The following is a 57,671-nucleotide window of genomic DNA, read 5'->3' on the forward strand; positions in this document are numbered from 1 at the left end:
CACGCATTAAAAGCTCCTAAGATGATTTTAATCAATAGAGAAAGCAAAAAGGAGCTTGTCTTTTTATTAAAAGAAGCAAAAGATAGATTATATTGTGGTAGAACACTCTGTATTTTTCCAGAAGGCACACGTTCTTATGGGAGAGAAAATTTACTCCCCTTTAAAAATGGAGCGAAAGTCTTAGTTGAACACTTTAAGTTAAAGGTGCAGCCAATCGTGCTTTGTGGCACACGCAAAACCTTTAATTTTGAAAAGCTAGAGTTTGATAATTCTCCCTTTAGTGTGCAGTATTTAGAAGCTTTTACGCCACAAGATCCGCAATGGTTTAAGGAATTAGAAATGCGTATGCAAGAAGTTTATCACACAATGTATCAAAGGCAAAATCAATGCACGGCAGAATAGTGCGCTATTTAAATAGCAACGGCAAGGGTGTTGTGATTAATGCTTCAAAAATGCTTTTTGACTTCAATAAAGAAACTTGGCACGATAAAAAAGTTATGCCAATGGTTGGAATGTATGTAGAATTCCGCTGTAATGACGCGCATCAAATTACAGATTGCAAGGTTTCAAAATTTCAAGAATTTGGTGGCAATACAATGATTAGCGAATCAGACTTTTGGCATCACGATACAGATGAAGAGCTATTTACGCTCCAAAGCAACGCACGCGATGCGATTGTTCAAAAGATTTATAAAAGCACAGATTATACAAAGATTACAGAAATCCCACTCACTATTAAGCTTGTTGAGGCAGTTAAAAGCTATTTTCATCAAGAATTTTTGGCAATTTCTTTTTTAAATGACTTACCTGTATCTAATGAAGAAACTTTATTTGATTATGCGTATTTAAAGCGTTTTGGTGTAAAAGCATTAGATAATTTACTCTTTAGTGATAAAACCATTGCTAAAGATGATTTTATAGGTGAATTAAGTGTTATGACGCGTTTAGATTCCGCATTTATGGATTTTTCACGCTATAACAATGCAAACTTAAAGCAAATCTTCCAAGATTCTTTTTTAACTAAACAATGCCACTATCAAGCCCTAGTCGTCGCAGTTAATAACGCAAAAGATAGTCAAAATCTAGCATTAAAGCGCACAAATGCTTTAAAGGGTGATATTTTATTATTTGAACGCAGAATCCAAGCGAATTTAGATTTAGAAAAAAATACGCAAAAACTAGAAAAAGCTAAAAAAGAATTAGAAGAAATGCTAAAAAGTGAGAAATATTATAACGGACTTTATATGCATTTAACAGATATGAAAGAGAAATTTGAAGAGTATTATCTCAAATCTTTTTCCGAACTTTATCAAAAAGTATATATGAGAATCTATAAAAAAGTTAAAAGTGGATTAGATATTTGTATTACAATCTTAGATAATAAAATCTATCATAAAGTTATAAATTCTGTCGCATTTTCTAAAAGTTTTTTTAAGATCCCAGAAAACGATCGCGTTCCAAATATTATTTATTTTGTGGAGCAGTATATGGAGCATTTAAACAAAGATCGTTTGAATGAAAAAGACGCTTTGACCTATCGTTATGTTGATAAACTTTGTAAAGCAAACAGAAAACACTTTTTGATTATTAGCACAAACGAAAAGCGTGCAACAGAAATTAAAATAAAAATCCTAGCACAAAATAAATTTAATGTTGTAAAAACAGCGTATAAAAATACGATTTATTTTGCATTAGTTAATGAAATTTGTTTTGAGCGCATTTATATAGATCCAGAAAATATATGGAAAAGCCCAAATGAACTCATAAGAGAAACAAAGGCATTAAAAATCAATTCAAACACTAAATTCGCACTTTTACCAAGCTCTGTTAAAGAAAATCGCTTTGGCTTTGCAGAGTGATTAAGGCGTTTTTGTTATAATTACAGCTTATTTTAAAAACAAAAGGGAATTATGAAAAAGCAAACAAATCTAAACAAATGGGACTTAGGAATTACGCAAGATATACAAGATGGCTTCACGCAAGGCTTTGAAAGCTTTGGCTTTAAAAAAAGTGTGTTAAGAGGGATTAAAGAAGCGGGTTTTAGTGAGCCAAGCCCTATCCAAAAAGAAGCGATTCCATTAATTTTAGATGGATTAGATCTTATCGCACAAGCACAGACAGGCACAGGAAAAACCGCTGCTTTTGGCTTGCCACTGATTAATAATCTTAAAAATAATGGTGATATTGAAGTATTAATCATCACACCCACAAGAGAACTTGCAATGCAAGTAAGTGATGAAATTTTTAAACTTGGCAAATACAATAGAGTAAAAACAGTTTCACTCTTTGGTGGGCAGCCTATAAGAAGACAAATTGAGCTTTTAGAGAAAAAGCCACAAGTGATTATTGCAACTCCGGGGCGTTTGCTAGATCATTTGCGCAATGAACGGCTAAAAAACTTTTATCCAAGTGTTGTTGTGCTTGATGAATCTGATGAAATGCTGGATATGGGTTTTTTAGATGATATTGAAGAGATTTTTACCTATCTTTCAAACGATCGTCAAACTTTGCTTTTTTCAGCGACAATGCCAACACCCATTAAGCACCTAGCTCAAAAGATTTTAGATAATCCAAAACTCATTAAAATTACCCAAGAAGATACGACAAACCAAGACATTGCTCAACGCTATTACATCATTAATGAGCAAGAGCGTGAAGACGCTATTGTGCGTTTAATTGATAGTGAAATGCCCCAAAAAGCAATCATTTTCACACGAATGAAAAAGGAAGCCGATATTCTCTCACAACGCTTACTTTCGCGTGGTTTTAAAGCCGGTGCATTACACGGCGATATGGATCAAAGAGAGCGCGTAAAATCCATTAAATCCTTTAAAGATTCCATAATTAATATCTTAGTCGCCACCGATATTGCAGCGCGTGGGCTTGATATTAGTGGCGTTAGTCATGTTTTTAACTTTCATATTCCGCTAAATCCAGAATCCTATGTGCATAGAATCGGCAGAACAGGAAGAGCAGGCAAAAAGGGCATAGCAATCACGCTTGCAACGCCTTTAGAATTCAAAGAACTCCGCCGTATTAAAGAAAACACAAAAGCCAGCATTGAACTTTATGAAATCCCAAGCATACAAGATACAATGGATAAAAAAGATTCCAACATTTTAGACAAAATCCTAAAGCACGCCATTAGCGATGATGCTTTGCGTGTGTATGAGCAAATCCGTGGCAATGCAGATATGACACAGCTTGTTTGCAAACTTCTCTCAATGGTATTAAAAGACTCCAAAGTGCTAGGACCAAACAAAATCGGACTCAATAAAAAAGATCTAAACGCATTACAAGATCAATTAGATGATACACAAAAGCGCAAAAAATCTAGCAAATTTCATAATACAAAAGACAAAAAAGACAAACCCCGCTCTAAAAACAAATTTCACTCTAAAAATAAGGATTCCAAAAATTCTTATAAACCCAAAAAAGATTCCAACAAAAAATCTACAAAAAGGAAAAAATAATGGAGTTTCAACCCTATCCCTTTGAGAAGCTTCAAGCCCTAATACAAGGGATTCCAACTTCTAAAGAACGAATCTCTTTAACAATTGGCGAACCACAATTTCAAACACCAAAAAACATTTGCGATGCCCTAAAAGACAGCGTTGATTTGCTAAACAAATACCCAAAGACAGCAGGCGAAGATGACTTAAAACAAGCAATGTTAGATTTCATTAAACACCGCTTTAACTTACATTTAGATTCCACAATGTTAATCCCAACTTTTGGCACACGCGAAGTCTTATTTAATTTCCCACAATTCTATCTTTTTGATAAAAATTCCCCAACCATTGCTCATCCAAACCCTTTTTATCAAATCTATGAAGGCGCAAGCATTGCAGCAAGAGCAGAAACAATTTATATGAATCTAACTCCACAAAACAATTTCACTCCAAGTCTCACAAAAGAACAAATGCAAAAATGCCATTTAGTGATTTTAAATTCACCAAACAACCCAACAGGTTCTACAATGTCTAAAGACGCCCTTAAACAATGGGTAAATTACGCCTTAGAATATGATTTTTTACTTCTAAATGATGAATGTTACAGCGAGATTTACACTGATGAAAAACCAACTTCTCTTTTGCAAGCAAGCGTTGAAGTAGGCAACACAGAGTTTAGAAATATCCTAAGTTTAAATTCTATCTCTAAACGCTCTAGTGCGCCCGGGCTTAGAAGTGGATTTATCGCAGGAGATCCTAAAGTTTTAAAAGATTATATGCAATACCGCACCTATGTAGGTTGTGCATCTCCACTTCCTTTACAAAAAGCAGCAAGCATTGCGTGGAGCGATGAAGAGCATACCAAGCACTCACGCCAAGAATATGCGAAGAATTTAAAGCTAGCACAAGAAATTTTATGCAAAAAGATTCCAAACTTGCCTATCCCAAAAGAAACCTTTTATGTGTGGCTTCCTGTTGCAAATGACTTAGAATTTACGCGTAATCTCTTAGAAAAAGAAAATATCCTAGTTCTACCCGGAAGCTTTTTATCACGCACTGATAAACAAGGGCAAAATCCAGGAAGTAACTTTGTGCGTTTAGCTTTAGTGTATGAAGAAGCCATTATTAAAGACGCGCTTTTAAGGATTGCAAAATGGATATAAGTATTAAAAGAATCCATTTTATAGGAATCGGGGGTATAGGGATTTCCGCATTAGCGAAGTTTTTGCACGCACAAGGCGTGGAGATTAGCGGTTCTGATACCACAGAGGGTAGTATTACAAAAGAACTAAAGAAAATGGGGATAAAAGTGAGTATCCCACACTCCAAAGAAGCCATTTGCGCCCAAGATCTAGTGATTCATTCTGCAATCATCAAGCAAGATAACATAGAAGTACAAGAAGCTCACGCGCAAAATATCCCAGTTCTCTCACGCAAAGAATCCTTAAAAATGATTCTAGGCAATAAAGAAGTTTTTGCAGTAGCCGGCGCACACGGCAAAAGCACAACAACAGCAATTTTAAGTGCGATTTTAAAGGACGCTAGCGCATTAATTGGAGCAGAAAGTAAAGAGTTTAAATCCAACACGCGTGCCTTAAATGGAAATCGCGTTGTTTTTGAAGCCGATGAATCTGATAAAAGCTTCTTAGAATGTAATCCAACTTGTGCGATTGTTACAAACGCAGAGCCAGAGCATTTAGAGACTTATAACCACGATTTAGAGCAGTTTTATCACGCTTATGAAAGCTTTTTGAGTCTTGCAAAGATTTGTATTATTAATGCTGAAGATCCATTTTTAAGCACGCTTAAAGATTTAAATAATCTTTGTGTGCGTTTCTATCCTAGCAAAGACCTGCAAAATGTTTCTTACATTATAGAAGAGGGTATGCCAAAGACACAATTTACCCTAACAAACAATGCTAAAAACTATGGCACATTTAGCGTTTATGGCTTAGGTGAACATATCGCAATAGACGCTGCTCTTGCAATTTTAGCTGCCGCACAAATTTTACCTTTAAATGAGATTAAGCAAAATATCCAAAATTATTGTGGAATCAAAAAGCGATTTGATATTCTAACGCAAGGTCAATGTGTCATCATTGATGACTATGCACATCACCCTACAGAAATCACTGCCACGCTAAAAGCACTCAAAAAATATCAAGAGCTAACAGAATCAAAACAATTAGTTGCAATATGGCAACCACATAAATATTCGCGCATTAAAGACAACTTAGAGGGCTTTATTGAATGTTTTAAAGGTGTGGATTCTTTAGTGATTTTGCCCGTTTATGCAGCAGGAGAAGAAGCTATTGCTATGGACTTTGCTGATCTTTTTAAGCAATATCATCCCATTTTTGCCACAGAAGTGCAACGCATAGGTAACACGCTAACGCTTTATGATAAGAATAAGCAAATCGCCCATTTACAAGAGGGTATTATTGTAGGATTTAATGCAGGCAATCTAACCTATGCTCTAAGAGGTGGAATCTAAAATGGTGCGTTTTATTCTTATTGCAATTCTTGTTATTTTACTGCTAGCAATTCTTATGCAACTCCTTGCAAAATACAATTTAATCAGCTACAAAGCACGCATTAGTATAGGCATTGCTTTGTTGGTGATTGCAGCAAGTATCGGTATTTTCACCCTGAATCAAGATAAAACGGAAGCCAACCTAACACAGCTAGCCCAGAGCTTTTTACAAGGCAAAACCCTAGAGTGCCAAACTCTAACAAAAACCTTACAAGCAGACAATAAAACCTTTAATTTCATAAGTGGCACATTGACGCTAATGGGGAAGGATAACACAGAATTTAGCCGTATAATCATTCCATTAAAAGCCTGTAAACTTAAAGATATTAAAAAAGATTAAGCAATGCAAGACCACCTGATCTCCCTAGATTTACAAGATTTTTATCATAGCTACACAAGTTTTCTAGCGCGTCCAAAAGATCTTTCACTACAAGGCGATACCAAGTATCATTTACGCTTTATAACTGCACTAGAATCGCTAGTTTTCACCCCTCCAAAAGAAGTTAAGCCCCTGCAAGAAGAACTTGCCCTTTTAAAGAAGTTTGGCTATCTAAAACTTGATGAAATCTTTGAATTTGTGAAAATTATCCGCTATTTTCTCTACCTAAAAAGTCTAAAATGTGAAGGAGTTTTAGGTGAGTGGTTTAACTCTATCCAAATCCCAGAGCAAATTTTACCCATTGTGAAATCTTTCTTAGAAGATGGCAAACTAAAAACAGGCATTTACTTAGATTTAGATTCCATAAATGCAAGCTTAGAAAACCTAAAGCGTGAAATCTCCGCCCAACTCTCCCACACCCTAAACCAAAACAAACTCACTCCCTATCTAGTAGATAGACAAATCCACCTAATCCACGATGAAGAATGCTTGCTTTTAAAAGCAGGATTTCACCATATTCTAAAAGGACAAATTTTAGATCGCTCAACTTCAGGCTTTTTTTATGTCTTCCCACAAAACATTGCAAACCTAAAAGACAAATACAACAATTTAAAAAACCAAAGAGAATCCAAACTCTTTGAAATTGCGCGCGAAATCTCAAATCTTTTTACTAAACATCTTTTATTTTTAACCTTTATCAACAAGGAGTTTGACCGCTTTGACTCCTACCAAGCGCGCCTAAACTTCGCCAAGGCAAAAAACCTAGAATTTCTAGCCCCAAATGGCACACAATTCTTTTTAGATTCCTTTTCTCACCCTGCATTAAAAAACCCAAAGCCCATATCCCTCCACCTAAAAGGGCAAGTTTTAATGATAACAGGAGTGAATGCAGGTGGTAAAACAATGCTTTTAAAATCTATTTTAAGTGCAGTTTTTCTTGCAAAACACTTGCTCCCACTTCCTATAAACGCAAGCAAATCAAGCATACCAAGTTTTAAAAGCATAGAATTTATCTTTGAAGATCCTCAAAATAGCAAAAACGACATCTCTACCTTTGGTGGAAGGATGTTGCAATTTAGCCAAATTCTAAAACAAAGCCACGCAATCATCGGTGTAGATGAAATAGAGTTAGGGACAGATAGCGATGAAGCTGCAAGTTTATTTAAAGTCCTATTAGAATCTCTTATGCAAAAACACAATCAAATCATCATCACCACTCACCACAAACGCCTAGCTGCTTTAATGGCAGGGAACCCAAAAGTCCAGCTCCTAGCTGCTCTTTTTGATGAAGAACGCCAACTCCCGACCTTTAGTTTTCTAGATGGCACAATCGGCAAGAGTTACGCCTTTGAAACCGCGCTAAGATATGGAATTCCAAAACCACTCATAAACGCCGCCCTAGCTCTCTATGGAGAAGATAAAGAGAAGCTAAACGCACTAATCCAAAATGCCTCTCGCCTAGAAATGCAACTTAATCTTGAAATTTCACAAGCGCAAGAGAAGTCAAAACTCCTAGATCAAAAAATCCAAAGCCTAAAAGACAAAGAAACCGCCTTGCAAGAGAAGTTTAACAAGCTGCAATCCACTCTAGAAGCCACCTATCAAGACGCTATAAAAGCCGCTAAACTCATCATCAAACAAAAATCCACAAGCCAAATGCACAAAGCTCTAAATCAAGCAAACACACTTCTAAACAAAACAAAAGAGTTTAAAAAAGATTCCATTAAACAGCCCCAAGAATTGACAAAAAACACACGCGTCAAATACCACAATATGCGTGGAATCATCTTAAGCACAAACAAACAAATCGCACTAGTAGAGTTAGAAAACGGAATGAAACTTAAAGTTCCCTTTAGCGATCTTTGCCAAAGCAGCTTTACACCACAACCCCCCACAACAAAACTCAATATCCAAGCCCCACAAACCGCTTCCCCCACTTTAGATTTACACGGAATGCGCGCACAAGAAGCCTTGCAAGCTTTAGATACTTTTTTATCAAATAGTCTAATTGCTGGATTTGATGAGGTGTTAATCTATCACGGAATCGGAACAGGACGATTATCAAGTCTTGTAAGAGATTTCTTAAAATCCCATCCAAAAGTTTTAGAATTTACAGACGCCCCACCAAAACAAGGTGGCTTTGGTGCAAAAATCGTAAAACTATAAAAATTGGAATCGTAATTTATTGCAGAATATATTACAGATTTAGGACATATGGGATGGGGTTATAAAAGAAATATTAATTCTAAAACATAATTCTTTGTGGAATCTTACTTTTAAAACAACTTCATTACAATGCTAGAATTTATTTTTGGAAATTGTAATGAAAAGTTTAAAATGGACGCCATTTGATACGCGTTGGATGTTGTCGCTTTTTGGCACGGCTGTTGGTGCTGGGATTTTGTATTTACCTATTAAAGCGGGAGTTTTGGGAGTGCTTCCTGTTTTGGCTATGATTTGCATAGTTTTTCCTATGGTGTTTTTAAGTCATAGAGCATTAAGCCGTTTTGTTTTGCAAGCTAGTGGAGATGATAAAGATATTACTTATGCTGCTGGAGAGTATTTTGGAAGAAAGATTAGTCTTTTTATTTCTATTTTGTATTTCTTTGCGATTTTTCCTATTTGCCTTGCGTATTGTGTTGGGATTACAAATACTTTTGAGTATTTTTTTTATTATCAACTTCTTCCACGTTTAAATTCTGATGGTGTGTTTTGGCAATGGTTAAGTAGTGCTTATTATATTAAAGAGATTGATGGTAAGAAAATTATTGCTCTTTATCCTATTTATCGTGCAGCACTTGTGTTTGTTTTGGTAAGCACTTTTATGCTTATTATGCTCTTTAGTGAAGAAATTATTACAAAGATTTGTGAGTGGCTTGTTTATCCACTTTGTATAATTTTATTTGCATTTTCTCTATATTTGATTCCGTATTGGTCGTTTGATTTTGTTGTTATTCCTAGTTTTAAAGAGTTTTTGATAGTTGTTTGGCTGACACTTCCTGTGCTTGTGTTTTCGTTTAATCACTCTCCTGCAATTTCTACTTTTTCTTTAAGTTCTAGACGAGAATATGCAACAATTTATGAACGAAAAACTAGTCAAATTTTGTTTGCAACTTCTAGTATGTTGCTTGTATTTGTGATGTTTTTTGTGGTGTCTTGTGTGCTGTCTTTAAGCGTGCAAGAGTTAGCAGAAGCAAGAGAGCAAAATATTCCTGTTCTTTCATTTTTTGCGAATAAATTTGAAAATCCTTGGATTATTTATAGTTGTCCTGTTATCGCATTTTTAGCGATTTCTAGTTCGTTTTTTGGGCATTATTTTGGCGCAAGAGAAGGGGCGTATGGAATTGTTAGAAAAAGTTGTAAATTGCTAGGGGATAAAGAACCAAATTTGAAAATTATCCGCTTTGTTAGTGGATTTGTGATGTATATTGTAATGTTGTTTGTGGCTTTTTATAATCCTAGCATTTTAAGTTTTATTGAGAATTTAGGTGGTCCTATTATTGCTGCAATTTTGTTTATAATGCCTATTGTAGCGATTTATAGGGTTTCCAAGCTAAAGAAATTTCAAAATAAATTTTTAGACGCATTTGTGTTTATTTCAGGTCTTTTGACGATTGTTACTGTGATTTATACATTTTAAAGTTGATTAGAGCAATGCTTTATTGAAGTATAGGATAAGAAAGAAATTTTTATTAATAAGATTTTTGAGATTTATTTGAATGAAAGTGTAAGGAAAGAATTTTGAAATCATTGACGATATTTTAGAAGATGTGAATAAGAATAGGTTTTTAAGGGAGTTTTATCACTCCCATTCCTTGGAGTCCTGTAACAATCATTTGGATTCCAACTGCTACGATAAAAATTAGTGAAATGCGTGATAACACATATAATACAAGATGTCCTAAGATTTTTTCAATCATTGCAGAGAAATAAAAGAGAATCAATAAAAAAACAAATGCAGTAACTACTGCTCCAGCTGCTATTAACATATTGCTTTCTTCAGCGATGATAATCACGGTGGATAAAGTCCCGGGTCCTACAAGCATAGGGAATGCCATAGGGATTATGCTATGCTTTAGAAGTTCGCTAAATTCTAGATCTTTATAGTTAGAAAAATCTTGTTGTGTTTGAGAAAAAAGTAGGTTTTTTAAACTCATTACGCCAATAACTAAACCTCCTGCTACACGCAGGCTGTCTAAATTCACTCTAAAAAGATATTGCATAATAAAAGAACCGCTGAATAAAAAAAGCAAAACAATCAAAAATGCCACCCATAAAATATTGCGAAAAAGCTTCTGTCTTAGACGAATAGGGACTTGTTCTGTCATTGCAATAAACAAAGGCAGATTGCCAAAGGGATTTAAAACAGCGATAATTGTAACGGTTGCTACACCGATGATATAACTAACAGATTCTATGTTCTCAAACATTATATGCCTTTAAAAATAAATTTTGGATTCTAACATTTTTAAAAGTCTTTTTATGAAATAAAACTTTAAAATCAATCTAACCTAAAGGGTTTAAAAAAGAATCCAAAACGCTACTTGTTGCAAATTCTATAAAAGGGACAATAGAGTAGGGCATTCCTAAATGTTCTCCTTGTTTGCTTTGGTTTAGAGAAAGAATTAATAAAAAATCGCAAAGTTCTCTTTCTTTGCCAAGTTTGTTAAGTCGTGTTTCTAGTCTTTGTGTGAAAGGCTCACAAAGGATTCCAAGTGATAAATGTGGGAGATAAAAATCAAGTTTATCTGTGTAAAAAAAATCTTGCTTAAAATGAAAAAGCAATTCTAAAAACACCATATTTTCAAAAAGCAAGTTAAAGTTGCGTTCAAATGCAATGGAGTTTTTTAAGGTGAAATCCCAAAAATAAAGCTTTTTTGGGGCTAAAGCGTGTTCAAATTTCTCTAGCCAAAATAAGATTCCACCTTTTTGCAAAGTTTGTGTGTAGGAGTAAAATCTATCTTTTGAGAGTTTGCCCTCTTTTTTGAGTTTAGAATACACATAATAAGGCGTTACTTTTTGTCCTAAATGTAAAATTAGATTCCGTAATATCCAAAAATCTGTGGGATTTAGTGCTTGTAGAAATTCTCCTTTTTTTTGTTCATTAAAATGTTCAAATAAATTTCCAAACTTTAAATATTGCGATAGAGCGTCTTCTCCTTGAATTTTACGCATTGATAGAAACTCTGAAAAGGTAATTGGAGGCATAAGAATATTGTCAAATTCTTCATATGGGATTGTAGAAATTAGAATGATAAAAGGGAGTGAAAAGTCAAGTTTTATTGGATTTTTATGATAATTATCTAGGATTAAAATAGAAATATTCTGCTCTTTTACAAAATGCTTTAAATGTTCTAAGTCTTTTTGTGGATTTAAACGCGCGTCATTGCAATTAATATAAAGTTTTTTAAGTGTGTTAAACTCTGCTTTGTTGAAGTAATGCAGCACAAAATCTGTTTTTCCGATTCCATTTGCGCCATAAAGGCAAGTTTTGTTTGATAGCTCTAAATGGATTTGTCTGTGAAATCGCATTTGAAGTTTTGGATAGGATTCTAGGATTTTTTCTAAAATCATTTATAAACTTTCAAGTTGCGTTAAAAATTCATCTAAATTATAAGTTTGCTCTAAATTTTTATTTTCAAAAACCAAAAAGAATTTAAAATTTTTATCACTAATTTTATTTGCTTTTTCTATCCATTTTTGTGCAATTAAATTTTTATCCATCGCATCTTTTTCGCTTAAGTGATCCCCTTTTGTTTCTATGAAAATTACATTTTTTTTCGTCCATACAATAAAATCTGGGTAAAAGTTTAAAAATCCATTAAAGCAAAAATCTTTTTTTTCTGTGTTTCTATAAAAGCAAACTACATTATTATAACTAGCGATTTTTTCTATTGCTTCTTTCTCAAATTTATTAAGTCTGCAAGCACTAAATAAAGATTTACTAGAAGTGGTGATTGCTTGTGGGTCTTTATCAATATATTTTGGGATTTTAAAGCTATTTGTATCATCAGTTATTACAATGCTGTCATTCTCACATTTTTTTAAAAATTGCTCTTTTGCGTGCTTGTCTAACAAATCTTGTATTTTTTCTGCTATCTTAGTTGCAAAATGTGCTAAAGTATGCGCTTCTGTTTGAATACCGATTAACGCCCTTTTTGCATAGTCTTGAATTTCATTATATGATGGGAATTTCTTTGTATTTGTTATTATGTGTGTGATTTTTCTTGCTACGAATTTTGTGCGCTCCTCCCCGCTTTTGCTTGCTAGCTCTCTTTCTAATTGTTCTAATTTAGCTTGTGCGATTAAGTCTATATAAATACTGCCATCTTTATTAATACCTATTTCTCTAACATTTTGCGATATTCCAAAGTCAATATTGCCATCACCTTTAGAGAGATTAAACCCATCATATAAATTTTCTTTAGCTAGTTTAATGGGTGTTAGTCTATCATTAGTAACTTTTAGCGCGAAGTAACCGAAGCTTTGCCCTATGAATTCTCTAAAGTCTTCTTTGATTTGTAATTGATTTTCGTGCTTTTGCATTTCAATTTCCTTTTGTTGTTGCGCTTGTGCAATTTGACTAATCTCTTTTAGTTCTTGTGTGAAATCTTGATTTTGTGTGTTTTTTAGTGTGATTGGAGTCTCTTTTATAATTTCTGTGGCTTTTTCTTGTATTTCTGTGTTATTAAAGAATGAGGGTAGAGGGTTTTGTAGTGTTAATGGTTCTTTTGAGAGTTGCAAATCTTCTTTGATTCTGTAATCGCTTCTACTAAATCCTGCCCCTTGCAGCCCGTTTTGAATCTCATTAATTGCTTTGTCAAAATTCTCGCTATAACTTAATACATAAGAACAATTTAGAGAATCACAGCTTGATTTTCTAGCGTTTGGTTGTCTTAGGATTCTTCCTACAATTTGTTCAATATCTGTTTTGTTGCTTCTATGTGATAGACTTGCAAGCACATAAGCACTAGGGCAATCCCACCCTTCTTTTAAGGCGTTAATTGTGATGATGAATCTAATAGGATAATTTGAGTCTTTTAAATTTACATTTTTAATTTCATTGATTTTTGCGGTTTTGATTGCGATTTGATTTTCTTCTGTTCCATAGTTTATTAGTATTTGCTTTATGCGATTAAAGTGTTCTAGGTTTTCTTTTGTTTCTTTTTCTGTTTTTTCTTCATTTTTACTTTGTGCTTGGAGTAAAACTATAGGATTAAAATTTTCATTATTGTCTTTTGCTAGTTGTTCTAAGCTTCTTTGTAGTTCTATTGCTTTGCTTATTAATGTTGCTTCATCTTCTAACTTATAAGCAATAATAGGGAGTTTTATCATATTTTCTTCTTTAAGTTGCCAAGCAGGAATTAAACTTAAAACATTTGTTGTTTCCTTTGGTGTAGCACTAAGTTCTAAAATAAGCTTAGGGTTTAAGTCTCTTTGTAGTTCTATGCTAAGTTCTGATGTGGCTCTGTGGCTTTCATCAAGGATCATTAAGGGTCTAAAGGCTTTTAAGACATTAAATAAACTTAAAGTTTCATCATTCAAAAGTTTAGATTTAAAGCTTGCTAAATTGCTATTTTCCTCATAAATTTTTCTTTTGCTTGCTGCATTTTTTAGACTATCTGCCATCATTACACAAATGCAAAGATTATTTTGTGCGTTGTAAAGATTGAAGTTTTCTCCATAGATTAACGATTCTTTGTCAAAGACTAAAATATTATTATTGAAATAACTGCTTAATGCTTGATAATAAGCGTGAGATTTATCTCGCAGATTTGCAAGTGTTTGTGTTAAGATTGCTTCGTTTGGGACAATCCATACTACAATACCACTTTTTTGCGATTCCATATTTTCATAATAAGTTTTAATAGAATGTAAGGCTAGAAGTGTTTTGCCACCACCTGTTGGGATCTTGTAGCATACTTTTGGGATTCCATTAATTGTGTCTTCATAGGCTTTATATCCTTCTTTGTTTGTATAAAAATCTTTCCATACAGAGTTTAGTTCTGTGAATTTGCCATTGTCGTAACTACTTTTGTTTAAAACTTCCAAATATTGTTGAAAATCTTGTATTACTTTTTTTTGGTAGCTTTTTAATTGCACTATAAATCCTTTATATCTCTTGGGATTTGTTTAAATTCTATGTTGTGTTGGTCTAATTGCTCTTTGGATAATGTGCATTTATCTGCATAGATAAGATAAGAATCTTGTTTTCTAAGATGTGGGATAAACTCTAGGTTTAGCGTGGTGGGCGCGTGCTTTTCATAGATGAAATACAGGGCTTTTTGGCGGTGTTCCCCTACAAAATAGTTTTGCTTAAATGCTTCTTTATTATAACAAAGCGTTGTGTCAAACTCTGTGTAAAAGATGTATTCTAAAATTTTTTCAAGTTTTAAATTTTCGTTTAAAACCTTTTCGCCCTTTTTGTCAAGCAGCACAGGCTCTCCTATCTCTAAGAAGCTAAACTCTCCTCCTGTGGCGTTAAGGTTTGGTTCTTTGCCATAGCCATTTATGGTGTGCTTTACCCTTTGTGCTGTGATAGAATCTGCATAATCTTCGCATTCTATTAAGATAAATTTGCGATTGCCATTATCTTGTTTGTTTAGCTCTAGCACAGCGTGGGCGGTGGTGCCACTGCCTGCAAAGGAATCTAAAATAATGGAATCTTTTTTTGTGGCGTGCTTAAGAATCTCTACAATAAAGGATAAAGGCTTAGGATAGGCGAAGTTTTCTACAAATCCTATTTCTTTTGCTTCTTTTGTGGCGGCTTGATTCATAAAAGCATTATCTATAAATTTTAAAGAATCAAAGGTTTTTTGTGTGGTTTTTAAATCCTTTAAATAGCGTTTGTAAATAAAGCCTCTTTCATCTTTTTTATGTGCTTTTTTAAAATGGATTCTACCTTCATCAATGTGTTTTTGTATGGTATTTTGAGAGAATAGCCAAAAACGCCCTTCGGGTGGATAATCAACTTTCTGTGTGTAAGGGTTTGTTATGGGGAAATATCCTGTTTCTTTTGAACCACTTTTAGCACTTGGGTCAGTTGATACCCACGCTCCATTTTGGTCGTTATCGGGGTTTTTATATTTACTTAAATCTTTTTGTCCGCCTAGTAGATTAATGTTGTTTTTATTTTTTGCATAACATAGCAAAAATTCGTGCTGATAGTTTAAACCCACTTGTGCATCATTTGTTGTGCTTTTAGTCTTTCTTATAAAATCCGCTACAAAATTCCTCTCTCCAAAAATTTCATCACAGAGCAGTTTTAAATGCGCCATTTCATTATCATCAATGCTAATAAAAATCACCCCATTTTCACTTAAGAGTTCGTGTAGCAGCCTTAAGCGTGGATACATCATACATAGCCATTTATCGTGGCGAGTTAGATCATCTCTATTGACAACTTTACTTAACCATTTTTGCATAAGGGGACTATTTACATTATCATTGTAAATCCAATTTTCAGAGCCTGTGTTGTAAGGAGGGTCTATGTAGATACACTGAATTTTGTTTGCATACATAGGGAGCAGGGATTTTAGTGCTAGGAGATTGTCACCTTTTATAATTTTGGATTCTATTGTGTTTGATTTTATATTTTTGGGATAAGTGTAGAGTGTGTCTAATGTATGATAAGAGATGTCTTTGTGGTGGTTTAATACTTCTTCTTTACCAAGCCATTGTAATTGCGCCATTTTTATCCTTTTTAAAAGTCAAATTATAGTGGATTTATCTTTTATATCAAAATTTAATCAACAAAAAACTAGAATCGCAATATGTTTAAGTGCGCTAGACTTTCTTTAGTGTGGGAAAAGAGGCTTGCAACCGCCTTAGCATAAACTTAAACTTAAACTTAAACACACTTTATACTGCACTAAAGAAAGGGCGGTTTTGGTGCAGATTGAAACTTTTTACACTGCAAAATTAATTTTCTTTAAGAGTCTATTATAAAAAGCAAAAATGAAGTTGTCTAAAAGTATAATTTGCGTTTTTAATGCGAGGTTTATATGTCTAAATTTGAAACAAAATATATTTTTGTAACAGGTGGTGTGCTAAGTTCTTTAGGCAAGGGGATTACTTCATCATCTCTTGCGACACTTTTAAAGCATTCTGGATTTAAAGTTGGAATCTTAAAAATAGATCCTTACATTAATGTAGATCCGGGCACTATGAGTCCGCTTGAACACGGAGAAGTATTTGTAACGCACGATGGGGCAGAGACTGATTTAGATATAGGGCATTATGAACGCTTTTTAAATACAGATTTTTCTTCTAAAAATAACTTTACAACAGGGCAAGTGTATTTAAGCGTGATTGATAGAGAACGCAAAGGTGGATATTTAGGCAAAACAATTCAAGTAATCCCGCATATTGTTGATGAGATTAAAAGCAGAATCCGTCTTGCAGGAGAGGGCAATGAAATTTTAGTAGTGGAGCTTGGAGGGACGGTTGGTGATATTGAGGGTTTGCCTTTTTTAGAAGCGATGCGTGAGATGAAACATGAATATGGAATGGAGCGTGTAATAAGCTTACATGTTACACTTATTCCATTAATCCGTGCAGCAGGGGAGCTAAAGACAAAACCTACACAACATAGTGTGCAGGAACTAAGACGCATAGGGATTACTCCACAAATTATTATCGCACGCACTGAAAAAGAGATTCCAAAAGAGCTTAAAAGTAAGCTTTCTATGAGTTGTGATGTAGATTATGATTGTGTAATAACCGCTCAAGATGCAAAAAGTATTTATCAAATGCCACTTAATTTTTTAAAAGAAGGTATTTTGACTCCGATTTCTAGGTTTTTAAAGCTCCCTGAATTTAATCCAGATATGAAAGAGTGGGATTTGCTTGTGAAGCAGATTTTAGCACCGCAAAATGAAGTGAAAATCGCATTTGTAGGAAAATATTTAAGTTTAAAAGAATCTTATAAATCACTCATTGAAGCTTTAATTCACGCAGGAGCGAATCTTGATACAAAAGTAAATATTCAATGGATTGATAGCGAAGAGCTAGAAAAAAATGTAGAAATTTTAGAGCAATTAAAATATGTAGATGGAATTTTAGTTCCCGGTGGCTTTGGAGAGAGAGGGGTTCAAGGAAAAATGCAGGCAATTACTTTTGCAAGAGAAAAAAAGATTCCATTTTTAGGGATTTGTCTTGGGATGCAACTTGCAATTTTAGAATTTTGTCGCAATGTTTTAGAAATAAAAGAAGCGGATTCTATGGAGTTTAATCCTAAGACAAAAGAGCCAGTGATTTATCTGATAGAAAATTTTATTGATCAAGCAGGCAATCCGCAAATCCGCACGCACACTTCACCTATGGGTGGGACTATGCGGCTTGGAGAATATGAGTGTCAAACAAAAGAAAATAGCAAGCTGCAAGCAGCGTATCAAGGGCGAAAAATCATTAAAGAACGCCATCGCCACCGCTATGAAGCAAATCCGAAATATAGAGAAAGACTAGAAGCAAAGGGTATGATGATAAGTGGAGAGAGCGCTGGATTAATTGAAGCAATAGAGCTTAAAGATCACCCTTGGTTTGTGGCAGTGCAGTTTCACCCAGAATTTACTTCAAGACTACAATCTCCAAATTGTGTGATTTTAGAGTTTATTAAGCAATCGCTTAAGTTTTCACGCGTTTAAATGATAGCTTCACATTTTAAAAAGCTTGATTTTAAGGCAGTGGAATCGCTTTTAAAAGAGCGATTTAATGGAGAAGCGGTTCGGTTTTTAAAAGATTTACCAAAGCCAAATCAATTAAACAATCTCTTAGAAATTGCAGAGCATATTCAAGCGGCAATGCAAGAAAAAAAACGCATTGTTGTTGTAGGGGATTATGATGTAGATGGCGTGGTGTCTTGTGCGATTTTGCACGCATTTTTTAAAAAAATTCATTATCCTATTGGAGTTGAGATTCCAAACCGTTTTAGTGATGGTTATGGGTTATCAGAATCTGTGATTAAACGGCTAGATTGTGATGTGATTATTACGGTGGATAATGGGATTAACGCGATTGAAGCGGCTAAGATTTGCAAGGATAGAGGGATTTTGTTACTTATTACAGATCATCACACACCGCAAGAGATTTTGCCAGATGCGTTAATTTGTAATCCAAAGTTGTCTAAAGATTTCTTAGAGCCTGAAATTTGTGGTGCTTGTGTGGCGTGGTATTTGTGTGCTGGGTTAAAGCAAATATTAGGCGTTAATGTAGAAATGGGAGAGTTTTTGGACTTGTTAGCCTTAGCGATTGTAGGTGATGTAATGCCATTGCTTGGGATTAATCGTGTGTTATTAAAAAAGGGCTTAGAAGTTTTAAAAGGTAGTCAAAGAACAGCATTTGTGCATTTAAAAGAGCGGTTTTGTAAGCATAGAATTGATGCGCAACTCATTGGTTATTATATTGCGCCTTTGTTAAATTGTGCAGGGAGAATGGATAGCGCAATGCTTGCTTATCATTTTTTGATTGAAGAAGATAAGTTAGAATCTAAAAAATTATTAGATATGCTTTTGGAAATTAATTCTCAACGCAAGGCGTTGCAAAATGCAATTTACACAGAAGCTAGAAATGAGTTTTTCGCACAAGAGAATTATGAAGAGATTCCAATTATTGTAGTGTTTAATCCTAGTTGGCACGAAGGGATTGTTGGGATTATTGCCGCGCGTTTGAGTGAGGAATTTTTAAAACCCTGTATTGTGCTTTGTCAAAAGAATGAAATTTTAAAAGGTAGTATGCGTTCAACTTACAGAGATTGTATGGAAGTTTTAGAAGCTACAAAAGAACATTTAATTGCTTTTGGAGGGCATTTTGGAGCAGCTGGATTAAGTTTAAAGAGAGAATCTTTAGAAGATTTTAAAAAAGCTTTAATACGCCTGCCTTATCCTAAAAAAAAGTTGAAATCTAATTTTGCAGAGGCTTTAGGGTATTTGCCATTTTGTGTGATAGAAAGAGAATTTTTTGAGATGTTGCAGAGCTTTGAGCCATATGGCAATGCAAATAAGATTCCAAAGTTTTATGCAGAGGCAAAAATTCTTAATGTGCGGTATTTTGGGGATAAGCATAGTCAGTTGAGTTTGGAGAATAATGGCAGTCAATGTAATGCGCTAGTGTTTAATCGGGATTTAAGAGAGGCGCAAGGCAAGGAGATTGCTTGTTTGTATTCTTTGCGGTGGAATTATTATAAACAAGATGTGGTGTTACATTTAGAATATTATGATTTTTTATAGAAGCTATGAAGTAAGGCTGGGAGCAAGATTAACGCACTTGCAAGCATTAATAGCATCACAAGTGTTGTTAGAAATCCAAAATAAATCGTTGGGATAAAGTTGCTAGTCATCATCATACAAAAGCCCACAACAATGATTAGTGTAGTGTAATACATCGCATTTCCAATGGAGCTATGAGAGTTTAGAAGTGCCTGCTCTAAGGAGTTGATTTTAAATTCAGCGACAAAGCGATGAATATAGTGGATAACATCATCTACGCCAATTCCAAGCGCAATAGCGGCAATTGTTACTCCCATTAAATCTAATGGGATTCCACTTGCACCTAGGATTCCAAAGATTGTTCCTAGCGGGATAAGATTTGTTAAAAGCGCAATTAAAGCAAGTTTAAAACTTCTAAAAACAAGAAGAAACACTAGGAAAATCATAGCAATAACAAAGCTTAGAGTATCAACTTGTGAAGCAATTAGATTTTGCAAGAGATTATTATAAAGCACCATTGCGCCATTAATTTCCAAACGCACATTTTCATCTTTTAAAAGATTTTGTAAATCTGCTTTGATTTTTGCAATAAAGGCGTTGCGTTCCAAAGTGGGATTAGAATCAAAAGTGCGCAAAGAGAAGCGAAGTTGATTTTCTTGTATGTTAGCATAGGGAGTAAAAAGCTGGGATTTTAGCTCATTTGACACATTTTTGTATAAAAAGGCAATGCTAAAGTCATCTGCGCCAATTTCTAGATTATCTAAAAGCATTGCTAAACTATGTAGGCTTAAGATTGAACCAATGTAAGGATTGGTTTGCAAGTAATTATGCACGCTTTTTGCAATGCGGAGTTTTTGACTATCAAACCAATAAGCATCTTGAGATTCTAAAGCGGTAAATTCTGCTTCGAATTCTGCTTCAAAAGAGCTTGCAGGATTTTGCTTTTCTTTGTTTTTATTGGTAAATGTGATAAGAATATCTAAAGGCACAGTTCCACCTAATTCTTTATCAATCTTTAAAAGTCCTTGTTTAATTTCACTAGAATCCTTAAAGTAATTGACAAAACTATTTTCTACTTTTAAATTTTGGATTCCATATAGGCTAAAAACTACACAAAGGAGAGCAATGGTGTAGATTGTTTTAGGTTTTTTAATGGCAAAGTTTGCACAAAAGCGTAAAAAGGATTCTTGACTTGTAGAGAGCTTTGCGATTTTGTTAGGTTTTGGGAGTAGGGCTAAGATACTAGAAAAGAGTATAAAAGTAAAGATTAATGCTACACTTACCCCTAAACTCATCACAATCCCTAAATGAATAATAGGCAAAATATTAGAATATACAAGACTAATAAAGCCTATCATTGTTGTAAGCACGGCAAAAAAACTTGGAGCTTGTTTGCTAATTAGCGTTGCATAAATCAAGCTTTTTTGTGTAGCTTTTGGAAATTTTTCATAAAATTCTAAATACGATACAATTAAATGCACCACTAAAGATACATTAATAATTAAAAGCAATGAAACATAATTTGAAGAAACAACAGTGATTTGATAGCCAAGTGCTGCAAAGATTCCACTACTTAGCACAAGAGTAAAAAAACAAATTCCAAGTGTGAGTGCGACAAACTGCCAGCTTCTAAAGAAAATCCAAAGCATTAGAGCTAAAATTACACTAAGTGTAGCACCATAAGTGATTAAATCAGACTTTACATAAGCAATCATATCGCTAGCAATAAGTGGGATTCCACCAATTTTTAAGCCTTCGTATTTGTTTTGAAGTGCTTTTAGGGCTTTGATTGTGGAATCATTTTGTGCTTGGAGATGTTTTTTTTCTAAGGTAATGAGTTTTTGGAGTTCTTGTTTTTCGGATTCTATGCTTGTAGTATTTTTTAAATGTTTTAAGTCTTCTAAATGTGAAGAGTCTTTAAGTGTGATAATAATACCGGCAGTTTTTGCATCTTTTGCAATTAAGTTTTGCAAGAAAAATGGGTGGTTTAGAATCTCTTTTTTTGCTAAGTTTTTATCAACTTCTTTAGAAAGTAGTGTTGGGTTTAGTCTTAGTGTTTCCTGTAAATCTAGGTTTGGCACGCTTTTAAGTAGGGGTGCATTTAAGATGCTTAGCACACTTTGAATTTGTGGAATCTCTTTTAAATCTATGCTAAGTTTTTCTAAAGTTTCAAGGGAGCTAGGAGAAAAAACATCGCCATTTTTTGGGCTAAAGGCAAGAATTAAGAAATCTTTAGCAGAATAATTTTTTAAAAGGGATTCATAGGTTTTAAAATCCTTGTCATTTTCTAAAATTAAACTATCAGAGCTTGCATCAATGGGAAGTTTTAAGGCAAAAAACCCAAAGATAAAAAAACAAGCTACACAAGCAAATAAAAAGCGTTTTGGTGTGCGCAAGACTTTTTTGTAAAAGCGCGCAAGAATTTTTGAGAAAATATAAAAAAGTTGGAATCTATTTTGTTTCAAAGGAAATTTCACCCTGCATACTTTCTAAGAGAGCGTTAAAATCGGATTTAGATAAAATATCATTAATTTGTGAGCGATAAGTTTGAATCACGCTAACACCTAAAATATCCACATCATAAATTTTCCAATCTTTGTTGCTTTCATAAAATTTAAAGGTAATGTAATTGATCTTGCCATCTAAGATTAGAGAAGTTTTGAGATTATAGCGATTGCTTTTTGGTTGATCTCCACCGATTACTTCCATTTTTTCATCTTTGTAGAGCTTTAGTTTATCTGTGAAGCTTTTTTTAAGATTGCGTTCAAAACTTTCTTGAAAGGCTTCAATTCTATCCTTTGTTAAAGTTTTATAGTGTTGAGAGAGTGCAAGTTGGCTCATTAGCGTGTAATCAAATAATGGATCAAAAAGCACAAAGATTTGATTTGCGATTTGTTGGATATGCGCTTCATTTTGTGGCGTGTTTTGCTTAGGAAGTTTTTGTAAGATTTTTAAAGTTGTGTCAATGTTTGTTTGCATTGTGCTTTCAATCTTGTCAAATTCTACGCTAAAAGAAAGGTTGGCTAAAAATATACAACCTAGTAAAATCTTGGTTAAAGTTTTCATTAATCTCCTTTAATAAGTTCATTGCGATATTGAAAATAGGCATCACGCATTAGGATATAATCATCACCTATTGCACCTTTGCGCAAAGAATCTATAGTGTCTTTATTATAAGCAATGTAACTAAACTCTCTAAAAGCGGAGCTTGTGACACTTAGGCTTGTTGGATTTAAATAAGTGGTAGGGTTTGCTAGTGCATTTAGAGGCATTGCAATGGTATCACGCACACTACTTGGTCCAAAAAATGGTAGAACAAGATAAGCCCCACTGCTTATTCCCCATTTTCCAAAGGTGATTCCAAAGTCAGTTTTATGAGAATAAAGTCCATTTGCTGAAGCCACATCAAAAAGCCCTAAAAGTCCAGCAGAAGAATTTAGAGCAAAACGCCCAAATTCGTCCATTGCCTTTTTGGGTTCAAAGGCAAATAAATGCGCTAAAAAGCGCACAGATGAAGAGAGATTATTAAAGAAATTATAAATCCCATAACGATAACCTAGGGGAACTGCTTTGTTATAAGTGTTTAACAAAGGACTAAGTGCGTAATCATAGACTCCAAAATTGATTTTGTGCATAAAATGATTATAGCTATAAAGCGGATCACTTGGTTCTTTTGTATGATATTCCTGCTCAAAATCTGCTAAGAAATCCATAGAATCTTGTGCGTAAAGAAAAGTGCTAAAAAGCAATAAAAATCCTAAGAATAGTTTTTTAAACATAAAATCTCCCTAGATGTATTGTTTGATGTTTTGGATAAGACTTTGTGTATCTAATCCTAATTTTGCTTCCACGGCTTCTACTTTTCCGTGTGGAATAAAAGAATCTTCAAATTCAAAAGAAATGATTTGAAGAGATAAGGCGTTTTCTTGTGCAAATGCACTTAAAATTTGTCCTATGCCACCGATTTTTGCACTATCACTAAAAATAAACCATTGTTTATGTGAAGTGGCAAGTGTTTTAAGGGCGTTTTTATCTAAAGGTTTTGCAAAGCGCAAATCTACCAAGCTAGCATTTATCCCTTGTTTTTCTAGCTCTAATAAACATTGATATGCGCGTCCAACGCCATTACCATAGCCAAGCAGCAAAATTTCACTTTTTTGTTCTTTTAAGATCTCTAATTTACCATAGCTAAAAGGTGTTGGGTTAAAAATTTCTTCTTTAAGCAAAAAAGCCTTTCTAGGATAGCGGAATGCACAAGGACCATTTGTAAAGTCTTTTGCAAATTCCACAGCTAAAGAAAGTGTTGCAAGATCACGCGGTGCAAAAAGCGTGAAATTTGGAATCATATTTAAATAGCCAATATCAAAAACGCCTTGATGTGTCTCGCCATCTTCCCCTACAATTCCTGCTCTATCAATAGCAAACTTCACGGGCATTTTCATAATGCCAACATCATGGATTAACTGATCAAAAGCGCGTTGCAAAAAGGTAGAGTAAATTGCTACAAAGGGCTTGAAGCCTTCTTTGGCGAGAGAGCTTGCCTGTGTAGTAGCGTGCTGTTCGGCAATAGCAACATCCCAAAAGCGTTTTGGATAGGCTTTTATGAGTTTATCTAATCCTGTGCCACTTGGCATTGCAGCAGTAATTCCTACAATGTTAGAATCGTTTTTTGCAAACTCTAATAGGGATTCTGCAAAAACAGAAGTGGGAGATTTTGCGCTACTTTTTGAGAGAGATTCGCCCTTTGTTGGATCAAAAGGACTTACGCCGTGCCATTGCTCTAAATGCCCTTCAGCTGGAGTGTAGCCTTTGCCTTTTAGGGTTTGCGCATGCACAACAATGGGCTTTTTTGTATTTTTGGCAAGGGTTAGCGTGTTGATGATTTCTTTTAGATTATGCCCATCAATAGGTCCTATATATTCTAATCCTAATTCTTCAAACAAAATCCCGGGCGTGATAAGCTTTAAGGATTCTTCAAAGCGTTTAGCGATATAAGTTGCATTTGGCATTTTATTAATCGCGCTTCCTATTTTATTTTTAATCCCTTGCACGAATTTGCCGGCGATGATTTGAGAAAGATATTTACTAATTGCACCAATAGGTTCTGCAATACTCATTTCATTATCGTTTAAGATAATCACCATAGGATATTTACGATCCCCTAGTTCATTTAAAGCTTCATAAGCAAGTCCTGCACTCATTGCACCATCCCCAATAAGTGCTACGGGGATTTGTTTGCTCTCTTGAAGTGCGAAAGCCTTTGCTGCACCAACTCCTAGCGAAATAGAGGTGGAGCTATGTCCTGCAATAAAGTAGTCTTGCTCACTTTCGCTTGGTTTTGTAAAGCCGCTAATTCCATCACTTTGGCGCAAAGTCTCAAAAGAATCCCAACGCCCTGTTAAAAGCTTATGCGCATAGGCTTGATGACTAACATCAAAAATAAAGGGATCTTTTGGATTGTCAAATACGCAATGCATTGCGATGATGAGTTCTACTGCACCAAGTGTGGAACTAAGATGTCCGCCATTTTTAGATACAACTTCTAAGATTCTTTCACGCACAAGTTTTGCTAGATTGTTTAAATGCGCATAATCTTCTTCATTAAATGTATTTTTGTGTAGAATCTCTAAGTATTTTGGATCAAGTGGCATTAGGCTTTATTCTCCAAAATAGATTTTTTTAAAGTTTCAAAACGCATAAAGATATTACCATCAATATTGCCTTCATTGCTTAAAATCACAACGCCTCCTTTGGCAACAGCAAGATCAGCTTCAAGGCTAACATTACTTAAATCCTTCAAAGATTCTTTAAGTTCTTCTAAATCTCCGGGAAAGACTTTAAGAGTTACTTGTGTGTTTTGAGCAATATCTTGTAAAAGTGTTCTTGCAAGAGTAGAAGCGATTTTTGCACTATTTGTGCTAATTTCAGCAGCAATAACTTCCTTTGCAATATCAAGTGCTATGGAGCTTAATTCTTTTTCTAAATTTACAATATGATTTTTGGATTCTAAAATGTTTGTATCTATGCGTTGAATACTTAGTGCATAGAGTTCTTTTTGGCTATCAATTTGTGCTTGAAGCTCCTGTTTTGCTTGCTGATAGCCTTCGTTATAGCCTTGCTCTTTTGCTTCGGTTTTTGCAAGGGAGACCTTTTCGTTAATTTCTCTTTCTTGTTTGTCAAATTGTTCTTGAAGTTTTTGTAAGGATTCTGCAAGCACATCACTTTTTTGTAAAATTTTATCCACAACTTCTGTTTCAAAGAGTTTTAAGGCAGGAGTATCAATGCTTGGCTCACTTGGTGCTGGTGCTTCTACCATTTGCATTGTTGGTGCTGGTGTAGCGGGTTTAGATTCTTCTTGTGTATTGGAATCTACATTAGATTGAGATTCTACTTTTTGAGCAACTTCCATATTTCTAAAATTATATTTTTTAATATCGTGCCGATCTTTGTGCTGTTCTGTAATGATATTTTCGTGTTCGTTAATATTATTCAATGGTATCCTCTTGTTCGCCAATTTGGATAATACCCTGCTCAGAGAGTGATTGAACGGTCTCTACGATTCTGCGTTGTGCAGCTTCTACATCTTTAACCTTAACAGCACCTAGAAACTGCATTTCTTCTAAGAATTGTTCTCCTGCTCTTTGGGACATATTTGACATAAATTTTTGTTTTAGCTCTTCTGGAGAAGCTTTAAGTGCTAAAATCAAATCTTTTTTATCAATAATTTTTAATATTTCTCTAATAGCATTATTATCAAGCTTTTCAATATCTTCAAAAGTAAACATCATTTCTTTAATGGCAACAGCAAGTTGATCATCAATTTGTTCAATATAGGCAATTGTTGCCTTTGCGGCTTTTTGTCCTAAGCGATTAAAGACTTCTGCGACAGCACGGATTCCACCCACTTCAACTTTATAACTTGTGAGTGATTCTAGTTTGTTTTCTAAAACGGTTGAAACTCGCTTGACAACATTTGGAGAAATATCCCCTAAATTTGCCATACGAATTGCAATTTCAGCACGCAAATCGTCTGAAAAGAAATTTAGTGTCTCTGCTGCATTTGTAGGATCCATATGGGCTAAAATAAGTGCGATTGTTTGTGGGTGCTCGTGGATAATGAAATCTGAAAGCTGTTGAGGACGCACGCGTGAAAGATAAGCAAAATTTTGAGAAGATTGCATAGATTTTGCAAGTTTATCCAAAACCTTTTTAGCGGCTTCTGGTCCAAGTGTGCGATATAGTAATTCTTTAGCGTATTCAAAACCACCTGTTGAGATGTATTGATTGGATTGAAAAATGGCATAAAATTCTTCTAAAATTGCTGCGGCAATGACTTTATCAACGCCGGAATTTTGTGCAATGTATTTAGAAATTTCAGTGATGGAATCTAAATCAAGATGAGAAAAAATTTCTCCTGTTAATTCATCGCCTAATTGCACAAGCAAAATGGCGATTTTTTCTGCCATTGAGAGTTCATCATATTGTGATTGTTGGCGTGGGCTTAAAGAAACGGAAGGCATTAGCGTTTTCCTCCTAGATTATCAAGTCCTAGTTCATCATGCACTAGAGTTTGGAATAGGTTTGCAAGCTCGGCTGGTTTTTCCATTGTGAGTTCTTTTATTTTTTCTAGAAGAACATTATACTTAATTTCATCTTCATTTGCACCAGCTCCAAAGCCAAGCTGATCTTCAATCCTGCGACGCATTTCATTTAAACGATCATTATTTTCTTCTTCATCTTCATCAATTTTAATAAGAGATTCTAATTCTTCTTCTTCATCAGCTTTTGCTTCAAGCATTCTTTCACTAAATGGAACAATGACTTTTTTATAGAAGAAGAATAGAATAATGCCTACAAGCACATATTTGAGCAAAGGCATAAAAGGCTCTAAAAGTTTTGCAGAAGCCTCTAGGAATCGTTCTAATGGGGTGCGCGCTTTAAAGCCAGAGAGTTGCCCATTAAGCTGGAAGTTGCTTACAGAAACTTCATCACCTCTTTGATCGTTGTAGCCGATTGCTTGACGCACAAGAGCAGAGATTTTGGTCATATCTTCTTCATTAAGTGCAATGTATTTAAGCTGTTCTACACCTTCTTCATTTAGCTCTCTCTCATAGCGACCATCTACGACAACAGCAGCGGATAATCTACGGATTGTTGCAAACTCCCCTTTAATATTTGACACGGTTTTGCTAATTTCAAAATTTGTTGTGTTTTGTGTTTTTTCGTATTTTTCCTTTGTGTTGTCATCTTCTAATCCCTGCACAGGACCAATATTACTCACAACTCCGGGAACTCCACCAATTTCTTTAGGGCGGAATCCTTCGCGTTTTTCTTCTAGGTCTTGAATACTACGCACAACATTGTTTGGATCATAGTATTCTTGCGTACTTTCTTTTTGAGCAAAGTCAAATTCAGCAGTAACCTTTGCTACAACACCCTCTCTACCACCTGCAATAGGAGATAAAATATTGACAATCTTTTCTTCTAAGGCGTGTTCAAAATCTGTTTTATAGCGGAGTTGTGCTACTGCTAGTTCTCTAGCTCCGCCAAGCTCATCAAGCTCACTTAAGGGTTCACCCTTTTCATTAACAACTTCAACATTTTGAATTGTTAAATTTGGCACAGCAGAAGAAACAATGTTTTTAATCCCTGAAATTTGTTTAGGTGTTAGAGTTTGTGCAGGTTTAAACACAAGCACAACAGAAGCAGTAGGTGGAGTTTGTTCACTAACAAACACGGTTTTTTCAGGTTGAGCTAAATGCACAGTTGCCTTTTGGATTGGTGCTAGGCTTTCAATTGTGCGTGCTAATTCTCCTTCAATGGCACGCAAGTATTTAATGCGTTGATCAAAATCTGTCGCTCCAAAGTCTTTTGTATCAAAAATCTCAAAGCCGATTTTACTGCTTTTTGGGATTCCATTGCTTGCAAGTTTCATTCTTTCTTCATAAACAAATTCTTGCGGGATGAGAATTGTATTATCTTTTGGGATTTTATAAGGGATCTTATCTTGCTGAAGTTGCTGGATAATTAATGCGCCATCTTCTGAACTAACACCCTCAAATAAAACCGCATAACCTGGGTATAAAATTCCTGCTTTATTGTTTGTAGAATTCCATACAATAAGTGCCGAGATAAAACCTACGACAACAACAATTGTTGCTAAAATCACAATCTTTTGTTTTTTGTTTAGCTTTTTATAAAGGTTTCTAATCTGTTCAAAAAGTGCTTTTAAGTCCAAAATTTAACACCTATTTTTCATTAAGATATGTTTGAAATAATGTAAAAAACTTTTGATTTTGATCTGGTGTGCCTATGGTGATTCTAATTGCATTTAAGCCATAGCTTGCTAGATTTCTAATAATCATTCCTTTTTGAAATAAAGATTCTGCAATTTCTGTGGAATCTAATGATTTCTTAAAATAATAGGTAATGAAATTTGCATAGCTTGGAGTAAAATCTAAAGAATTTTTTTTGGCAAAATTTTCAAATAAGGGCATTTGATTGAAATTATTCTCCACGCTTTTTTTAAGATGTTCTTGATCTTTAAGAGCTGCAATGGCTGCTGCAAGAGAAGGAGTGGTGATATTAAAAGGTGGGCGGAGTTTTAAAAGTGCTTGGATAATTGTAGGGTTTGCAATTCCATATCCTACACGCATTCCGCCTAATCCATAAGCCTTAGAAAATGTGCCAGTATAAATCACATTTGAAAAAGTATTAAGCAGCATTTTTGGATTAAGTGCTTTGTTGGAATCCTTTTGTTTTGCGTATTCTTGGTATGCACCATCAATGATAACTAAGCAGTTAGAATCAATTTGTTTTAAAAACTCAAACACTTCTTTGGTATCTAAGCATTCCCCTAATGGATTATTAGGGAGACAAAGAAAAATCACTGCTGGCTTGTGTGTTTTATAAGCGTCTAAAAATTCTCCTAAATTGTGTGTGTGGCTTGGTGTGCGGATAATTTCTGCTCCTACAGCTTTTGCATAGATTTCATACATTGCAAAAGTAGTTTTTGCCATTAAGACTTTGCTTGTGTGATTTGCTTTAGCGTGAATACAAAATTCAATGATTTGATCACTGCCTGCACCAATAATTAAGGTATTACTTGGAACATCAAAATGTTGAGATAAACCTTCTTTTAAAGCATACATAGAATCATCAGGATATAAATGTGCATTTTGTGCAGCTTGAATGATTGCATTGATAGCTTGTTTGCTGGCGCCAAGTGGATTTTCATTTGAAGCAAGTTTAACTACTTCATCTTCTTTGATTCCATATTCTCTAACAGCAAGCTCAATTGGACGTCCTGCTTCATAGATTTTTATAGAATCTAAAGCTGTATTAAAAGTCATTGTTTAAAACCCCAAGAAAAAATAATCTATTATTGTAGCAAAAATTTAAGCTAAAAACATAAAAACTACAAAATCATTCGCATCATATCAATAAATTGATCAATATTACCTTGTGTAACATAGTAATCTACGCCTTTTTCTCTAATTTCTGTAAGGATTGCACTGCTTGTATTTTTAGGCATAATTGCACAAAATTTTGGAGTGCAAACGCTTTCTCTAAAGAGTTCGTTGTATTTTTGCATAAAATTTAAGAGATTCATCTCGCACACTTCCCATTCCATAACAATAACATGATAATCTGTTGGATTAGAAACGCTTAAATGATTGTGTGGATCATTAGAGGTTGTGATTTGTAAATCACTATCAAAGTTTTTTAAGTATTCTTTGTAACGTTTGCTATCGTCTTTTGAGCTTTGGATTAGAAGAATGTTTTTTCTAGAAAATGCTTCTAGGTATTTTAAAAGATCAAAGAGTTTTTTTGTTTCATTGCGGATTTTGCTTTTATCTAGGCTGTGTAAAAAATACTTTAAAAATGTTTTTGAGCTATAAGTCCCTGTAATTCCAGCTTTAATGAAGAATCTTCTTACACTTAAGCTCCGTTTTGCTCTTTGCCAAAGAAGAGCGTCTAAATCATAAGCTTTTGCATTTAAGAGTTTAATAAAATCTTGTTTAAGTGCGTTAGTTAAAGGGAGATAGCCTTTTAAAAATGCTTCAAAAAATTTTTCAGAAAACTCATCTCTTACCTTAGTGGCTTTTGCGAGTTTGTCTTTTTGTTCGGAAAGATAATGAAGTAAATCCACATAGCGTTTGCGAAGTTTTTTGAGATTAATTAGAGCTTGTGCATAAGAGGCACTGCGCGTATCAGTGCGCTTTGAAAATTGATCTTCCATAGCTTTTAGAGATGTTCCTAAAGCTGCTTGTTGGATTGTAGCACTTTTAATAATGGATTGTGTTGTTTCAATAAGTTCTTCCATTTTTACGAACTCTATTTGGCGTGATAAAAAGATTTTTTCATAGGAATATTGCGGAGGATAAGAAGCCTTTTTGATAAAAGACTCATATTCTCTATCTAATGCCCCAAGTTCTGATTTTAGGTTTGTTAAAGCAGTGTTTGAAATGGTGCTGTCTAGCTCAAAAAGATCATTATAGGCAGTAAATAAAAAGCGTTTAATGCGTAAGAAATCCAAGTCTTTTTTAGAATTAATGTCTTTTTCATAGCGTTTAATGAGATTTTCAACGCCACCAAAGTGATCATAAATGCAATCTTTAATGCTGCGTGTTTGTCTAATTACAAAGGTTTGGTTGGGGTTTCTTTTAGGGCGCACGACATTTACGCGTGTTTTATCATCGCTAAGTTCAAATTCAACTTCTAAATTTGGAGAGATTTCTTTTAAATCTGCGTCCCAAACGCTTAAATCAAATTCAAAACGTCTTTTATTGTGTGCTTGTTCAATCAAACCGCGCTTTGCTTGCGCATTTAGTCCGATTAAATAACCAGTCATTCCTTAACCCTTAAAAGCCCAAACATTTTTCTTTGTATTATACCAAATATGCAAAAAGAGCAAAACGCCCACAATTGAAATCACGCCGATAAGAGAAAAATTGTTGGTGGCAACAGGTGCATTGTGGAGCGATTATGGAGGGTTTTATATAATAAGATTCTAATTGTGCTTGAATAACTGCAATTAAATCTAAATAAAGTTTTCCATTGCGTAAGATTCTACCTTTTTCTAAAGCTTCTCCCTTAAAAACTTCTTCTTTGACTGCATAGCAACAATTTCTAATAGAAGGTCCTATATAGATGAAAAGTTCATCTAGGTGAGTGTGAAATCGTTTTTGTAAAAGATTTAATGCTTGATTTAAAATTCCAACTTCTAAGCCTACACGCCCCCCATGTAGTAAGATTAAAATTTGTTTTTTTGAATCAAAGAGTAAAATAGGATTACAATCTGCAACCATAATCATTGCAATAATGCCTTTTTGTGTGATTAGGATTCCATCTCCATTGCCTAATAATCCTCCAGAATTTGCTTCTATAATTGTGTTTCCGTGAATTTGATTGAGATAGGCTAAATTCTCTAGTGTAAAAGGATAGATGATGGTTTCTCTGTTTTTTAGGATTTGTTCTTTACAATCTCTACCAGCGTGAAAGGCGATATTCAAAGGAGTGTGGCTTAAAAACGCGCGCAATCCCTTTGGGGTTTGGATATGTGTTTTTTGCACGCTTAAAAAGCTAGAATCCAACATTAAGACTCTCTATTTGCATAATTTTGCATAATCAAACACGCACCCTTAGAAATATCTAATAAGGGGTTTGGAGAGAGATGAATTGCAATTTTTAATTCTTCTTCTAAATAATCTCTAAGTCCTTGCATGAAGGCTAATCCCCCTGTTAAAACCGCCCCATCATCAATTAAGTCTGGTGCAATTTGTGGTGGGGCTTCGTGGATTGCTTCTAGAATCACGCATTTAATTTTTTCCATACTTGCTAAAAGAAGATTTTTAAAGTCATTAAGCTGTAATTCGCACGCAATAGGCATTCCATTAACTAGGTTTTTTGCACCAACGCTAATGCTGGGATTATCTGTAAAAACATTGGTGCTTCGTTTGATCATCTCTGCTGTTTCTTTGCTGATGCCTATGCTTTTATTGTGGCGACAAAACTCAATGATTGTTTCATCAATAAAATCTCCCGCTTCTTTAGTAAAAGCACTTGTAACAAGTCCTCCTAAAGAAATAATGCTAGCCTCCACAAGTCCACCACCTGCATCAATAATCATTTTTGCGCGTGAAGTGCTAATATCAAGCTCAGCTCCCACACTTGCACTAAAAGGATCTTCTATGAGAAAAACTTCTTTTGCGCCTGCAAGCATTGTAGCCTCATAAAGGGAGTGGCGTTCTACTTGTGTTAAGTTCTGTGGGATACTAATCCCAACTCTTGGATCTAAAGAACTTGTTTTGCCTTTTTCAATTAAAGCTTGCATAAAAATTTTTGTGGTTTCAAAATCGCTAATTGCTCCCTTTGAAATTGGATTAATGACATGGATTTCTTGTGGAGCGCGCCCTAGCATTTTTTTAGCATTATTGCCTATGGCAAGGGTGCGTATGTTATTGTATTTGGTTTCTAATGCAATACAAGTTGCTTCACAAAATAAAACTTCATCTATGTTGTTGCGCACAATAGTATTTACTGTGCCTAAATCTACTGCAATATCATTTCTTTCTAATAAAGCCATTAAAATCTCATTTAAATTTTTGGTGAATTATACATTATAAATAGCAAATTTTACGCGCTTTTGTTATAATGCAAGCAAGTTTTAGGAGTGAATTTAAAAAGAAATTCAAGGATTTTTTAAGGATTTTCAATGTTAATTTTGATGTGTTATGCGTTGTTTTTAAGTCTTCCAAGAGTGATTTTATCTGTGCTTGAGTTGAGATTTTTACACAAAGAAAGTATAAAAGAACCTTATATTTTAGAAAAAGAAAAGTTTATTCAAGCAGCACAATATGCAATTTTGCGTGAGAGAATAAGTGTATTTAATACGCTTATAGATTTGGTGTTTGTTGGGTTTTGGTTATTATTTGGTTTTAAAGCGTTAGAAAATGTTTTAGATTTTTCTCCTTTGGTAGAATCTGTGGTATTTGTGTTGTGTTTTTTGGTGGTGCAATCTTTAGTGGCATTGCCTTTAAGCGCATATCAAACTTTAGTTGTGGATAAGGCATTTGGCTTTGCTAAGGGAGGAGTAAAACTTTTTATAATAGATACGCTAAAGTCTTTTGTGTTGCTTTTAATTTTTGGTGGAATCTTAATTTTTGCATTTAGTTGGATGATTTTATATATAAAAAATTGGGAAATTTATGCTTTTGTGTTAGGAGCAGTGTTGATTGTAGGGTTAAATATGCTTTATCCTACGATAATTGCACCATTATTTAATAAATTTTCTCCTTTAGAAAACGCAGAATTAAAAGAAGCAATTCAGGCTTTGTTGATGCGTGTTGGATTTAAAAGTGATGGTGTGTTTGTGATGGACGCGTCTAAGCGCGATGGGCGATTAAATGCTTATTTTGTAGGGCTTGGCAGAGCAAAGAGAGTGATTTTGTTTGACACGCTTTTAGATAAGATCCCACTTCCATCACTTTTGGCTGTATTAGGACACGAATTGGGGCATTTTAAGCATTATGATCTTTATAAAATGATGGCTTTAATTCTTGGTTTTTTTGCAACTCTTGTGTTTTTTGTGGCAAATTTGCCAGAAGCATTGTTTATGCAAGCAAATTTAGAGCCAAGTCCGCAAGCAAACATTGTGTTTTTACTGATTTTAAGTGCGCCTTTTGGCTTTTATTTTATGCTTGTGGTAAATGCTTTAAGTTGTCAAAATGAGTTTAATGCAGATAAGTTTGGTGCAAGTTTAACAAGCAAAAAAGATCTGGCAAATGCTCTTCTTGTGCTTGTTAAAGAAAACAATTCTTTCCCTCTTGCTCATCCTTTGTATATGCGCTTTTATTATAGCCATCCTCCTTTAATGGCAAGGCTTATTGCGCTTGATTTTGGGCATTTGGGGAGAGATTTGTCTAAAGAAACACAAAAAGATGAAATCTAAAACTCCATTAGCAAAAACCATTAAGGATTTGCTTGATATTGGTGTTAAGATTTTGCAGGAAAACGCAATTTTGCGTCCGCGTTTGGAGGCGGAGATTTTATTAGGATTTGTTTTAGGGCGCAAAAGAGTAGAGTTGCACGTAAACTTTTATCAAAATGTGGAATCTTTTTTTGCAGAATCGTATTTTAGACTAATTAAACGCCGTTCAAATCACGAACCCATAGAGTATTTAATAGAAAAAGTTAGCTTTTATGGAGAGGAGTTATATATTTCTTATGGTGCGTTAATCCCACGCCCTGAAACAGAAATTTTAGTAGAAAAAGCATTAGAATTTATTGTAGATAAGAATTGCAAAAATATTGCAGAAATTGGCGTTGGGAGTGGGGCAATTAGCGTGTTACTTGCGCATTTAAGTAAGGGTATCAAAAAGGATTCTAATTTAAGTTTTCACGCAAGTGATATTTCTCCAGAAGCCTTGTTTAATGCGTATGTTAATAAAATAAAATTTAAAGCAGAAAATCTAACCTTGCACCATAGTTCTTATTTGGATTTTAATCTAAAGCTTGGTGTAAATTTTGATTTTTTGGTTTCAAATCCGCCTTATATTAAAAAAGGAGAAGTGCTGCCAAAATCTCTATCCTATGAGCCACAAAACGCGCTTTTTGGAGGGGATAGGGGAGATGAAATACTTTTGAATATTATTAATTTAGCGTGGGAGAATCAGATTCCTTATTTGCTGTGTGAAATGGGCTATGATCAAAAAGAAAGTATTCAAAGGTATTTAAAGATGATCCCACATAAGAGTGTGGAGTTTTACAAGGATTTAGCAGGGCTTGATCGTGGATTTGTTATTTGCTTCTAGGGATAAAAATCACTCCATCAATGCTGTGTTTCGCGGCAGTTTCAATCTCTGTTTCTTGTGTGATTATTAAGAGAATTTTTGTATCAAAGAGATAGATTTCAGCAAGTTTTTGTAGTGTGCTTGCAAATTCTAAATTGTCAGTTAGTAAATGGCGCGCATTAAGATTAACTAGAAGCAAAGCTTCTGTAATGTTTGTTGGGATTGCGCTAAAGTCTAGGTGATTGTCTTTGCAATATTTTGCTAACTTAGTGATAGAGTCGTTGTTTTCTAGGATTAAAAAATCATTAGGGAGAGAATTTTTTATTTCTGTTTTTTCTTTTATGAAGACTAGGTTTAAAGGCGTAATTAAAGAGTGGTTTAAGATTAACATTTTGAGCATTCCTTAGAGCAGTAATATTTGCCATCTTGGATAATGGCTTCATCACTTGAAACATAAGTCGCGCATTTTGTGCATTCTAGCATTATGGAATCTTTTTTGTGTTCTTGGTTATTTATATGGGCTTTTGGCTTTCTAAAAAAGAAAAAATAGATTCCAACAATACAGAGTGCAAAGATTATCCACTTTAACATAAAATATCCTTTCCATTGATAATAAGGTATTGCAATAAAGAGTGTGTTAGGCGTGTGTGTTTAAGATCTTTTGGGATTTCATTTTCCACATTTGAGCCTTTGTAGAGTAAAAGTGTTGTTGTATCCTGTATGCAGTGTTTGCATTTTTGAATTAAAATCTCTGTGGCAAAAGTCGCCCTTGATGTAATAAGATCAGGTAAATTTTTAGGGGTTAGAGATTCTATCTTTTTGCGTTCAATGCTTAAATTTTTGAGCTTTAGAGTTGCCTTTATATTTTGTAAAAAGGCGGCTTTTTTGGCGTTTGGCTCACAAAGAATTGTTGGAAGATTTAGCGCAATGTGTAAAGGGATTGCTGGGAAACCATTACCGCTGCCAATATCAAGAAGCAAGCGTTTATTTTTCAAATCAATTTGACTTAAAGGATAAAGAGAATTTTCAATATTTTTTTGAATGCTTTTATAATCTTTTGCTCCACTTAGACTATGGATTGCGTTCCAAGAGAGTAGCATTTGTGTGTAGCTTTCTAAAAGCTCTTTTTGATTTGCGCTTAAGAACATTGACTATCCTATAAAATCAACATTGCATCGCCATAAGAATAAAAGCGATAGTTTTTTGCAATAGCTTCTTTGTAGAGTGCTAAGGTTTGCTCTAGTCCTATAAAAGAAGCAACAAGCATTAAAAGCGTGCTTTTGGGCAGATGGAAGTTTGTTAAAAGTGCGTGAGTGGCTTTTGGTGGGTTTTTTGGGTGCAAGAATAAATTGCATTCTCCATTTAAGGCTTTGCCTTGTTTAAAAGCTTCATTTCTTGCGTAAGTTTCAATTGTGCGTGCTGCAGTTGTGCCAATAGCTGTAATGTGTCTTGCTTCTTTGATTTTTTGTGCGGAATCCTGTGGGATTAAAAAGGATTCTGTGTGCATTTTATGTTCTAAAATATTTTCTGCACTGACACTAAGAAAAGTCCCAGCACCTGTGTGTAATGTGATTTCTGTAGTGTTAAAATGTTTTTTTAGATTAGTATAGGCTTTTTTACTAAAATGCAGTGAAGCAGTGGGAGCGGCAATTGCTCCTAAGTGTTTTGCAAAAACGCTTTGATAATCTTGTTTATCTTCTTGTGTATCCTCGCGTTTGATGTATGGAGGCAAGGGAATGTGTCCTTTATGCTCTAAAAAATTAAAAAAAGCATCACGACTAAGAGGAATTTCTTTGTCTTCTTTTGTGAAAAATTCTGCTTCTTTAAATCCGATTCCAACATTTTCTAAATTGTTTAAAATCCTAGCATATATACCGCCAAAGTCGATGAGGTTACCTGCTTTTAAGCGCCCTTTAAATTGCATTAAATAGCGATTTTCATCAAGTTCTTTGTGAAAAAGTGCTTCAATTTTTGCCCCATTTAGGTTGGAATCCTTTAAGATTTTTTTACCATAGATTCTAGCAGGCAAAACTTTAGTGTTATTAAAAACTAGCAAAGTATCTTTAGGCAAAAAGCTTGTAAAATCTCTAAAAATGCTATGTGTAATGCTACAATCTTTGCGATTGAATACAAGAAGTTTTGCTGCTTCTTTTGGAGTAATGGGGGTTGTTGCGATGCATTCTTTTGGGAGTGTATAGTCATAACTTGATAGGGCTAAAGTATCCATTAGTCTTCTTCAAGTTCTTCTTTATAGGGATTTACCATTTTTGCAATCATAATAGAAAGCCCATAAAGTAGAGTTAAAGGGATTGCCATTAAAAATTGTGAAAGCACATCTGGAGGAGTGAGAATAGCCGCTAAAATAAAGATAAAAACAATGGCGAATTTAAAATAATCTTTTAGTGTTTTGTCGGTTACAAGTCCTATTTTTGCTAAGAAAAATGTAATTACAGGAAACTCAAAAGATACACCAAAGCCTACCATTAGTTTTGCAAAAAATCCTACATAATCCCCAATGCTAGGGAGAGCAGTAAATAGCTGACTACCAAAGTTAATTAAATATCCAAAACCAATAGGAAAAGCAATATAATAGGCAAAGGCGCAACCACATAAAAAGAAAAATGTCCCAAAAATCACAAAAGGAATTACAAGTTTTTTTTCATTATCATAAAGACCAGGTGCTACAAATGCCCAAATTTGCCAGAAAATTACTGGAAGAGCAAAAATAAATCCACTAAAAAATGCAACCTTTATTGCTGTAAAAAATGCTTCTCCAACTTGCGTAAAAATCACGCTTTCTCGCCCTTTTGGTAAGGCAGTGCTTAAAGGTGCTACCATCCAATCTAAAATGATCTCCCAGAAATAAAAAGACACCGCAAAGGTTACTAAAAGCGCAATAGTAATACGGATTAAGCAACGGCGCAAATCCTGAATATGAGGCTTTAAATCTTCAAGCATTAAGATTCCTTTTTGAGATTTTCACCAAAGTTTAGTGTGGTTGTATTGTTTGTGTTTAATTTGACTTCTCTTGTCTGTGTTTTGGATTCCAACTTTTGTTCTGTGGAATCACTTTTTGAATCTTGTGGTTTTTCTGTGTTTTGTGGCAGTATTTGTGTTTTGGAATCTTCTAGGGGATTTTCATTTAAGTTGAGCGTTTTTAAGTCAAACTCTTTTGTGAGATTTTGCGCACCTTGTGTAATGCTATTTTTGTAGGCTAGAGCTTCTTCTTTGATTTTGCTAAGATTAATTTCTTTATCTAAACTTTCTTTAGCATCTTCCATTGTTTTTTTAACAGCACGAAAAAACTTTGCCATATCTACAAGTGCCTTTGGCAGTTTTTCTGGTCCTAAAAAGATAATTGCCACAACTGCAACCATTAAAATTTCAAAAAATCCCATTCCAAACATTGCTAAATTGCCTTTTTTGTTAGCTAAACTTGAGATTTTATCTAATTTTGGAATAAAGTGTGCTTAGAAAGAATTAGAATTTTACTAAGAAGGTGCAAAAATGATGGATGAATTTTTTGGCAAGGGAATGCTTAAAAAGGTATTGTTTGTGAGTTCTTTAATTGGAATTTTAGTGGGTTTTAGTGGATGTATTTCAGCAAAAGCAGATGCGTTTTTATTGGGGGCTGGAATAGGTGCTGGCACAACAGCGTATTTTTTAAATGGTGGAAGCATAGCAGGATATAGTCTGCGCTCTTTTCAAAATGGAAATAGAAATCCCGCGACACAACAATACAGAGATTTCACAATCCCTAGCGAGTTAGAGTGGCAATATATGGGAGAAGAGATCTTCTCTGAAGCGCAACTTCAACAAGTGCAGCAAAGATTTTATTAATCTTTATTGGCGCGGATCGGCAATCTTACCTTTAATCGCACTTATTGCAGCAACTGCGGAGTTTGCAAGATACACTTCAGAATTTTTAGCACCCATTCTGCCTACAAAATTGCGATTTGTGGTAGAAACGCAGCGTTCATTATCTCCTAAAATCCCCATATATCCTCCAAGGCAAGCACCACAGGTAGGGTTAGAAATTAATGCGCCAGCTTCTAATAAAATATCAATATATCCAAACTTGTGCGCGTCTTTATAGATTTGTTGCGTTCCTGGAGTAATAATTAAGCGCACATCTTTATGCACTTTTTTACCTTTTAGAATTTCGCTTGCAATTTTTAAATCGCTTAATCTTCCATTTGTGCAACTTCCAATAAAGACTTGATCAATCTTTAAATCATCTTTGATTGCTTGTGAAATACTTTTACCATTGCTTGGTAAAAAAGGATATGCAACAATAGGTTCAAGTTTGCTAATATCAATAGTTAAGGTGCGTGTATAATTGGCGTCTAAATCAGAAAAAAACTCTTTAGGACTCGTGCGCAAACTTGGACGACTTGCTAAAAATTCTCGCGTAATGGAATCTGGTGCAATGATTCCATTTTTTGCGCCGGCTTCAATTGCCATATTGCAAAGAGAAAATCTATCGTCCATACTTAAATAAGAAATCCCCTCTCCACAAAACTCCAAAGCCTGATATAATGCGCCATCAACTCCAATTTGGCGGATAATTTCTAAGATTAAATCTTTGCCATAAATGTATTTTGCAGGTTTTCCTATAAACTCTATTTTAATGGAGCTTGGCACTTTAAACCAATTTCTTCCTGTAATCATTGCATAGGCTAAATCAGTGCTGCCCATTCCCGTGCTAAAAGCACCTAATGCGCCGTGTGTGCAAGTATGAGAATCTGCTCCAATAATCACATCTCCACTAACAACAAGTCCTTTTTCTGGCAAGAGAGCGTGCTCAATTCCCATATCCTTTTCATCAAAAAAATATTTAAGATTATGTTTTTTTGCAAAATCGCGGCTAATTCTTGCTTGATTAGCACTTGCAATATCTTTTGCTGGGATAAAGTGATCCATTACAATACAGAATCCATCAGGATTTGCCAATTTTGTTGCACCACTTTCTTCAAATGCTTTAATGGAGAGTGGTGTAGTAATATCGTTTCCAATCACCATATCAATGGGGGAATCAACAATATCTTCTGCATACACCTTTTTCTTTGCGTGTTCTGAAAAAATTTTCTCTGTAATTGTTTGTCCCATTTTGACTCCTTTTAGAGATTTAATACATTTTTAAAATGACTTTGAATTTCTAAAATTTTTTGTTTTTGTAAATAGAAACTATTAGGATTTGCCACTAAATACGCGCTAATATCCATAATTGTATAATCAATTTTTAAATGATTTTGACGCATTGTATCGCCTGTTTCTACTAAATCCACAATCACATCTGCCATTCCTACAAGTGCTGCTAGCTCAATAGAGCCGTAAAGTTTGATGATTTCTACACTCATTGCTCTTTTAGCAAAAAAAGATTTGGTAATATTAACCATTTTTGTGGCAACTTTTAAATTTTGATTGGCAAAACTAAAAGAATATGAGTTTGGAGAGCCAATACAGATTCTACATTTTCCAAAACCCAAATCAAGCAAGCGCACAAGAGAATTTTTTTGTTCTTCTAAAACATCAAGTCCAACCACCCCAATATCTGCTACTCCACGCTCTACATAGGCGGGGACATCTTGATTTCTAACAAGCATAAAGCTAAAATCGCCTTTTTGCAAAATCAGCTTGCGATCTTCAAAATGTAATGGAGTATGCAAAAAGTGTTCAAAAATTTCTAGTGTTTTTTCTGCATTGCGTCCTTTTGGAAGTGCAACTTTAATCATAAATAAATCCCTTTTGATGTGAAGTTTGTTTCAATGGCTTTTTGCATTCCCTTAAAAACAAGTAAATCATCATAAAAGCAGTTTTCGAAAAAATGCGAAAGAAACTTACCATCACCACCTGTAAAATGGATTCTTTTATTTTTTGAAGTAGTGTGCAGTGTTAGGATAATAGATTTTAACATTCCATAGCTTATCGCATCTTTTGTGTTTTGTGGAAAAGTGTGCAAATCTACTGCAAGATTCATTTCTTGATCTAAGATTGAGATATTTCCAAACATTTTGCGATATTGTGAAATACCAGGCATTATAAAACCACCTAAATGGATACCTTGATGCATAACATCAATTGTTAAAGCGCTTCCAGCATCTACAATAACGCCATCATTAACCGCCATACAAGCCGCAATCCTATCCACTCCCAAGCCCTTATAAGTCGTATCAAGGCTCAAGTGGTTGCATAAATCAAAACACCTCTTATGAGAGCGCAAAAGAGCATTTGTAGAATCCTTATTAACACTAATATAAAGGATTGTTTCTTTAGGATCCTTTGGAGTGAGTGAGTGTTTATCTTCCTTCCAGACTCTTCCGCGATAATAAAAATGTAAAAAACTATTTCCAATATCGCAAAGAATCATTTAGGACACCTATTGAATGTTGAAGAATCTATCTTTAATAAATATTTTATCTGAAGCAGAGAAGGTTGGAGTAGAGATTTTACTAGGTAATTTCTTGATTGTGCTTGTTTGTAAATCATCATCCACTAAAATCATATATCCCTGTGTTTCAAGCACAACAATATCTTTCCCGTGATTTGTTGCTGAGAAATGTGCAAATGGGAATTTTTTGCGGCGAATTTCATTAAGATCTTTATCTGTTAGAATAATCTCGCCTTCGCTAGAAAAGATAAAAATTCTATCTTCAAAGAATAAAATATCTTTAATATTGGAATCAAAAGTATTAATAACATTTGGGCTAACAGAAATGATGCGCTTTGGAGTTGCTGCAACCATGCGATTTCCAATTGCTTCTAAGAAAATTACATTGTTAAAAAACTTATCCCCATTAACTACGATATTTCTAACAAGGCGCATACTTGTTTTATCCACAACAATAAGTTTGCCATCTAGTGTTGGAATCACTACAATATCACTTAAGAAATAAGGTGCAGCAATAAGAGTGTTATTTGCTGGAGCTGAAACATTTTCTTGGCGATAAACAATTTGCATAAGATCTAAATCATAAATTGCAATGGTATTAGTGTCAAAAATCATTGCAATTAGTTTGTCATCCATAGCAGCACTTACTGGAATACTCTCAAGCGTGATAGCAGTTTCTTGTTGATCATTTTTGTTAATGAGAACAAGAGATTTTTTAAATTGTGTGATGTAAAATTTTTCACTTTCATTTAAATATTGCATATCTCTTTTTAGGCGAATATTGGAAATTTCTCCATTTTTTGTAATAAAATGCCCGCTTTTTAGTGTAGCACCATTGCGCACTATGGACTTTATATCAGCTGGAATTTGACCATTGTAAGATACTTTACCTTTTATGCTATCTTCTTTTGGTTCAAAATAATATTTTGAACCACATCCACTTAGTATTAAAGCACTAATAGTTCCTAAAAACAAAATTTTCAAAGCGTGTTTTAAAGCATTATTTTGCATTTTCTATTCCTTTAATACTAAGATGTGTGAGTGCGTTTGCTAAATCGCGTATTGGAGAGTCGTTTTTGATTTTTGTTAAAATTTCTCTAGCTTTTTGTAAATTTCCAGCTTGGATTTCTAAAAGTGCAGCTTGTAAATAGCCAAAATCCCCAGAATTTTGAGAATTTAGCATGTCTAAATCTTTGCTAAGTGAAGCAACTTGTGCTTTTGCAAATTGTGCAATAATAGGATCTTTAGAATTGCTTAATACCTTTAGCGTGTCAGTATCATTAGACTTTAAAGCATTTTGGTAGAGATACAAATCATATAATCTACTTTTGGAATCTTTTAAGACTTTAAGGGCGGATTCATCGCCTTTTAATGCTTTTTCATATGCGTTTGCTAGATTTTGCTGTTTGTTTTCTTGGTAATAATTATTTCCAAAATATCCAACAATAGCTATGATAAAAATTCCAAACAATGTTAAAAGTGCAGACTTATAACGCCTAAACCAACTCTCAAGGCGTAAAAGTCCTTCTAGCATTTTTTCATCATTATTCATTTCTTCTTTGATGTATTCTACATTTTGTTTTAAGCTCAATTCTTCTCCTTATATTTATTTGCCAGTGCTTCCAAAGCCACCTAACCCACGCTTTGTATCATCTAGGATTTCTACGACTTCAATTTCTGCTTTTTTAATAGGACAAAGCACTGCTTGCGCAATTCTATCACCAATGTTAATAGTAAAATCTTCTTTTCCGTGATTGATTAAAATCACCTTAATTTCACCACGATAGTCTGAATCAACCGTTCCGGGCGTGTTTAAAACAGAGATTCCATATTTTAAAGCTAATCCACTTCTAGGACGCACCTGAATTTCATATTCTTCATCAAAGCTAAAGCTAAGTCCTGTTGGCACAAGGGCAAATTCTTTACTTTTGATAACTAAGTTTTCACTTGCGCATAAATCAAATCCTGAAGCACCACTTGTTTGATATTTAGGGAGAGTTGCATTAGAATTTAAAAGTTTGATTTTTAGCACAGCCATTTGTTTTATCCTTAAAAGACAATTGGTTTATAAGTGATTTCTAAAATCTCATAATCCACGCGTCCTTTAGGTAGAACTACGCCCACTTCATCGCCGACAACTTTACCTAAAAGCTGTTTTGCAAGGGGAGAGTGGTAAGAGATTAATCCTTTATCTGGGTTACTTTCAGTTGCACCAACGATTGTGTATGTGTAGTTCTCTTCTGTATCTAAATCCTCTAGCGTAACCGTTGATCCAAAGCTGACTTTATCGTGGGAAAGTGTTGTAGGGTCAATCACGCGTGCTTCTGCAACAAGTTGTGTGAGTTCATTAATGCGTGCGTCCAAAAAAAGTTGGCGTTCTCTTGCGGCGTGATATTCTGCATTTTCTTTTAAATCGCCGTGTTCTCTAGCTGTATCAATTTCAATGATATTTTTTGGGCGTTCAACTTCTTTTAAATTCTTAAGTTCAGTGATTAGCTTGTTATAGCCATATTCTGTCATAGGCTCCACAAAGATTCCTTAAAAAATAAAATAATTTGAAATAGTAAGGCAAAGAGAGTTAAAAAGCCCTTTATTTTTGTAAATTTTTTATTAAATTTTCTAAATTTGTTGCACAAGTCTTTGCACTTCCGTGTTGTAAGTATTTTATAAGCTTTGTTTTTTGCGCAAAAAAGTGTGCATAATCATAGTTTTCATAAGCATTTAGTAAGTTTTGCGGTGTAACAAAATGTTGCAAAAACTCTGGGTGAATAGGTGGAATCTCTGGGTTTGGATTATTTTTAGGCGATTGATAGGTGTAAAACTCTAAAAAAATGTTGCTAAGTCCTATAAAGTTTAGTTTCACAAGTGCTTTAGCGATGTAATAATCTAGGGTGCGTGTTTTGTAAGCTAGAATTGTTGGAATCCCTAAAAGCGTAGATTCTAGTGTGGCTGTCCCACTGCAAACAAAGGCAAAAGAGCATTGCTTTAAGCCTGTATAGGTTTCAAAAATAACTTCAAAATCACTAAAATCACCATAAATTGTTTTTAAATCTTTGTGTTCAAAGGTTTTTGGTGCGATTAAAAGCGGGATTTGACCTTTGTTTTTAAGGGTTTTTGCTAGTGTTTTAAAGATGGGAAAAAGTGCTTGAATTTCTGCTTTTCTTGAGCCGGGCATAAAGGCGATTTTTGGAGAGTTTTGGCGTGTATGAAAAGAAAATGGAAGAACATCTAATAGTGGATGTCCTACATAATGTAAGTTTGCAGAGATAGGATAAAAATCCTTTTCAAAAGGCAAAATCCCCCAAAGAGAATCACAAATTTCACTTAAAACCTTAGCGCGATAGGATTTCCAAGCCCATACTTGTGGCAGAATATAATAAATAATATGTGGAGAATTTTTGCCTTGACAAAGTTTTTTAATCGTCTTAATAAGTGGGATATTAAAAGAAGAAGAATCCATAAATAGTGCAATATCACTTGTGCTAGCAATCTTAGCAAGCTCTTTTTTAGTGGCAAAAAATTTTGGAATCACTTTTAAGATTCCACTAAATCCCATTATGCGAAAGCTAGAAGGGTCCAAGGTGCTTTGAAAATTGCTTTTGTGAGCCGCTAAGACTTCAGTATCAAAAATCCCACAAAGAACAAAAGAAATCTTTTTTTTACAAAATGCGTTAAGAAGATTTAAAAGATGTAAGTTTGCAGAGTATTCAAGTGCTGCAATGAAGATCTTTACAGGTTTCAAGGGTTATCGTTATTTGTGGAATCTAAAAGTATGGAATTTGTGATGGGTTGCTCTTGTATTGTTTTAAGACCTCGTATTTGTGTATTTTGAAATAAATCGCGCATTTCTACTTGAAGTTTTGCAAGCTCTAAATCAAGCGTTTTGAGTTTGGATTCCACATTAATTAGAGTATTAAACAAATCGTTTGCGTGTTGTAAAAGAACATAATCTTTTGCTGGATTTGCTAGTAATCGCTGATGTTTTTGATAGGAAACTTCTAGTTTTACCACAGGTTCTGGAGCTTGAATGTTTTTAAGGGTTTCTTGTGAAGTTTTTAAAATCTCTTGTAGATTTTGTAATTGCGCATAAAGATTTGAGAAATCCTTTTTAGATTCTAAATTCTCTAAGTCATCTTTGAAATTAGAATCGGATTTTTCTTTGATATTTTTTGTATGTTCTAGGGCAGCATTGCTTTCTTGTAGGGTTTTATTTGTTGCTTCTAGTTCTTTGTTTTGCGCAAGAAGAAGTGCGTTTTTTGCAGAAATATTGTTATAGGATCCTATTAATGCTTCTTTATCCTTTTTTAATGCGCTAAATTCTTCATTGAAATTTTTTCTAGCTTCTTCAAAAATTGTATAAATTTGCCACGCTTCTTTGATTTCATCTAACTTTTGTGTGAGTTCTTTTAAGGCAGAGAAATTTTGCATTATGTATGATTCCTAAAATACCAAAGAAATGCAAACATTACCCCTGAAGTTTTAGGAAAACTAGAATCCAAAATAAACGTATAAGCTTCTGTCTTTGGGATAAAAATCACTTCTATATTTTCATCATCAATCCCGCCTCCTAGATTTTGGCGATAGCCCTCATCAAGTGTGGCAAAAAATAATGTTTGTTTGCTCCCAGCAAAGCCCACGGAGCTATAAAATTCTGTAATTTGCGTGATATTTTCTAAAGGAATGTTATATCCACATTCTTCTAAAATTTCTTCTTGCATAATCACATTTAACGGCTTGTCTTTATCTGTAATTCCAGCGCACAACTCAAAAGTATAACCAATCTCGCTTTTTAAATGTTTGATATCGCGATTTCTTTCTTTTAAAAAGACAGCAGGGCGAAACTGCTTAACAATAACAAACGCGTCCTTTTGCGTGTGATAAAGCAATGCTGCAACGCTATCGTGTGCTTCAATAATATCCCAACTGCGTTCTTTGCCGTTTTCTACAAATTGCATTCTTTTAGGTTTAATGTACTTAGAATCTTCACACGCGCAAAAGCGGATATTTGAAATCTTTTTAGCTTGCATTAGTTGAGATTCTTCTCTTGGTTAAGATACACAATATAACCTTCTTTTGCGTGCTTAAAAGGTGTGTTCTTTTTCTCTTCTTGGAGTGCAGCTTGAAGAGCTTTTTCATAAGTTTTCGCAGTTTCTAAAAAACTTTCTTTTTCTTTACCTTGTAGTTTAGATTGTGCAATTCTTAGATGTTTAGTAGGATTAACTGCGTTGCCATTTTTATATAAACCAAAATGCAAATGTGGTCCTGTGCTAAGTCCTGTGCTACCAACTGTGCCGATTTTTCTCCCTTGTTTGATGTGAGAGCCAGCACGGATTCCGTGTTCAATTTTGTGCATATGTGCATAAAGTGTTCTGTATCCATTGTCGTGTTGGATAATCACAGTTTTGCCATATCCACCTTTTGTTCCTGCAAAGATTACTTTACCATTGCCAGAAGCGCGGATTGGAGTGTGTCTTGGAGCTGCATAATCTGTGCCTAAATGTGGGCGTTTATAGCCTAAAATTGGATGCTTTCTTCCCATTGAGAAATGTGAAGAGATTCTTTTGTATTGTAAAGGCACAGTTAAAAGATATTTGCTTAAATTATTGCCCTTTAAATCATAAAAATGCCCATCTTCGTGACGGATAACATATTGATTATTGTTGCTAACTTTTAAGGTAGAAGCCTTGATGTTTGGCGCACCAAAATTCTTTCCTAAGCGATATTTGCGTTCATAAATGATTGCAAGTTGATCGCCTTTGCGCACTTCACGGCGAAAATCTACACTCCCTTTGTATGCTTGGATAAAATCACTCGCTAAAAAACTATCTCCTGTTAGATAAATAATGTCATTATAAAGGGAGTTATCCACAGAAAGAGAAATTGTATGTTCTTTAGAAAAATACACAACAGGAATTGCTCGCATCCCATATTGATCACCTTGTTTAAAAATATGGAGTTGAGAGTTCTCATTGATAGGAATTAATGCTTGAAGCAAAACAGAATCATCATAAAGTGCATAATAGGTGCTTCCACCAATAATTTCATCTGCAAGCTCTTTATCTTCTGGCGCAAGATCATAATAGGTCTTTAAAGGAATAGAGTTTTTTTCGAAAAAAGTTAGAAGGGTTTGTCCTTGTTCCCATTTGGATTCTTGGATTGTTGCAGCGTGTGAAAAACTTCCAAATGCTACCAAAGAAAGACAAAATTTAAGAGAATTTTTAAAGAGAACTGAAGTTTTAAGCCATTGATACACGCACATTACAATCCTTTATGAAGATTTTGGTTTAAAAAGAAGTTAAGGATTATATCACAAAATCCGCAATTTAGGGCAAAAAAACTAAAAAATGCTTAAAAATATAGAATTTTTGTTATAATCTCGCATTTATTTTTCAAAAAGCAGAGTTTAGGAGCATACAAAGTGAAGGATTGGTTTGTGCCATCAATTGGATTTGGTTTGTTTGTGTATTTTATGCTTTTTGTGATTTTATATACTATTAAAATTGGCGGAGCAAATGTCCCACTACATAGTGAAGCACAGCACATCGCCCCTGCAAAGACGGATACAGAGAAGTTTTTACAGGATGTTGCAAAAAGTGTGCGTGAATCCTTTTAGTTTTTAAAAATTAGCCGATATAGCTAGCAAGATTTTATACAAAGGAGTGAAGATGATTAGTCATTTGATGAGTAATGCGACTTTTTCAACGGCTATTAATCAAGCCAATAATAAAAACACTTCGCAAATTAATGCTAAAAACGATTCTATCGAAGAGAAACAAAAGACAAAAGACACACAAAAGTTGGAATCTAAAATTGACAGCATTAAAGATGCGATTAAAAATGGGACTTACAAACTCAATTTAAAGGAGAGTGCAGAGAAATTGGCACAAGAATTGCTTAGATAAGAATAACTTAAATTTATTAGGAGTTATCTTATGTCTTTGCAGTTTTTACAAGGCGCGTTAGAGGATATTAAAGCTCTCATTGCGATTACAGAACAAGATATTGCGGATATTAAGGTTGCTAATAATGACGCAATCTTTGCAAGAATCCCACAAAAAGAAGAATTAACCGCATCATTTATCCGCAAAAAAGAAGCCTATGCACAAGAGATAGAAGAACGCTTGCGCAAAGAATTTCCAAACGCTACACTAGAAGATCTAACCTATGAAGATAAGCAGCATTTATTAGGTGATGGCGCAAGTCAATATACAGCTGCTTTGCACGATAGTTTAAATTTGTTAAAAGACTTAAATCTTCGCTTTGGCAAAATGTCTTTAGCAGTTTCTGAGTTTTATAGCTCGTTATTGAGCAAAATTGTCCCCACTGAAGATAGAGGGTATAATAAGCAGTCCTTAGGCAACGCATCGTTTTTGCAAGCAGAAGTTTAAAGGGGTAGGCAATGGGTGGATTACTTTCTTCTCTAAATACCCCTTATACCGGACTAACCGGACATCAAGTGATGGTGGATGTTACGGGAAATAACATTGCAAATGCAAACAATGAATTTTATTCTCGTCAAGTTGTGCGATCTGCTGCTGAAACACCACTTTGGAAGCAAAATTACGCATTAGGGCAGGGCTTAAATATCTTAAGCGTTGAACGCGTGCATGATGAATATAGTTTTATGCGTTATAAAAAAGCAAGTTCAGAGAAAACCTTTTATGACACAAGTTTTTCTGGGCTTAAAGAAGCTTCTGCATATTATCCAGAAGTTGATGGAGTTGGAATCTATAAAGATTTGCAAAGTTATTTTAACGCATGGAAAGATCTCTCCACAAAAGCCGGTGATCCAGCACAAAAAATCGCTCTAGCAGAGCAGGCAAAAACACTGACAAAAAATATCCAAGAAACGCGAAAATCTTTAGAGTTTTTGCAAAAACGCCTAAACGATGAAATGAAAGTGGCAGTAGAAGAAGTTAATCGTCTAGGAGAACAAATTGCGCTTTTAAATAAAAAAATTGCAGAATATGAAAATAAAGATATGAATAAAAAGGCGAATGATTTGCGTGATTTGCGTGATCAATATGAGTTTGAAATTAATAATTTAATTGGCTGTGATGTTTTTAAACAAAATGTGCAAGGAAGTGCTTGTGTGGATAAAGATATTGCAGATTTTGATGATGATTATACGCTAACAATCGGCGGTAAATCTATCGTAGATGGTGATTCTTTTCATCCTTTGGTTTTGGACAATTCCGAAAATCCAAGCGGAATTTACACAATTAAATATCTAAGAAGTGATCACAAACCTTATGATTTAACAAACGCTTTAAATCAAGGTAAAGTCGGCGCATTACTTGATTTAATCCGCACAGAAGATGTGTTAAATTGTAATGGGACATTAGGAAAACTTCAAGTGTATATTAATGACTTAGATACTTTTGCAAACGGAATTATAGAAGCGACAAACAATATTTATGCAGAATCTTCTCAAAGAAGTGCAAAAAGTGATGAACTAACCTTAGATGCAAGAGATGCACTTACAACAAGTGGTTATAATGTGCGTGAAGGAACATTTAAGGTTGTTATGTATGACAAAGATGGTAAAGAGCTAGGAGCTAGAGAAGTTACAATTAATAATCTTACAACAATGCAAGATATTGTCAATCAACTAAATAGTAATGTTGATGATAATAAAGATGGAAACCCATTAAATGACTTTGATGATCGCTTTCAAGCTGTTTATAATAATGAATCTAAGACTTTTAGTATCACTTCCAAAAATCCATCTGAAGATATTTATATCTCTATCCAAGATAGTGGCACAAACTTCGCAGGGGCTTTTGGCGTGAATCGTTTTTTTGATGGAAAAGACGCAAGAGATATTGAGTTAGCTCAACAATATAGAGATGATCCAACATTAATTCGTGCCTTTAGAGAAGCCGTGGATGGAAACTTTGTGGTTGCAAACAAAATGCAGCAACTTCAATTTGATAAGATTACTTTCACAGATTATAAAGGTGAGCAGCGTTCAGAAACAATTAGTGGGTATTTTCGTTACATTGCAGGAAAGGTTGCTTCTGAGACACAAGCCACACAGACCACACAACTTACAAAAGAAGCCGTATATAGCTCTACAAAACAAGAGTATAAGGCGCTTTCTGAAGTTTCTGTGGATGATGAGCTTGTGAATCTTATTAGGTTTCAAAGCGGATATAGTGCAAATGCGAAGATGATCACAACAATTGATGAGATGATAAACACTCTTTTAGGGATTAAAAATTAATTTTAGATTCCAACTTTAAAGACTAGATTTTAGTAGAGCTAAAATCTAGTGAAACAAATACAAACAAATCCTACCAACAAAAAAATAAACTAACAATAAACAAGCCACTAAAAATCCCTAAAAATTCTATAATTTTTGCAAATTTGCCACAAATTTATGCAAAATTTTGAAAAAAACTATGAAAAACTCTAAAAAATACTTGCTTTTTATTTTTTAAATTTTGTATAATGCGCCTTGTAATTTTTACAATTTACTCTATAAAGGAGATTAGAATGAAGTTTCTAAAATTAAGTTTGGCAGCAAGTGTTGCACTAGGTGCATTCTCTACAGCAAGTTTTGCGCAACCACTAGAAGAAGCAATCAAAGGTGTAGATGTAAGTGGATATCTAAGATACCGCTATAATGATGACAGATATGATAATGGTAATGGTGATGTAAGCAACAGCAATGCTACACATAGATGGAGAGCACAAGCAGATTTCAAAACTCCTGTTGTTAATAGCGTAGCAATGAACTTGGGAATTTTGTATAACAATGAAAAACAAAATGTAAATCATGGCAATACTGCTCCTGGGACAGGTACAGGTCTAGGTTCTGGTAAAGATGGTGATTTTGGTGTAAGCACATTTTATGCAACAATCACTCCAGATGTAACAGCTACAACTGTAATGATCGGTAAGCAACGCCTTGCTACTCCTATAACAGATGCTGGTGATGATAGAGCAACAGGTATTTTAGCTCTAAACAGCGACATCACAGGACTTACTCTAGTAGGTGGTGCATTTGATTCTTGGAGTTTAGATGATATGTATGCTGGGTATAATGGTGATAATACTTCAGTAGATAAGCCACTTTACACTTTAGCTGCGATTTACAACACAGATACAAGCTTTGGTAACATTGGCGCGCAAGCTTGGGGCTTCTATGTGCAAGATTTAGTAGATGCTTCAGGATTCTTAGAGCTATCTTGGAAAGGAAGCTTATTAAATGCTAAATTACAATATGCTCTTGCAAAAATTGCAAATGATGAGGCGCTTGCTTATCATAAAGTAGCTCAAGCAAACGATTTGCTTTCATTCCAAATTGGTGCGGATTTCACAAATGATTTCAATATCCCACTAGATGCAAAACTAGGTTATATCACAAACTTCCAAGATGGAACAGCGGTAATGTTTGATGATGAAGGTGCATTAGCAAAAGCTGGTAAATTATGGTGGCAAAACCCTGCAACAGGTATTACATTTGGTTTAGGGAAAACACTTGTTGGTGGTTTTGATACTAGCACTTTTGCAAATGAAGCAGAAATCAATGTGTTCTATGGCGCACTTAGCTATGGTTTCATTGAGAATAGATTGAGAGTAGGTATTGAAGGTGTTTATGGTGAGAGCGAATTAACAGCTCATCAAGGTGGTGCTCAAGTGAGTAAAGTTGAATTTACAGAAATCACTCCAACAATTAGCTGGCAACACAATAAAAACCTAAATATCTCTGCATTCTATGCAATGCTAAATACAGAAGATAAAACAAATGGTGTGAATGTACCAGATCAAGATAGAAACAGAGCAAGGGTAGAAGTAAAATACTCTTTCTAGTTTCTTACAGAATCCCTCTTTGGGATTCTTTTTTAACTTCCCTTAACTCTTTTTGATACTTAAAAAATCACAACATCACTCTTTATGGAATCAGTCTTTAGTAGGAACCTAAAGTCTCATTATGAAAATCTAAATTACTTGTTTATTAGCTAGCTTTGCATTAAATCTAGTAGGCTTTGTTTTGGATTTTTGCCTTTGATGATTAATGCCACTTCTTTGGCAATAGGTGTGTAGATATTATATTTAGTGGCTAACTTGTGAATTTCTTCAGAAGTTTTTACACCCTCGGCAACTTCACCAAGTGTTTCTAAAATCTCTGTAAGTGTCTTTCCTTGTGCTAAATAAAGTCCCACGCGGAAGTTTCGCGATAGAGTGGAATTTGCGGTTAAAAACAAATCTCCAGCCCCTGATAATCCTAAAAATGTAGAATCCAATGCACCAAAAAACTTGCCAAATCGTGTCATTTCCACTAATCCCCTAGCAATTAGCGAGGCACGCGCATTATTGCCAAGCCCTAGACCATCACAAATCCCACTAGCAATAGCAATCACATTTTTATAAGCTCCACCAACTTCACCACCGATAATATCTAAAGAAATATAAGGTTTAATAAAACTAGGAAACAGATTGCACCATTGCTTTGCAATCTCCATTGAGTTTGCGTGAATGTTTAATGCACAAGGAAGTCCGCTTTGCACTTCTTTGGCGAAGCTTGGTCCTGCAAGATAGCTTAAACTTGCATTTGGATAAAAAGATTCAAAGATTTCACTTACAAATTGTCCCTTTGCAATCCCCTTTGAAGCAACTAAAATCTTAGCGTTTTTGGGAAGTGGATTAGAACTTAGCCATAAATGTAATGCAGAAGTAGCAATTGCCACGACGAAATAATCGCTATCTTTAGCTTGTTCTTGTGTGATTTGAAAGGTGGAATCCAAATTTTTACGCGAGATTATAAAAGCGGAATTTTTTTCTTTAAAAGCAAAGTGTAATGCATTCCCCCAAGCTCCACCACCAAAAACACTGATTTTAGGCATTTTAAACCTTTAATTAAAGTTTGCGTTGCACGCATTAAGGCTGAAATTTTAGTAAAAATATATTAAAATTTCGCCACATTTTTAAAAAAGAGTTTGCAAATGGCTTTAGGAAATTTAAGAGAACGCTTAAATGGTTTAAATCTCTCTCCTGCTTTTGGGCTTATTATCAAAGTTGAGCAAGGATTTTTACTGGCAAATGGGCTAACCCCACGCATTGGTGATATTGTGAAAATTCTAGGAGAGGATAATCAAAGTATGGGTATGGTTACTGCGCTTGAAAAAGAGTGTTTTAAAATCACACCTTTTTCTTTTATTGAAGGCACAAAAGTCGGTGATAAAGTGTATTTAAATACGCGTGGATTGCAAATCCCAGTAGGTCCAGAGATTTTAGGAAGAGTGATTAATCCTTTAGGAGAAGCCATAGATGGCAAAGGAATGATTAGGGCGCAAGGAGCTATGCCTATTGTGCGCGCACCTATTGAAGCAATGAAGCGTGGGATGATTAATGAAGTCTTTAGCGTGGGGGTTAAAAGTATTGATGGTTTGCTAACTTGTGGCAAGGGGCAAAAACTTGGAATCTTTGCAGGGAGTGGGGTTGGAAAATCCACTTTGATGGGAATGATTGTGCGTGGAGCAGTAGCGAAGATTAAAGTGATTGCATTAATTGGTGAGAGAGGGCGTGAAGTGCCGGAGTTTGTGGAGAAAAATTTAGGTGGAGATTTGACGAACACGGTATTAATTGTCGCAACAAGTGATGATTCTCCATTAATGCGTAAATATGGGGCATTTGCTGCAATGAGTGTGGCAGAATACTTTAAGGCAATGGGTGAAGATGTGCTTTTTATGATGGATTCTGTAACGCGCTTTGCAATGGCGCAAAGGGAGATTGGATTAGCTTTAGGTGAGCCACCAACTAGCAAGGGTTATCCGCCTTCTGTTTTAACGCTTTTGCCACAGCTTATGGAGCGTGCTGGTAAGGAAGAGGGGCAGGGTTCAATTACAGCGTATTTTACGGTGCTTGTAGAGGGTGATGATATGAGTGATCCTATTGCAGATCAAAGCCGAAGTATTTTAGATGGGCATATTGTGCTTGATCGTTCTTTAACGGATTTTGGGATTTATCCGCCTATTAATGTGCTAAATTCTGCTTCAAGGCTAATGGGCGATGTGGCTAGCAAGGAACACATTGAAGCAGCTAGGAAGTTTCGTCGTTTGTATGCAATGCTAAAAGAAAATGAGGTGCTAATAAGGATTGGTGCATATCAAGCAGGAAGTGATAAGGATTTAGATGAAGCGATTGCTAAAAAGAGTGTAATGGAAGAGTATTTGAAACAAGATTGCGATGAAACAATCACTTATGAAGAAAGTGTGCAAAAGCTTATTGAAATTATGCGCTAGATTTTGATTTATGGAATCTAAAATTAAAAGTTTTTATTTTTTTAAGTAATTGGTTGTATAATGCTAAGACATTTTTCATTTTAAGGAGAAAATTATGGCTGGTTATATTGAATTAACAGAGCAAAATTTTGAAGAAACAATTAAAGATGGTGTTGTAATGGTAGATTTTTGGGCGCCTTGGTGTGGTCCTTGTAGAATGATTGCGCCTGTGATTGACAAGCTAGCAGAAGATTATGCAGGAAAAGCAAGGATTTGTAAAGTTAATACTGATGAGCAACAAGGTCTAGCAGCTAAGTTTGGAATCCGATCAATTCCTACAATTTACTTTTATAAAGATGGAGCAAAAGTTGATGAGATGATTGGTGCAGCAAGTGAGCAAGCATTTAAAGAAAAAATTGATGGCTTATTATAGTCTAGTAAATTTTATACTTTTGGAGCAAAGAGGGTAGCGTGAAGAAGTGCTGCCCAAAGCTTCCTATCGCATTTATCATTGTTTTTGTGGTGGGTGCGTTTATTTATTATCAATATTCTTTCACTTCTACAACGAAAATTAATTTTACACAAGATACTTTTTATACTTACACACAAAATGGTGTTAGCCTTTTTATGCCAGAATCTAAGCGTTATAATGTGTGTATTTATAATAGTTTTTTAAAAGAACAAGAAGAGTTTTTGCAAAAACAATCAGAAAATGGGATTCCACTTTTGGCTATTGATTTTTATCAACAAGGACAAAATATTTTTAAAGAAAAAAATTTTAATTTAATAAGAGTTTCAAGCAGTTTAATGCTAAAATTAATCCACGGGTTCCATATAAAAACCTTGCCACAATGTTTTGTTATCACGCAAGATACAAAGAATCCTATGCAATATACGCATTTAAAAGATTTTGGATTTTATAAGATTATTAATTTTAAAACAGAAAATAAGGAGAAATAATGTTGGAATTAGTAATTATTGGTGGTGGTCCTGCTGGACTAAGTGCTGGATTATATGCTACAAGAGGTGGCTTAAAAGATGTTGTAATGTTTGAAAAGGGAATGCCAGGAGGACAAATCACATCAAGTAGTGAAATGGAAAATTATCCCGGTGTAGCTGAAGTGAAAAGCGGATTTGACTTTATGATGCCTTGGCAGGAACAATGCTTCCGTTTTGGTCTAAAGCACGAAATGGCAGAGGTTGTGAGAGTTAAAAAAGTTGGCGATCACTTTGGGATTGTTTTAAGCGATGGCAAAGAAGTGGAATCTAAGTCTGTAATTGTAGCAACAGGTGGCAGTCCAAAAAAATCAGGTGTAAAAGGTGAAGAAGTCTTTTGGGGCAAGGGTGTTAGCTCTTGTGCGACTTGTGATGGGTTTTTTTACAAAAATAAAGAAGTTGCGATTTTAGGCGGTGGAGATACTGCTATTGAAGAGGCGATTTATTTGGCTAAGATTTGTTCAAAAGTTACCGTAATTCACAGAAGGAATCAATTCCGCGCTTCTCCTATCACTTTAGAGAGAGCAAAAAAGGAATCTAAAATTGAATTTTTAACACCTTATGGAATTAGCGAGATTTTAGGTGATGATTCTGGGGTTAATGGGCTACAACTTAAAAACCTGGAAAATGGAGAAGCAAAGAAACTAGAGATCGCGTGTCTTTTTGTACTTATTGGCTATAATGTAAATAATTCTGTGTTAATGCAAGAAGATAATAGTAGTATTTGCGCACTTAGTGAGTATGGAGAAGCACTTGTAAATTTAAAGATGGAAACAAATATCCCCGGATTATTTGTCGCTGGAGATTTAAGGGTTGATGCGCCAAAACAAGTTGTGTGTGCAGCAGCAGATGGTGCTACAGCTGCACTTGGTGCGATTGAATACATTGAACATCACAAATAAAGGAAAGGTATGCTAGGTATTGGAGTCTTTGGTGCAGGTGGGCGTGTTGGACAACTTCTTGTTGAGTTGGCAAAAAAGAGTAATGCAGTGAAGCTTGAATCTGTGTATGTGCGTAAGGATTTGGATTTTTCTATTGATCCGGGCGTTTTAATCACAAAGGATTTGAAAGTTTTTTTAGAAAGCACGGATGCAATTATTGATTTTACAACAGCAGAAGGGACAAACGCATTGCTTGAAGTGGCATTAGAGAATCCAAAACCCATAGTTATTGGCACCACAGGATTGCAAGAACATCATCAAAATCTCATTAAAGAGGCGTCTAAAAAAATGCCGATTTTATATGCAAGCAATATGTCTCTAGGTGTTGCAGTGCTAAATAAGGCAGTGAAACTTGTTGCTAGCACGCTAAGGGATTTTGATATTGAGATTGTAGAAACACATCATCGGCACAAAAAAGATTCTCCAAGTGGCACAGCTCTGCACTTAGCGCAAACTTGTGCGCAAACTAGGGGATTGAATTTAGATTCCGTGCGTCAAAGTGGCAGAAATGGAAATATTGGAGAAAGAAGCAAAGATGAGATTGGAGTAATGGCGTTGCGTGGAGGAGATGTTACTGGAATCCATAATGTTGGATTCTATGGTGATGGAGAGTATTTAGAGCTGGTTCATACAGCAACATCACGTGCAACATTTGCACAAGGAGCGATTAAAGCAGCACTTTGGTTGCAAAATCAGCCAAATGGTTTATATGGCATTGATGATGCGTTGGGGCTGTAAGTGGAAGTGCAAA

57 protein-coding genes (2 of these 57 running past the window's edge) are annotated in these 57,671 nt (G+C 34.7%); 24 read left to right on the top strand and 33 right to left on the bottom strand.

What is annotated here, in order from left to right:
- From Q0358_RS05440 to Q0358_RS05475, 8 genes are all read left to right on the top strand, one after another.
- A protein-coding gene (locus Q0358_RS05440) for a lysophospholipid acyltransferase family protein (protein WP_299548474.1) crosses the window boundary here: on the top strand, positions 1 to 402 show its 3' portion. Its footprint begins 300 nt before the window's first position; only the last 402 of its 702 coding nucleotides appear in the window; its start codon lies off the left edge, out of view; the stop codon is at positions 400 to 402.
- Entirely contained in the window at positions 387 to 1,859 is a 1,473-nt protein-coding gene (locus tag Q0358_RS05445; RefSeq protein ID WP_299548477.1) for a hypothetical protein, read from the top strand. Before Q0358_RS05440 ends, Q0358_RS05445 begins: the two co-directional genes overlap by 16 nt.
- A gap of 51 nt (positions 1,860 to 1,910) precedes the next feature.
- Positions 1,911 to 3,473, top strand: coding sequence for a DEAD/DEAH box helicase (locus tag Q0358_RS05450; RefSeq protein ID WP_299548481.1), 1,563 nt, complete (start codon positions 1,911 to 1,913; stop codon positions 3,471 to 3,473).
- The gene (locus tag Q0358_RS05455; RefSeq protein ID WP_299548484.1) at positions 3,473 to 4,615 is read left to right on the top strand and encodes a succinyldiaminopimelate transaminase; all 1,143 of its coding nucleotides are present in this window, start codon (positions 3,473 to 3,475) and stop codon (positions 4,613 to 4,615) included. Before Q0358_RS05450 ends, Q0358_RS05455 begins: the two co-directional genes overlap by 1 nt.
- Positions 4,606 to 5,946, top strand: coding sequence for a UDP-N-acetylmuramate--L-alanine ligase (gene murC, locus Q0358_RS05460; RefSeq protein ID WP_299548487.1), 1,341 nt, complete (start codon positions 4,606 to 4,608; stop codon positions 5,944 to 5,946). The genes Q0358_RS05455 and murC overlap by 10 nt, the downstream gene beginning before the upstream one ends.
- A 1-nt stretch (position 5,947) precedes the next feature.
- Positions 5,948 to 6,325 (top strand): hypothetical protein, encoded by a 378-nt coding sequence (locus Q0358_RS05465; RefSeq protein ID WP_299548491.1) that lies wholly within the window; start codon positions 5,948 to 5,950, stop codon positions 6,323 to 6,325.
- 3 nt (positions 6,326 to 6,328) lie between these two features.
- Positions 6,329 to 8,530, top strand: a complete 2,202-nt coding sequence (locus Q0358_RS05470; RefSeq protein WP_299548494.1) for an endonuclease MutS2 — start codon at positions 6,329 to 6,331, stop codon at positions 8,528 to 8,530.
- A 157-nt stretch (positions 8,531 to 8,687) separates the two neighbouring features.
- Complete coding sequence (locus tag Q0358_RS05475; RefSeq protein WP_299548497.1) at positions 8,688 to 10,004, top strand: HAAAP family serine/threonine permease; 1,317 nt, start codon at positions 8,688 to 8,690, stop codon at positions 10,002 to 10,004.
- A 148-nt stretch (positions 10,005 to 10,152) separates the two neighbouring features.
- On the opposite strand, the gene Q0358_RS05480 is transcribed toward Q0358_RS05475, so the two are convergent.
- From Q0358_RS05480 to Q0358_RS05495, 4 genes are all read right to left on the bottom strand, one after another.
- Positions 10,153 to 10,794 (bottom strand): MarC family protein, encoded by a 642-nt coding sequence (locus tag Q0358_RS05480; RefSeq protein WP_299548498.1) that lies wholly within the window; start codon positions 10,792 to 10,794, stop codon positions 10,153 to 10,155.
- Between the two features lie 76 nt (positions 10,795 to 10,870).
- On the bottom strand, positions 10,871 to 11,938 hold the full coding sequence (locus tag Q0358_RS05485; RefSeq protein WP_299548499.1) for an ATP-binding protein: 1,068 nt from the start codon (positions 11,936 to 11,938) through the stop codon (positions 10,871 to 10,873).
- The gene (locus tag Q0358_RS05490; RefSeq protein ID WP_299548500.1) at positions 11,939 to 14,467 is read right to left on the bottom strand and encodes a DEAD/DEAH box helicase family protein; all 2,529 of its coding nucleotides are present in this window, start codon (positions 14,465 to 14,467) and stop codon (positions 11,939 to 11,941) included.
- The gene (locus Q0358_RS05495; RefSeq protein ID WP_299548501.1) at positions 14,467 to 16,056 is read right to left on the bottom strand and encodes a site-specific DNA-methyltransferase; all 1,590 of its coding nucleotides are present in this window, start codon (positions 16,054 to 16,056) and stop codon (positions 14,467 to 14,469) included. Before Q0358_RS05495 ends, Q0358_RS05490 begins: the two co-directional genes overlap by 1 nt.
- A 312-nt stretch (positions 16,057 to 16,368) precedes the next feature.
- Between Q0358_RS05495 and Q0358_RS05500 the strand changes: the two genes are divergently transcribed.
- Entirely contained in the window at positions 16,369 to 18,009 is a 1,641-nt protein-coding gene (locus Q0358_RS05500) for a CTP synthase (RefSeq protein ID WP_299548502.1), read from the top strand.
- Positions 18,010 to 19,590: a single-stranded-DNA-specific exonuclease RecJ gene (gene recJ / locus Q0358_RS05505; RefSeq protein ID WP_299548503.1), complete on the top strand. Its 1,581-nt coding sequence runs from the start codon at positions 18,010 to 18,012 to the stop codon at positions 19,588 to 19,590.
- Here the strand turns inward: recJ and Q0358_RS05510 are convergent.
- The 11 genes from Q0358_RS05510 to Q0358_RS05560 all read right to left on the bottom strand — a co-directional run bounded on the left by Q0358_RS05510 (position 19,575) and on the right by Q0358_RS05560 (position 33,157).
- Complete coding sequence (locus Q0358_RS05510; RefSeq protein ID WP_299548504.1) at positions 19,575 to 22,034, bottom strand: MMPL family transporter; 2,460 nt, start codon at positions 22,032 to 22,034, stop codon at positions 19,575 to 19,577. The two genes, recJ and Q0358_RS05510, sit on opposite strands and share 16 nt — an antisense overlap.
- Positions 22,021 to 22,635, bottom strand: coding sequence for an ABC transporter substrate-binding protein (locus Q0358_RS05515; RefSeq protein WP_299548505.1), 615 nt, complete (start codon positions 22,633 to 22,635; stop codon positions 22,021 to 22,023). Before Q0358_RS05515 ends, Q0358_RS05510 begins: the two co-directional genes overlap by 14 nt.
- Complete coding sequence (locus tag Q0358_RS05520; RefSeq protein ID WP_299548506.1) at positions 22,635 to 23,348, bottom strand: VacJ family lipoprotein; 714 nt, start codon at positions 23,346 to 23,348, stop codon at positions 22,635 to 22,637. The genes Q0358_RS05515 and Q0358_RS05520 overlap by 1 nt, the downstream gene beginning before the upstream one ends.
- 9 nt (positions 23,349 to 23,357) lie before the next feature.
- Positions 23,358 to 25,220, bottom strand: coding sequence for a 1-deoxy-D-xylulose-5-phosphate synthase (gene dxs, locus Q0358_RS05525; RefSeq protein WP_299548507.1), 1,863 nt, complete (start codon positions 25,218 to 25,220; stop codon positions 23,358 to 23,360).
- Positions 25,220 to 26,062, bottom strand: a complete 843-nt coding sequence (gene fliH / locus Q0358_RS05530; protein ID WP_299548509.1) for a flagellar assembly protein FliH — start codon at positions 26,060 to 26,062, stop codon at positions 25,220 to 25,222. The genes dxs and fliH overlap by 1 nt, the downstream gene beginning before the upstream one ends.
- Complete coding sequence (gene fliG, locus Q0358_RS05535) at positions 26,055 to 27,089, bottom strand: flagellar motor switch protein FliG (RefSeq protein ID WP_299548511.1); 1,035 nt, start codon at positions 27,087 to 27,089, stop codon at positions 26,055 to 26,057. The genes fliH and fliG overlap by 8 nt, the downstream gene beginning before the upstream one ends.
- Entirely contained in the window at positions 27,089 to 28,807 is a 1,719-nt protein-coding gene (fliF, locus tag Q0358_RS05540) for a flagellar basal-body MS-ring/collar protein FliF (RefSeq protein WP_299548513.1), read from the bottom strand. Before fliF ends, fliG begins: the two co-directional genes overlap by 1 nt.
- A gap of 10 nt (positions 28,808 to 28,817) precedes the next feature.
- A complete protein-coding gene (gene hisC, locus Q0358_RS05545) occupies positions 28,818 to 29,921 on the bottom strand; it encodes a histidinol-phosphate transaminase (RefSeq protein WP_299548515.1) in 1,104 nt (367 codons plus the stop codon).
- Between the two features lie 65 nt (positions 29,922 to 29,986).
- The gene (locus tag Q0358_RS05550) at positions 29,987 to 31,423 is read right to left on the bottom strand and encodes a hypothetical protein (RefSeq protein ID WP_299548517.1); all 1,437 of its coding nucleotides are present in this window, start codon (positions 31,421 to 31,423) and stop codon (positions 29,987 to 29,989) included.
- 37 nt (positions 31,424 to 31,460) lie between these two features.
- Positions 31,461 to 32,168 carry a polyphenol oxidase family protein gene (locus Q0358_RS05555; protein ID WP_299548519.1) on the bottom strand — a complete coding sequence of 236 codons (708 nt, stop codon included), beginning with the start codon at positions 32,166 to 32,168 and terminating at the stop codon, positions 31,461 to 31,463.
- Complete coding sequence (locus Q0358_RS05560; protein WP_299548521.1) at positions 32,168 to 33,157, bottom strand: rod shape-determining protein; 990 nt, start codon at positions 33,155 to 33,157, stop codon at positions 32,168 to 32,170. Before Q0358_RS05560 ends, Q0358_RS05555 begins: the two co-directional genes overlap by 1 nt.
- A gap of 129 nt (positions 33,158 to 33,286) precedes the next feature.
- Here Q0358_RS05560 and Q0358_RS05565 point away from each other — a divergent pair, with 129 nt between their 5' ends.
- Both Q0358_RS05565 and Q0358_RS05570 read left to right on the top strand, forming a co-directional pair.
- Entirely contained in the window at positions 33,287 to 34,522 is a 1,236-nt protein-coding gene (locus Q0358_RS05565; RefSeq protein WP_299548523.1) for a M48 family metallopeptidase, read from the top strand.
- Positions 34,512 to 35,384 carry a HemK/PrmC family methyltransferase gene (locus tag Q0358_RS05570; RefSeq protein WP_299548525.1) on the top strand — a complete coding sequence of 291 codons (873 nt, stop codon included), beginning with the start codon at positions 34,512 to 34,514 and terminating at the stop codon, positions 35,382 to 35,384. The genes Q0358_RS05565 and Q0358_RS05570 overlap by 11 nt, the downstream gene beginning before the upstream one ends.
- Here the strand turns inward: Q0358_RS05570 and Q0358_RS05575 are convergent.
- The 6 genes from Q0358_RS05575 to tatB are packed head-to-tail and all read right to left on the bottom strand — an operon-like array spanning position 35,371 to position 38,770.
- Complete coding sequence (locus Q0358_RS05575; RefSeq protein ID WP_299548527.1) at positions 35,371 to 35,754, bottom strand: hypothetical protein; 384 nt, start codon at positions 35,752 to 35,754, stop codon at positions 35,371 to 35,373. The two genes, Q0358_RS05570 and Q0358_RS05575, sit on opposite strands and share 14 nt — an antisense overlap.
- Positions 35,748 to 35,954, bottom strand: a complete 207-nt coding sequence (locus Q0358_RS05580) for a PP0621 family protein (RefSeq protein ID WP_299548529.1) — start codon at positions 35,952 to 35,954, stop codon at positions 35,748 to 35,750. The genes Q0358_RS05575 and Q0358_RS05580 overlap by 7 nt, the downstream gene beginning before the upstream one ends.
- Positions 35,948 to 36,511 (bottom strand): 16S rRNA (guanine(527)-N(7))-methyltransferase RsmG, encoded by a 564-nt coding sequence (gene rsmG / locus Q0358_RS05585; protein WP_299548531.1) that lies wholly within the window; start codon positions 36,509 to 36,511, stop codon positions 35,948 to 35,950. The genes Q0358_RS05580 and rsmG overlap by 7 nt, the downstream gene beginning before the upstream one ends.
- Positions 36,512 to 36,519: 8 nt before the next feature.
- The gene (gene queA, locus Q0358_RS05590) at positions 36,520 to 37,590 is read right to left on the bottom strand and encodes a tRNA preQ1(34) S-adenosylmethionine ribosyltransferase-isomerase QueA (protein WP_299548534.1); all 1,071 of its coding nucleotides are present in this window, start codon (positions 37,588 to 37,590) and stop codon (positions 36,520 to 36,522) included.
- The gene (gene tatC, locus Q0358_RS05595) at positions 37,590 to 38,321 is read right to left on the bottom strand and encodes a twin-arginine translocase subunit TatC (protein ID WP_299548537.1); all 732 of its coding nucleotides are present in this window, start codon (positions 38,319 to 38,321) and stop codon (positions 37,590 to 37,592) included. The genes queA and tatC overlap by 1 nt, the downstream gene beginning before the upstream one ends.
- Positions 38,321 to 38,770, bottom strand: a complete 450-nt coding sequence (gene tatB, locus Q0358_RS08435; protein ID WP_317381148.1) for a Sec-independent protein translocase protein TatB — start codon at positions 38,768 to 38,770, stop codon at positions 38,321 to 38,323. The genes tatC and tatB overlap by 1 nt, the downstream gene beginning before the upstream one ends.
- 100 nt (positions 38,771 to 38,870) lie before the next feature.
- Here tatB and Q0358_RS05605 point away from each other — a divergent pair, with 100 nt between their 5' ends.
- Positions 38,871 to 39,203, top strand: coding sequence for a hypothetical protein (locus tag Q0358_RS05605; protein ID WP_299548539.1), 333 nt, complete (start codon positions 38,871 to 38,873; stop codon positions 39,201 to 39,203).
- Positions 39,204 to 39,206: 3 nt separating this feature from the next.
- On the opposite strand, the gene leuC is transcribed toward Q0358_RS05605, so the two are convergent.
- The 11 genes from leuC to Q0358_RS05660 all read right to left on the bottom strand — a co-directional run bounded on the left by leuC (position 39,207) and on the right by Q0358_RS05660 (position 48,013).
- Positions 39,207 to 40,472 (bottom strand): 3-isopropylmalate dehydratase large subunit, encoded by a 1,266-nt coding sequence (gene leuC / locus Q0358_RS05610; protein WP_299548542.1) that lies wholly within the window; start codon positions 40,470 to 40,472, stop codon positions 39,207 to 39,209.
- An 11-nt stretch (positions 40,473 to 40,483) separates the two neighbouring features.
- The gene (gene hisG / locus Q0358_RS05615; protein WP_299548545.1) at positions 40,484 to 41,098 is read right to left on the bottom strand and encodes an ATP phosphoribosyltransferase; all 615 of its coding nucleotides are present in this window, start codon (positions 41,096 to 41,098) and stop codon (positions 40,484 to 40,486) included.
- Positions 41,095 to 41,733: a type III pantothenate kinase gene (locus Q0358_RS05620; RefSeq protein WP_299548548.1), complete on the bottom strand. Its 639-nt coding sequence runs from the start codon at positions 41,731 to 41,733 to the stop codon at positions 41,095 to 41,097. The genes hisG and Q0358_RS05620 overlap by 4 nt, the downstream gene beginning before the upstream one ends.
- A gap of 9 nt (positions 41,734 to 41,742) precedes the next feature.
- The gene (locus Q0358_RS05625) at positions 41,743 to 42,765 is read right to left on the bottom strand and encodes a hypothetical protein (RefSeq protein ID WP_299548551.1); all 1,023 of its coding nucleotides are present in this window, start codon (positions 42,763 to 42,765) and stop codon (positions 41,743 to 41,745) included.
- Positions 42,755 to 43,345, bottom strand: coding sequence for a hypothetical protein (locus Q0358_RS05630; RefSeq protein ID WP_299548554.1), 591 nt, complete (start codon positions 43,343 to 43,345; stop codon positions 42,755 to 42,757). Before Q0358_RS05630 ends, Q0358_RS05625 begins: the two co-directional genes overlap by 11 nt.
- A 15-nt stretch (positions 43,346 to 43,360) precedes the next feature.
- Entirely contained in the window at positions 43,361 to 43,792 is a 432-nt protein-coding gene (dut, locus tag Q0358_RS05635) for a dUTP diphosphatase (RefSeq protein WP_299548557.1), read from the bottom strand.
- 11 nt (positions 43,793 to 43,803) lie between these two features.
- A complete protein-coding gene (gene greA, locus Q0358_RS05640) occupies positions 43,804 to 44,274 on the bottom strand; it encodes a transcription elongation factor GreA (protein WP_299548889.1) in 471 nt (156 codons plus the stop codon).
- Between the two features lie 70 nt (positions 44,275 to 44,344).
- Positions 44,345 to 45,496, bottom strand: a complete 1,152-nt coding sequence (gene lpxB, locus Q0358_RS05645) for a lipid-A-disaccharide synthase (RefSeq protein WP_299548559.1) — start codon at positions 45,494 to 45,496, stop codon at positions 44,345 to 44,347.
- Positions 45,493 to 46,182: a hypothetical protein gene (locus tag Q0358_RS05650; protein WP_299548562.1), complete on the bottom strand. Its 690-nt coding sequence runs from the start codon at positions 46,180 to 46,182 to the stop codon at positions 45,493 to 45,495. The genes lpxB and Q0358_RS05650 overlap by 4 nt, the downstream gene beginning before the upstream one ends.
- On the bottom strand, positions 46,182 to 46,781 hold the full coding sequence (locus Q0358_RS05655) for an NUDIX hydrolase (RefSeq protein WP_299548564.1): 600 nt from the start codon (positions 46,779 to 46,781) through the stop codon (positions 46,182 to 46,184). The genes Q0358_RS05650 and Q0358_RS05655 overlap by 1 nt, the downstream gene beginning before the upstream one ends.
- Positions 46,781 to 48,013, bottom strand: a complete 1,233-nt coding sequence (locus Q0358_RS05660; RefSeq protein ID WP_299548567.1) for a peptidoglycan DD-metalloendopeptidase family protein — start codon at positions 48,011 to 48,013, stop codon at positions 46,781 to 46,783. The genes Q0358_RS05655 and Q0358_RS05660 overlap by 1 nt, the downstream gene beginning before the upstream one ends.
- Positions 48,014 to 48,187: 174 nt before the next feature.
- Between Q0358_RS05660 and Q0358_RS05665 the strand changes: the two genes are divergently transcribed.
- The 5 genes from Q0358_RS05665 to Q0358_RS05685 all read left to right on the top strand — a co-directional run bounded on the left by Q0358_RS05665 (position 48,188) and on the right by Q0358_RS05685 (position 52,572).
- Positions 48,188 to 48,367 (top strand): hypothetical protein, encoded by a 180-nt coding sequence (locus tag Q0358_RS05665; protein ID WP_299548571.1) that lies wholly within the window; start codon positions 48,188 to 48,190, stop codon positions 48,365 to 48,367.
- Positions 48,368 to 48,419: 52 nt separating this feature from the next.
- Positions 48,420 to 48,656 carry a flagellar biosynthesis anti-sigma factor FlgM gene (locus Q0358_RS05670; protein ID WP_299548574.1) on the top strand — a complete coding sequence of 79 codons (237 nt, stop codon included), beginning with the start codon at positions 48,420 to 48,422 and terminating at the stop codon, positions 48,654 to 48,656.
- Between the two features lie 30 nt (positions 48,657 to 48,686).
- Positions 48,687 to 49,142 (top strand): hypothetical protein, encoded by a 456-nt coding sequence (locus Q0358_RS05675; protein ID WP_299548577.1) that lies wholly within the window; start codon positions 48,687 to 48,689, stop codon positions 49,140 to 49,142.
- Between the two features lie 11 nt (positions 49,143 to 49,153).
- On the top strand, positions 49,154 to 50,980 hold the full coding sequence (gene flgK / locus Q0358_RS05680; RefSeq protein WP_299548580.1) for a flagellar hook-associated protein FlgK: 1,827 nt from the start codon (positions 49,154 to 49,156) through the stop codon (positions 50,978 to 50,980).
- Positions 50,981 to 51,252: 272 nt separating this feature from the next.
- Positions 51,253 to 52,572: a major outer membrane protein gene (locus Q0358_RS05685; RefSeq protein ID WP_299548583.1), complete on the top strand. Its 1,320-nt coding sequence runs from the start codon at positions 51,253 to 51,255 to the stop codon at positions 52,570 to 52,572.
- 149 nt (positions 52,573 to 52,721) lie between these two features.
- On the opposite strand, the gene Q0358_RS05690 is transcribed toward Q0358_RS05685, so the two are convergent.
- Positions 52,722 to 53,606 (bottom strand): NAD(P)H-dependent glycerol-3-phosphate dehydrogenase, encoded by an 885-nt coding sequence (locus Q0358_RS05690; protein ID WP_299548585.1) that lies wholly within the window; start codon positions 53,604 to 53,606, stop codon positions 52,722 to 52,724.
- 99 nt (positions 53,607 to 53,705) lie between these two features.
- On the opposite strand from Q0358_RS05690, the gene fliI reads away from it, so the two are divergent.
- The 6 genes from fliI to purF all read left to right on the top strand — a co-directional run.
- Complete coding sequence (gene fliI, locus Q0358_RS05695; protein WP_299548588.1) at positions 53,706 to 55,004, top strand: flagellar protein export ATPase FliI; 1,299 nt, start codon at positions 53,706 to 53,708, stop codon at positions 55,002 to 55,004.
- 94 nt (positions 55,005 to 55,098) lie between these two features.
- Entirely contained in the window at positions 55,099 to 55,416 is a 318-nt protein-coding gene (gene trxA / locus Q0358_RS05700) for a thioredoxin (protein ID WP_299548591.1), read from the top strand.
- Between the two features lie 38 nt (positions 55,417 to 55,454).
- Positions 55,455 to 55,943, top strand: a complete 489-nt coding sequence (locus Q0358_RS05705; RefSeq protein ID WP_299548594.1) for a hypothetical protein — start codon at positions 55,455 to 55,457, stop codon at positions 55,941 to 55,943.
- Positions 55,943 to 56,881, top strand: coding sequence for a thioredoxin-disulfide reductase (gene trxB / locus Q0358_RS05710; RefSeq protein ID WP_299548597.1), 939 nt, complete (start codon positions 55,943 to 55,945; stop codon positions 56,879 to 56,881). Before Q0358_RS05705 ends, trxB begins: the two co-directional genes overlap by 1 nt.
- A 9-nt stretch (positions 56,882 to 56,890) precedes the next feature.
- Complete coding sequence (dapB, locus tag Q0358_RS05715) at positions 56,891 to 57,658, top strand: 4-hydroxy-tetrahydrodipicolinate reductase (RefSeq protein WP_299548600.1); 768 nt, start codon at positions 56,891 to 56,893, stop codon at positions 57,656 to 57,658.
- A protein-coding gene (gene purF, locus Q0358_RS05720) for an amidophosphoribosyltransferase (RefSeq protein ID WP_299548603.1) crosses the window boundary here: on the top strand, positions 57,659 to 57,671 show its beginning. The gene runs 1,376 nt beyond the window's last position; the window shows 13 of its 1,389 coding nt (coding positions 1-13); it begins with the start codon at positions 57,659 to 57,661; its stop codon lies off the right edge, out of view.

The sequence above is a fragment of the uncultured Helicobacter sp. genome, from assembly GCF_937893305.1.
In the GTDB taxonomy this organism is placed as follows: Bacteria; Campylobacterota; Campylobacteria; order Campylobacterales; family Helicobacteraceae; genus Helicobacter_D.

Coding starts and splice junctions, on each gene's coding strand:
- Q0358_RS05445 (WP_299548477.1), top strand. CDS start 387: ATGCACGGCAGAATAGTGCGCTATTTAAATAGCAACGGCAAGGGTGTT.
- Q0358_RS05450 (WP_299548481.1), top strand. CDS start 1,911: ATGAAAAAGCAAACAAATCTAAACAAATGGGACTTAGGAATTACGCAA.
- Q0358_RS05455 (WP_299548484.1), top strand. CDS start 3,473: ATGGAGTTTCAACCCTATCCCTTTGAGAAGCTTCAAGCCCTAATACAA.
- murC (WP_299548487.1), top strand. CDS start 4,606: ATGGATATAAGTATTAAAAGAATCCATTTTATAGGAATCGGGGGTATA.
- Q0358_RS05465 (WP_299548491.1), top strand. CDS start 5,948: ATGGTGCGTTTTATTCTTATTGCAATTCTTGTTATTTTACTGCTAGCA.
- Q0358_RS05470 (WP_299548494.1), top strand. CDS start 6,329: ATGCAAGACCACCTGATCTCCCTAGATTTACAAGATTTTTATCATAGC.
- Q0358_RS05475 (WP_299548497.1), top strand. CDS start 8,688: ATGAAAAGTTTAAAATGGACGCCATTTGATACGCGTTGGATGTTGTCG.
- Q0358_RS05480 (WP_299548498.1), bottom strand. CDS start 10,794: ATGTTTGAGAACATAGAATCTGTTAGTTATATCATCGGTGTAGCAACC.
- Q0358_RS05485 (WP_299548499.1), bottom strand. CDS start 11,938: ATGATTTTAGAAAAAATCCTAGAATCCTATCCAAAACTTCAAATGCGA.
- Q0358_RS05495 (WP_299548501.1), bottom strand. CDS start 16,056: ATGGCGCAATTACAATGGCTTGGTAAAGAAGAAGTATTAAACCACCAC.
- Q0358_RS05500 (WP_299548502.1), top strand. CDS start 16,369: ATGTCTAAATTTGAAACAAAATATATTTTTGTAACAGGTGGTGTGCTA.
- recJ (WP_299548503.1), top strand. CDS start 18,010: ATGATAGCTTCACATTTTAAAAAGCTTGATTTTAAGGCAGTGGAATCG.
- Q0358_RS05515 (WP_299548505.1), bottom strand. CDS start 22,635: ATGAAAACTTTAACCAAGATTTTACTAGGTTGTATATTTTTAGCCAAC.
- Q0358_RS05520 (WP_299548506.1), bottom strand. CDS start 23,348: ATGTTTAAAAAACTATTCTTAGGATTTTTATTGCTTTTTAGCACTTTT.
- dxs (WP_299548507.1), bottom strand. CDS start 25,220: ATGCCACTTGATCCAAAATACTTAGAGATTCTACACAAAAATACATTT.
- fliG (WP_299548511.1), bottom strand. CDS start 27,089: ATGCCTTCCGTTTCTTTAAGCCCACGCCAACAATCACAATATGATGAA.
- hisC (WP_299548515.1), bottom strand. CDS start 29,921: ATGACTTTTAATACAGCTTTAGATTCTATAAAAATCTATGAAGCAGGA.
- Q0358_RS05550 (WP_299548517.1), bottom strand. CDS start 31,423: ATGACTGGTTATTTAATCGGACTAAATGCGCAAGCAAAGCGCGGTTTG.
- Q0358_RS05555 (WP_299548519.1), bottom strand. CDS start 32,168: ATGTTGGATTCTAGCTTTTTAAGCGTGCAAAAAACACATATCCAAACC.
- Q0358_RS05560 (WP_299548521.1), bottom strand. CDS start 33,157: ATGGCTTTATTAGAAAGAAATGATATTGCAGTAGATTTAGGCACAGTA.
- Q0358_RS05565 (WP_299548523.1), top strand. CDS start 33,287: ATGTTAATTTTGATGTGTTATGCGTTGTTTTTAAGTCTTCCAAGAGTG.
- Q0358_RS05570 (WP_299548525.1), top strand. CDS start 34,512: ATGAAATCTAAAACTCCATTAGCAAAAACCATTAAGGATTTGCTTGAT.
- Q0358_RS05575 (WP_299548527.1), bottom strand. CDS start 35,754: ATGTTAATCTTAAACCACTCTTTAATTACGCCTTTAAACCTAGTCTTC.
- Q0358_RS05580 (WP_299548529.1), bottom strand. CDS start 35,954: ATGTTAAAGTGGATAATCTTTGCACTCTGTATTGTTGGAATCTATTTT.
- rsmG (WP_299548531.1), bottom strand. CDS start 36,511: ATGTTCTTAAGCGCAAATCAAAAAGAGCTTTTAGAAAGCTACACACAA.
- queA (WP_299548534.1), bottom strand. CDS start 37,590: ATGGATACTTTAGCCCTATCAAGTTATGACTATACACTCCCAAAAGAA.
- tatC (WP_299548537.1), bottom strand. CDS start 38,321: ATGCTTGAAGATTTAAAGCCTCATATTCAGGATTTGCGCCGTTGCTTA.
- tatB (WP_317381148.1), bottom strand. CDS start 38,770: ATGTTTGGAATGGGATTTTTTGAAATTTTAATGGTTGCAGTTGTGGCA.
- Q0358_RS05605 (WP_299548539.1), top strand. CDS start 38,871: ATGATGGATGAATTTTTTGGCAAGGGAATGCTTAAAAAGGTATTGTTT.
- leuC (WP_299548542.1), bottom strand. CDS start 40,472: ATGGGACAAACAATTACAGAGAAAATTTTTTCAGAACACGCAAAGAAA.
- hisG (WP_299548545.1), bottom strand. CDS start 41,098: ATGATTAAAGTTGCACTTCCAAAAGGACGCAATGCAGAAAAAACACTA.
- Q0358_RS05620 (WP_299548548.1), bottom strand. CDS start 41,733: ATGATTCTTTGCGATATTGGAAATAGTTTTTTACATTTTTATTATCGC.
- Q0358_RS05625 (WP_299548551.1), bottom strand. CDS start 42,765: ATGCAAAATAATGCTTTAAAACACGCTTTGAAAATTTTGTTTTTAGGA.
- dut (WP_299548557.1), bottom strand. CDS start 43,792: ATGGCTGTGCTAAAAATCAAACTTTTAAATTCTAATGCAACTCTCCCT.
- greA (WP_299548889.1), bottom strand. CDS start 44,274: ATGACAGAATATGGCTATAACAAGCTAATCACTGAACTTAAGAATTTA.
- Q0358_RS05650 (WP_299548562.1), bottom strand. CDS start 46,182: ATGCAAAATTTCTCTGCCTTAAAAGAACTCACACAAAAGTTAGATGAA.
- Q0358_RS05655 (WP_299548564.1), bottom strand. CDS start 46,781: ATGCAAGCTAAAAAGATTTCAAATATCCGCTTTTGCGCGTGTGAAGAT.
- Q0358_RS05660 (WP_299548567.1), bottom strand. CDS start 48,013: ATGTGCGTGTATCAATGGCTTAAAACTTCAGTTCTCTTTAAAAATTCT.
- Q0358_RS05670 (WP_299548574.1), top strand. CDS start 48,420: ATGATTAGTCATTTGATGAGTAATGCGACTTTTTCAACGGCTATTAAT.
- Q0358_RS05675 (WP_299548577.1), top strand. CDS start 48,687: ATGTCTTTGCAGTTTTTACAAGGCGCGTTAGAGGATATTAAAGCTCTC.
- flgK (WP_299548580.1), top strand. CDS start 49,154: ATGGGTGGATTACTTTCTTCTCTAAATACCCCTTATACCGGACTAACC.
- Q0358_RS05685 (WP_299548583.1), top strand. CDS start 51,253: ATGAAGTTTCTAAAATTAAGTTTGGCAGCAAGTGTTGCACTAGGTGCA.
- Q0358_RS05690 (WP_299548585.1), bottom strand. CDS start 53,606: ATGCCTAAAATCAGTGTTTTTGGTGGTGGAGCTTGGGGGAATGCATTA.
- fliI (WP_299548588.1), top strand. CDS start 53,706: ATGGCTTTAGGAAATTTAAGAGAACGCTTAAATGGTTTAAATCTCTCT.
- trxA (WP_299548591.1), top strand. CDS start 55,099: ATGGCTGGTTATATTGAATTAACAGAGCAAAATTTTGAAGAAACAATT.
- trxB (WP_299548597.1), top strand. CDS start 55,943: ATGTTGGAATTAGTAATTATTGGTGGTGGTCCTGCTGGACTAAGTGCT.
- dapB (WP_299548600.1), top strand. CDS start 56,891: ATGCTAGGTATTGGAGTCTTTGGTGCAGGTGGGCGTGTTGGACAACTT.